This is a genomic window from Adhaeribacter aerolatus (assembly GCF_007991635.1).
Taxonomy (GTDB): Bacteria; Bacteroidota; Bacteroidia; order Cytophagales; family Hymenobacteraceae; genus Adhaeribacter; species Adhaeribacter aerolatus.
Genome location: NZ_BJYS01000043.1, coordinates 1 through 57,671 on the forward strand (window position 1 = coordinate 1; position 57,671 = coordinate 57,671).

Consider the following 57,671-nt stretch of genomic DNA (forward strand, 5'->3'; position numbering starts at 1 on the left):
ATTCTTTTTTATAAAGAATATTCTAAGCCCCCTGGTTTATAGTTATATAAACAGGGGGCTTTCTCGTTTTTAAACGTATTGTCGTTCAAATACTATAATATTATCATTCCTGCCGGGCTAAATAATTTTATTCAGTTAGCAACAGTACTGTCTTACCTTTAATTTACAGAGTAATGCTTAGACTATTCGCTACCGTTGTTGGGTATCTTCAGAGGTGGGTGTCTCTTCCTTCGGTCTGGGGAAGGTATTTATCTCAAATGCCTTTTAGGATTCTCAGGATTCTATGTAAAGAAGTATCATTAAGTTGTGCAACAAAATTATCAATTTTTAAGCTTGAACTTACACCACTCCGGTTGTTTAATCGATGGATAGTTTTAAATAGGCAATATTTAAAAATTGGTTATGTGCTGGTGTGCAAATTTTACATATTTTGCGGTACCGTCCGTTCTACTAGCATTAACCAACCAGAATTCTATGGCCAGACCTGTCCGTTTAGTTTTTATTGCCGGCTTGTTATTAATAATCTTTTATTTCTTAAAAGAATCGGTTTTTAGCGATTCTGCTTATGTAGCCGGTATCAAAAAAGAACGCCAAGATAAAAATCAGTCTTTCCGCAGCTCTAACTCACCACTGGAAGAGGCCGACCGTGCCACCTTTGATAGTTTAAGCTACTACGTGCCCGGTATTATCTATCGTGTAAACGCTGACTATAAAGAGTTCAGTCAACCCGAAACTGTGCAAATGCCCATGAACACCGGCGGTACAGAGCCTTACCTGCGTTTTGCCAAAGCTACCTTTAACCTTGAGGGGCAGCAAAATTCACTTATCTTGTACCTCCGGGTGAACACCACCGATAGTTCTTTATTTGTACCTTTTTCTGATAAAACAAATGGTCTGGAAACCTACGAAGGTGGTCGTTTTATGGATATACCGAAGCCAGAACCCGGTACTAACCAAATTACTTTAGATTTTAATAAGGCCTACAATCCATTTTGTGTATATAATTATAACTATTCCTGCCCGGTACCGCCTCCTTCCAATCGGCTGCCCGTTTCAGTTAGGGCCGGTGAAAAGTCGTATACAAAAAGATAAAGGCTATTACTTTCTAATTACTTTAATTAATAACTTTGCCGCTGATTTATTTAAATTAAAGAATAAACTAGGCAGGTTAAAGCGTTGAATTTATCCTTTCCTGTTCTTTACCGGGGTAGTGTTAATTGCCCCTTTACCGAATTATTAGATTTATGCTGATTTCTTACGACTGGTTAAAAAGATTAATACCATTAGATAAGCCGGCTACCGAAGTAGCTGCCCGCCTCACGGATTCCGGCCTGGAAGTAGAAGGCGTGCATACCTTTGAGCAGGTGAAAGGTGGCTTGCAAGGCATTGTAATTGGAGAAGTTTTAACTTGTGAAAAGCATCCGGACGCCGATAAACTAAAGGTAACCACCGTAGATATTGGCGAGGCGCAACCCAAAAATATTGTATGCGGGGCGGCCAACGTAGCAGCCGGACAGAAGGTAATAGTAGCTACCGAGAACGCTACTTTGTTTCCTTTTGCTGGTGAATCTTTCCAGATAAAAAAATCTAAGATTCGCGGAGCTGTTTCGGAAGGCATGATTTGTGCCGAGGACGAAATTGGTTTAGGAGCTTCCCACGCCGGTATTATGGTGCTGGATACGGATTTACCTAACGGTACCCCAGCCGCTGAATATTTTGGTTTAGCTTCTGATACGGTATTTGAAATTGGTCTGACACCTAACCGGGCCGATGCCGCTTCCCATTTTGGCGTTGCGCGCGAATTACAAGCGCTCTATCATACCCGCTGCCAGTTACCCGATATTTCCAGGTTCAAAATAAATAATACTTCCCGGCCAATTAATATCGAGATTGCTGACCCGGAAGCTTGTCCCCGTTATGCTGGTTTAACCATAACAGGCGTAAGAGTAGGCGATTCACCGGCATGGCTTCGGAATAGGTTAAAGTCTATTGGTTTGTCGCCGATAAATAACGTGGTGGATATTACCAATTATGTGCTGCATGAGTTGGGCCAGCCCCTGCACGCCTTTGATGCAGATAAAATTGCCGGAAATATAATAATTGTAAAGCGAGCCGAGGAAGGTACTTCGTTTGTAACGTTGGATGGGGTAGATCGTAAATTGCAGGCTTCGGATTTAATGATTTGCAATGCCGCCGAACCCATGGTGATAGCCGGCGTATTCGGCGGTAAAAATTCGGGAGTAACGGCCGAAACTACCTCTATTTTCCTGGAGAGCGCCTACTTTGCGCCGGCAAGCATCCGCCGGTCTTCGCAGGTGCATGGTCTTAAAACCGATTCTTCGTTCCGCTTCGAGCGGGGCACCGATCCGAATATGGTGCTTTACGCCTTAAAACGGGCGGCTTTGCTGGTGCAGGAGGTAGCTGGCGGCGAAATTTCCTCCGAAATAAATGATATCTATCCTAAACCTATAGAGCCTTTCCAAATCCGGATTAGTTTGGATCGGGTACACCGGCTAATTGGCCAGTTTATTGGGGTTGAGCGCATTAAAGCCATCCTGACTGACTTAAATATTTTAATCTCCGAAGAAACCGAAACGCACCTGACACTATCGGTGCCGCCGCACAAGGTAGATGTTACCCGCGAGGCTGATATTGTAGAAGAAATATTGCGGATTTACGGCTACAATAATATTGTATTGCACGATAATATTTCGGCGAGTTACCTGGCAAAGTTCCCGCACCCCAACCCGGAAGAATTGAAACAGGTGGTATTTAATTTATTATCGGGCAGCGGCTTTAGCGAAATTATTACCAATTCCCTCACCGATTCTGGTTACTACGAAACGGCTGAAAACCCGGATGGGCAACTGGTGCGCATTGTTAATTACAACAGCGAAGACCTGGATGTGCTGCGTAAAACGCTGGTGTTCTCGGGACTGGAAGTATTACGCCGGAATATTAACCGGAAACAAAAAGATTTGAAGGCTTATGAACTGGGCAAAGTGTACCAGAAAGCCGGCGACAAATACAAAGAACAGCAAATGCTGGCTTTGTTTTTAACCGGCAATACTGCTGCCGAATCCTGGCTTCAGAAATCAGATAAAGCTACCTTTCACTACTTGGCCGGAGTAGTACAGAATGTATTAGTTAAACTGGCTCGTACTGATTACACGTTGCAGCCTTTACAGCACCCTTATTTAACCGCCGGCGTGGCTTACCAGAAAAACGACATCGTGGTGGCAGAGTTAGGCTTGCTTGAGGAGCGGGTTTGTAAAAAACTGGATATTAAAGAGCCGATTTGGTACGCCGAACTGAACTGGGATTACTTGGTGCGGAATTACAAAAATCAACTGGTATTCCAGGAATTAGCCAAGTTCCCGGAAGTACGCCGTGACCTCTCGCTCGTTATCGACCGGAATATCACCTTCGACCAAATTAAGAGCATCGCCCAGCGAACCGAAAGGAAACTTCTGCAGGACATAAATGTGTTTGATGTGTACGAAGGCGACAAAATTGAAGCCGGTAAAAAAGCGTACGCTATTAGCTTTACTTTATTAGATAAGAGTCAGACTTTAACCGATAAAGTTATAGATGGCACCATGAACCGCCTGATGCAGCAATTTGAAAAACAATTAGGGGCCGTTATCCGGAAGTAAGTTATGGGAGCAAAAGAAGAACTGGAACAGCTTAACCGGATTGAGCAAAAGCTAACTAAGCTGATTACCAGGTATAACCAGGCCCAGGAAGCTTTAGAGAAAGCCCAGCGGGAAATACGGCACCTAGAATTAACCGTTCAGCAGAAAGAAGAAGAAATAAAAAATTTTCAAAATCGAGAGAATATAACTAAAATTGTAAATACGATAGCAGCCGATGCTACCAGCGCTACTGAAATAAAGCTGAAAATAAACGAATATATTAGAGAAATAGATAAGTGTATTGCTTATTTAAGAGATTAGTAAAGAGTTATTTGGTAAAAGAAGTTTAAATAAACCTAATTAAAGAGCAATTTAAAATATTCTTATCACTGTTTTACTTAAATATAATTAGGACGAATTACCATAATTTTAAACCGAATTACACAACAGGATGAGTGAGTTATCTATAAAAATACGCATAGCTGACCGTGATTATCCCATGCGTGTAACGGAAGAAGAAGAGGAACGGCTGCGCATTGCCGGTCGGATGTTAAACGAGCGCCTGAAGCTTTTTAGGGAGCAGTTTGGCATTGACGACAAGCAGGATTTATTGGCTATGGTTGCCCTGGAGGTAGCCGCCGATAGTTTACACACCGTTAGAAACGATGAATCGAAAAAAAGTATTCTTTCGGAAAAATTATCGCGCCTGGACCAACTTCTTTCATCTCTTAAAGTAGATTAGTTGCTACCTTTTGGTAGTACTGTTTCTTACGCTATTTCTGGCTTTATAAAGGTCGCTGCCTTGGCTGCTATAATTTAAATCATAAAAAATTATAGTCATGACCACTACTATTTATATTATTGGTACGGCCCTGGTTTCACTGGGGGTAGGTATATTTATTGGAAAATCGTTGTTGCGGCAGGTCTTTAAAAAAGAAGAAGGAGAAGCCCACGAAAAAGCCAAACTGATTATCCGTGAGGCGGAACTAAACGCCGAAAGTCTGAAGAAAGATCGTATTCTGGAAGCGAAGGAAAAATACCTGCGCCTGAAAGCCGAATTTGAAGAAGATGCTAATAAAAAGAAGAACATCATTATTCAGAATGAAAACAAAGTAAAGCAGCGTGAACAGCAGATTGCTACCCAGGCCGAGCAGTTGAAACGCAAAGAGGCCGAATTAAACACCCAGAAAGAGCAACTGAACGCCCAACTCGACGGCATTAAAAAGCGGAAAGAAGAAGTAGAAAAAGCCCGACTTTCGGTTATTGAACAGCTCGAAAAAATAGCTAACCTGAGTGCGGCCGAAGCCCGTGAGCAACTAATCGACTCTCTGAAAAACGAAGCTCAGATTCAGGCCTCGTCTTACATTAAAGATGTGGTAGCCCAAGCCAAGCTAACGGCAACGAAAGATGCCAAAAAAGTAGTGCTAGAAACCATTCAGCGTACGGCCGCCGAACATGCCATCGAAAACTGTGTTTCGGTTTTTAACATCGACAGCGACGACATCAAAGGAAAAATAATCGGGCGCGAAGGCCGGAATATACGGGCGTTGGAGGCAGCTACCGGTGTAGAAATTATTGTGGACGATACCCCGGAGGCTATTATTATTTCGGGATTTGATCCGGTGCGCCGCGAAATTGCCCGTTTATCATTGCACCGCCTGGTATCGGATGGCCGCATTCACCCGGCCCGGATTGAGGAAGTAGTGGCTAAAACCAAAAAGAATATTGAAGACGAAATTGTAGAGATTGGCGAGCGTACGATTATAGATTTAGGTATCCACGGCTTACATCCCGAACTGATTAAAATGGTAGGCCGGATGCGTTTCCGATCCTCATACGGACAGAATTTATTGCAGCACTCCCGCGAAGTAGCCAACTTGTGCGCCACCATGGCCGCCGAACTGGGGTTGAACGTAAAACACGCCAAGCGGGCCGGTCTGCTGCACGATATTGGCAAAGTAACGCCTGAGGAACCAGAGTTGCCACACGCTATTTTGGGTATGGAGTTAGCCAAAAAATACAAAGAGCATCCGGATGTTTGCAACGCCATAGGTGCCCACCACGACGAGATTGAAATGACTGCCATGATTTCGCCGCTGGTACAGGCCTGCGATGCTATATCGGGTTCACGCCCGGGTGCCCGCCGCGAAATAATGGAATCTTATATTAAGCGTTTAAAAGAGCTGGAAGAAACCGCTATTGGTTTTGAAGGCGTAAATCAGTGCTATGCTATACAGGCGGGTCGGGAGTTGCGCGTAATGGTAGATGCCGACAACGTAACCGACGAACGCGCGCAGCAGCTTTCTTACGATATTTCGCAAAAAATTGAAAAAGAAATGCAATACCCTGGCCAAATTAAAATTACTGTTATCCGGGAAATGCGTTCTGTGGCTTACGCCAAGTAATTTATTTAAATATACTAAAAAGCCCCGCTGGTTTAACTGGTGGGGCTTTTTTATTGAGGTTTGGATTAAAAGTTGTTTAACCAAGCTAAATTTATAGAGATTTATACCAAGATAAAAGCCCTGTATTGCCCAAGGCACTGCTAAATTTTTGCCCCGTACTTGTTTGTTTTTAAAAGTAAATTATCCCAATTTACCCGCTCAAATTAAGTCTGGCAGTTTGTCGGCAGGGGAGGTGGGAGGTAAAGTCAGCGGGCTATTCAGGCAACCGAACGCACTCTGTTTTTTGCTGCTTCTCTGGTTTACTATCATGAAAAAACTTATTTCTGCTTTGGGCCTGGCCGGTGGCTTGGTGGTTTTGGCGTCCGGGTGTACTTCGGTTTATATGCCCAATGTGCCTAACGTACCTATGTTTACGCAAAAAGGCGAGCTAAGTGCCGGCGCACATACTACCTTAAAAGGTAATATTACTTTTAATACCGCCTATGCTGTTACCGATCATTTTGCCGTCGTACTGAACGGCTCTATGTTGAGCAGCGAACGCAAAAAGCAAGACTTTCGGCATAATTTACTCGAAGGCGGTGCAGGCTATTTTACTTCTTTCGGACCGGAGCAAAACCGGGTATTTGAGGTGTATACCGGCTTTGGGAAAGGCAGTAGCGACCGACTGGAAAAAAATAAATCGGCTGAAGGTGTAATGGATTACGACCGGCTCGAAGGAAGTTTTAATAAATATTTTCTGCAGGTAAATTACAGTTCTAAAAGAAAGAAGGCCTGGCATTTATTTAACCGCGATTTTCATTTAAACTACGGTACGGCTTTGCGGGCCAGCTATCTGAGCATGACTGAGCATACCCTGAACAATCTGGCAAAGCCCCTGGAAGATAATATTTTTCTGGAACCCATTTTTTATACCCGCGTTACTATAAACCCGGCCGTTCAGTTGCAGTACACCACCGGCAGTAATTTTGGTCTCCGTAACCGCAAAACGCTTACCGCAGCTTATTCGGTATTCAGTTTAGGTTTTGTTATCAACGTGGGAGGACGTGATGTTGCTCACCGGGGTTCGAACACGCGTAAACCTAGCCGATAATACCGCAATAATTCCACATTAATTAGTGGTAAGTCTGTTATACTTTGCTCATTTTTTTAGAATACTTATTATTTAAATTAATTTTTTTGCTTAAGCATCAGGCAGTTAAAAAATAATTAAAAAATTTAACTAAAATTTAAAACCTTTTGGCGTAGTATTGCCGTATAAGCTATTGTTCCGGTAAGGATAAAGAAATTGATATAGTATCAGGAAATAAAACCTGATTAAAGATAATAAATGGTGTTTTTTTATTAGGGGAAAGGGGCTTGACTTATCAAGCCTTTTTTTTGCCCAAAAATTTATTAATTATTAAAAAGAAAGGCGGCTATAATAGCCGCCTTTCTTTTTAATAATTAATAAATACTACCGGGTTAGCTTTTCAGAAAGGCCCGTAGCATCCAGTGGTTTTTCTCGTTTTCGTTTAAATCTTCACTAATCATGCCCAGGGTACCCTCGTCATTGCTTTCACCGGCTAGTTTTAGAATATCCCGCTCCATTTGAATAATGGTTTTAATATTATCAATGGTAGCGCCAACGGTTTCGCGGTCGCCGGTTAAATTCTGGCATTCTTTAATTGTTGATACCCGTACATAATCGGAGAAGGTATGCAAGGGGGTATGGCCTAAGGTGAGAATGCGTTCGGCAATTTCATCTATTTTTACCAGGGCTTGGGTATACAACTCCTCGAATTTAACGTGTAATTGAAAAAAATTTACGCCTTTAATATTCCAGTGAAAAGCACGCAGGTTCTGGTAATAAATATGATAGTTAGCGAGTAATTCATTTAATTTTTCAGCTAGCTCCAGGTTGGTTTCTTTTTCCAGTCCCAGGTCAGTCAGATTTTCCATAGCTATTAAGGTTCTTTTATAAACAGGGTTCAGAAATCAAAATCCTAAACTTTACTTAAATGGTTTATAAGAGTTAAACCGCCAACATTAGGTAAAGGTTATAAAAAAAGGTGCAGCTTTTCAACTGCACCTTTTTATTGTTTTGTTTAATATTTATTTAAGCCGAAATAGGCTCACCCTTTAACGCTTTCAGCATGGTTTCGCCAATATTAGCCGGGGATTCTACCACGTAAATACCACTTTCACGCATAATCTTCATTTTAGCAGCAGCCGTGTCATCGGCGCCACCAATAATTGCCCCGGCGTGACCCATGCGGCGGCCCTTTGGAGCCGTTTGGCCGGCAATAAAGCCAACTACTGGTTTTTTGTTACCGGTAGATTTAATGTATTCCGAAGCTACGGCTTCGTAGTTACCACCAATTTCACCAATCATAACAATCGCGTCGGTTTCCGGGTCGTTCATGAGCAATTCTACAGCATCTTTAGTAGGAGTACCAATGATGGGGTCGCCGCCAATACCAATAGCAGTAGAAATTCCTAAACCAGCTTTTACAATCTGGTCGGCTGCTTCGTAAGTTAACGTACCGGATTTGGAAACAATGCCAATGCGGCCGGGCTCAAATACAAAGCCGGGCATGATACCTACTTTAGCTTCGCCAGGCGTAATAACACCCGGGCAGTTCGGGCCAATCAGGGTAACATCAAAGTTTTTGATATACTCTTTGGCGAAAATCATATCTTTTGTCGGGATACCCTCGGTAATGGCTACAATTACCTTAATACCGGCATCAGCCGCTTCCATAATGGCATCGGCCGCAAAAGCGGGCGGCACAAAAATAATAGATACATTGGCTCCGGTTTTCTGTACGGCTTCGGCTACGGTGTTAAAAACTGGCCGTTCCAGGTGCGAAGAACCGCCCTTACCCGGTGTAACACCTCCCACTACGTTAGTGCCGTATTCTATCATTTGCTGGGCATGAAACGTGCCCTCCGAGCCGGTAAAGCCCTGTACAATTACTTTTGAATCTTTATTTACTAAAACACTCATGTTTTCTTTTTTTAAGATGTCTGACGCTCAATTAAAGTAAGTGTTGCAAAAATAGATTATTTTGCCTCCCTTCCAAAAATAAAGTTTAAGTACCTGAACGATGCTCGGCACTCAATCCAATTTATTTTAGGTGAAAGCAAACGGATTTAAATAAGACATATTAGGTTAAAAGAGCTACTTTTGTATTTATTTAGAATATCTGGCCTGGTACTGGTTATGGCACCATGCTAAAAATGAGTAACAGTTAAGGAAATCAACGCAGCATAATGTATCTAAACCATATTACAGAAGCTATCGGTAATACGCCCCTGGTTAAGCTAAATAAAGTAACAGATGGGCTAGCGGCTACCATTTTGGCCAAAGTAGAATATTTTAATCCGGGAAACTCAGTTAAAGACCGGATGGCCATTAAAATGATTGAAGATGCCGAACAGGCGGGCCTTTTAAAACCTGGCGGCACCATTATAGAAGGTACCTCGGGCAATACCGGCATGGGGCTGGCTTTAGCCGCATCGGCCAAAGGCTATAAATGCATTTTTACGCTTACCGATAAGCAAAGCCCCGAAAAAATAAATATTTTAAAAGCAGTTGGTGCCGACGTAATTGTTTGTCCGACGAATGTGGCGCCGGAAGATCCGCAATCCTATTATTCGGTAGCCAAACGCTTAAACCAGGAAATACCCAATTCTTTTTACCCCAACCAATACGATAACCTCTCGAATACGGCGGCGCATTATGCCACCACCGGTCCGGAAATCTGGCAGCAAACTGAAGGCAAGGTAACGCACTTTGCCAGTGGCGTAGGTACGGGCGGCACCATCTGTGGCATATCTAAATACCTGAAAGAGCAAAACCCGGCTATTAAAGCCATTGGCCTGGATACGTACGGCTCGGTATTTAAGAAATACAAGGAGACTGGTATTTTCGATAAAAATGAAATTTACCCTTATAAAACCGAAGGAATTGGTGAAGATATTCTGCCCAAAAACGTGGATTTTAACCTGATTGACTTATTTATTAAGGTTACTGATAAGGATGGCGCTTTGATGACCCGGCGATTGGCGAAAGAAGAAGGATTGTTTGTAGGATGGTCTTGCGGAACGGCTGTTCATGGCGCTTTAGAATATGCCCGCGAACACTTAACCCAAGACGATGTTTTGGTGGTGCTGCTGCCCGACCATGGTACCCGGTATCTGGGTAAAATTTACAACGACGATTGGATGCGGGCCGAAGGCTATCTTGATTAATTAAATATATTCTTTTTAAAAATGGGCGACCTGGTTATTATATCAGGCCGCCCATTTCTTTAGCAAATTTGCTTTCCTGTTTCATTGAGTGAATTATCAAAGTTGGAGTATAAAGCTTGAACATGATAGAATTTTTTAGAAGATTATTTGAATCTGCCGATTTCATGCCGCATGGGCATTGCTATCTCTGGCAATCGGATATATTGTTTTTAACGGTTCTGGGCGATGGGCTTACCGGCCTGGCTTATTTTACCTTGCCGTTTATGCTTTTTTACATTGTTAGAAAGCGCGAAGATCTGGCCCACCGTAACATGTTCCTGCTATTCGGTACATTTATTATGGCTTGCGGCGCCACGCATTTTGTGGATATCTGGACAATCTGGTTTCCGACTTACCGCCTGGCCTCGGTCGTAACCGTGGTAACCGGCTTGGTTTCGGCAGCTACCGCTATCGCTATGTTCCGGGCATTACCCCAAATCCTAACCTTAGCCAGTAATTCGCGGCTGGAAAATGCAAATCAGCAATTACTGGACGAAATTGGTAAGAAAGAAGCCGCGCAGGGTGCTTTGCGCAAAATAAACGACGAGTTGGAACAACGCGTACAGCAACGAACTGCCCAGCTCATCCGGGCCAACCGCGAGCTGGAAAAAGAAATTGAGCACCGTAAAAAAGTGGAGAAAGCCAATCTGGTAAAAAATGCCGAGCTCATCCGGATTAATGGCGACCTCGATAATTTTGTTTATTGTGCATCCCACGACCTGAAATCGCCGCTGGTAAATGCCGAAGGTTTAATAATGGCCCTGCGCGAAGAACTACCCAATCAGAACCCGCAGGTAAGTGAAATCATAAACCGGCTGGAAAATTCTATTACGCGTATGCATCATACGGTATTGGATTTAACCGAAGTAAGTGCCTTGCAGAAAGGAACAGAAAAATCTGATTTTAAAGTGCTTTCTTTTAATGATGTTCTAGAGGAAGTAAAAATTAATCTGGCCGGAGAAATTGCTGCTTCCGGGGCAGAAATAGCCGCCGATTTTACTGCTGCTGATAAAGTTAAGTTTACCCATAAAAATCTTTACAGCGTAATTTATAACCTGGTAAGCAATGCCATTAAGTACCGGGCAAAAGATAGAGGGCCTCGGGTGCAACTTACTACACAGGAACACGGTAACTACATAATGCTGACCGTGGCCGATAATGGCATTGGCATAGATTTAATAAAGCACGAGAAAAAGATATTCTCCTTGTTTAAGCGCCTGCACGAACATACGGCGGGTAGCGGAGTAGGTTTGTTCATCGTGAAGCGCATTTTGGAAAACAACCAGGGCCGGGTAGAAGTGGAAAGCAAAGTGGGAGAGGGAACAGTTTTTAAAGTTTTTTTTCCAAAACAATAGATTTGGCTTATACGACAACTATGAAAAAATTAAGGAGTATTTTACTAGTAGATGATAATGATACCAGCAACTTTCTGAACGAACGATTGCTAAAGCGGATGGCTGTAACCGACGAAATAAAGGTTTTAAGTAATGGTAAAAGCGCCTTTGAGTTCCTGGAGAAGTTAAACCGGGCCGGCAGAAGTAGTATCGAAACCAAACCCGAACTTATTTTATTGGATATAAATATGCCCGTGGTAGATGGTTTTGAATTTCTGGAGTTATACAACCAATTGGACGAGCAGTTCCGGAGCGATATTCTGGTGGCTATTTTGTCTACCTCTAATCATCCACAGGATACCAGCCGGGCTAGCGATTTTAATGCCTATTATATAATAAAGCCCCTCACCATCGAAAAAGTAGAAGCCTTGCTGTCGATGCATTATGCTGGCGCCGAATAGATATTTATACCTTAAAATATTTGGCAATTGTTTCACCGGCTTATGCGTTTACTGGTACTTTTTAGGTAGTGCTTTTACTTACACCAGCTACTGTAATAATTAAAATATTTTTTTACTTCAAGAAGAATAAGCTAAGCTAGATTAGATATGATTTAAATAAATACTGGCAATTGTTTAGGAGGGCTCTTCTGCAAAGAATGCGATGCAGGTAAATTGTAGGCTTGGTTCATTTTATGTTTAAGCAATTCAGGCAGCAGATTCTTGACAGAACTACAGCACCAATGAAGGCTTAGAAGCGAAGATGTGCTGTAACAGAGGTATTCAGTTGTCTTTATTTTAGAAATACTGGCCTATTCAACTAGTTAATTTTATCAAAAAGTAAAGTTAAACAGTACGCCGGCTTTAATAATTATATTTATAATCAGAGCCATGCCGGCCAGAAACAGGCCAATACCAATCAGCAAATCAATAGCCGGCAGGTTCACATCATCTCTTTTAAAATATTGGCCCAAAGCAGCCCCTATTGCAAAGGCGGTCATCAGCGGCACACTCTTAAGCCAGTCTACATGCCCCAGCCAGAAATGGGTACAAAGCCCGGTAAAACTGGTAACCGTTAAAATAAACAATGATGTGGAAGTGGCGATGCGGGCTGGCATATTAAAAACCTTAATCATGGCCGGCGTTTGTAGAAAACCGCCGCCTATGCCAAACAAACCCGCTACTGTGCCGGTTACCAGGCCAAATAAAGCTACAACACCGCCGTTGATGCGGTAAGCCAGGTGTTTGTGGTGGTTTTTGCGGATAAAAGAAGTGGGTAAATGTGTAACGCGGTACATAACGCCACTTTTGCGGTTTACCACCGGTTTATCTTTAGGTGCGCCTAAAATTAAAAAGCTGATAATAATAACAAAAAAGGCAAATATAAACTGCAACTCTACTACCGGCAGAAAAACTACCAGAAAAGCACCGGCCACAGTACCCGCCATAGCCGGGAACTGAACCAGTGAAGCTACCAGGTAATCAATATTCTTTTCGCGGTAGTTAAAAAAAGTAGCAATCAGCGAGGCCGGAAACATAGCCGACATGGTACTACCAATGGCGAGTTCGATAGGGAAGTGAAAAAATAAAATTAGAATGGGAACCATAAATACGCCCCCCCCGAAACCGACTACCGTACCAAAGGTACTTACCAGTAATCCTACCAGCATAATAATTAAAGTTTCGGTTGGCATAACTTCAGGCAACGACAGTTCGGGCACACCGGCTCCGGTATATAGAAAAGCGGCTATTCTGTAATATATAGCTACTATAGTATACGTACTGAAACTAAGTAAAAGTGTTTTATTTATTTATACCCAATATACCAATTAAATTAAAGCATTTATTAGCCGGACAACTTTAAAGTAATTTCATGAATACATTAAAATGTTTCTGGGCTAATTTACAGCATACGAATCGCCACTATTTATTTAGGTAAAGTAATGGATTTACTATAATTAGCCTGATCTAATGCTTCTTATGCAAACGCATACCCAGTACTATTTCATGACTGCCGGCGCTTTTGCTGCTCAGGGAGCTTACCCCTAAATCGTAGGCATAACCCAAGTCGAACTGGTGGTTCAGCGTTAGGCCAGCAAGTAAAATAAAGCTGTCTTGCTGGCGGTAAGAAAATCCGGCCCAGTAATTATCTTCATAAAGCACCCGTAAGTTATAGTCAACCGAAACAGGTACTGGTTGCACCCATTTTACCAACACCGACGGAATAAATGCCAGGCTTGAGGTAGGCGCAAATTTATAAGCCGAAGTTAAAAAGTAATGGCTGCGCAGTTGATTGTCTCCCGCCTGTTTATCTGTAGCCGCCACATTGGCAAAAAGCTGGTTAGCCGATGCTCCCAAATAAAAATTATCCGCGTAAAGCCATAAGCCGGTCGATAAATTCGGGCTCCATTTATTTGACCCAGTAGCGGCCATATCATTGGGATTTGCAAAAGTTACTTCATCGGGTCTTAAGGTTTGGCTGATAACCCCGGCCGAAGTCCCGGTAGCCAGCCGGATATTGCTGGTTAAAGGCAAATGATAGGCATAGGAAATGGTTGCTTCGGTGCGAGAGAAAGGACCAATCCGGTCGCGCAGCAAGATACCGCCAATACCATGGTGGGGTTTAACCCGGCGGGTGACGCCGTTTAGTGGTGCTTCCGGCGCAAAGGCAACTGGTTTATTCTGGCCATTGGTTTTTCCCTTTCTATGTTCTCCTTTACCATCCAGGCGCGTGTGGCCGCTTAAATAAAAGGTTACCGGGGCGCCATTTACCCCCGACCACTGGTTGCGGTAGCCAATTTTAACATCGGCGTAATCTTCGAGGCCCGTTATGGCCGGGTTGAGCAGGTAATTATTAATCATATATTGGGAGTACTGCGATTTTTGTTGCGCAAAAGAGCAAAGCGGCACTACCAGTAAAGAAATAAGTAGTAATAATCTATTCATATTAACTTCTTTTAATTATAATTTTAATTAATGAACAATGCTGATCGGGCCGGTTAATTTGCGTCCTTTTTCGAGCGTAATTACATAGAAATAAGTGCCTACCGGTAGCGGAGAGCCTTTCCAGGTGCCATCCCAGTTATTGCGGTACCCGGTAGCGTCATAGATTTTATTGCCCCAGCGGTTAAATATTTCTATCCGGGCTGTTGGGAATTTGTTGATGTTGGTAATTTCCCAGGTTTCGTTTACCCCATCACCGTTAGGAGAAATACCCGTTGGAATAACCAAATCCTGCGAAACAGTTACGGTAACCTGGGCCTCGGTACTACAACCTGCTGGGTTGTTGATGGTAACAGTATAAGTGGTGGTTTCGGTGGGGCGAACCGTTAGGTCGGCTTCGGTGGGGTTGCTTAGTCCTGTTGTTGGCTGCCACAGGTAAGTAGTGCCACCCGAAGCTTTTAACACGGTGCTTTCTCCGTAGTTGATGGTAACGTTGGGACTTATAGTTGCAACCGATACGGAATGAATAATCCCCTGAACCGGGATTCTTTCGCTTTCGCAACCATTCCGGACCAATGATACATAATAAGTGCTGGTGGATTGCAGAACAGGAGTCGTAAAGGTACTTCGTGTGGCTCCTGTTAATGGGGCTGTAGCTGTTGCAGCATTATACCAGCGGTACTCCCCGTCAGTGCCACCAGTGGCTGTTAAGGTAATACTACCGGGGCCGCACCGCTCGCCTTTAGTCACAACCGGCGGCGAAAGTGGGGTTTGGGCGTTTACCGAAATCTTATTAGTGGCTACTACAGTTCCGCAGTCGTTGATTAAGGTAACGGTGTATTCGCCGGTGGCGGTGGCTGTTAAAGTGTGGCTATTGGTGCCAACGTTCTGGTCGTCTTTTTTCCACTGATAGTTTATGCCCGTCTGCTGCGGCACCGCTAAGGTTACACTGCCGGTTTCGCAAAAGGTAGTTGGCCCGTTGGCCGTAATAGCAACTGGTTCCGGCGTAGGGTTAATGGTAAACGTTATAGAATTGCTACCATTAATGGTACCACAAGCGTTAGCTAATTCAATGGAGTAGATACCGGCTTCCGTGGCGGTAAATTTATTACTATTATCACCTACATTTTTTCCGTTAAGCTTCCATTGGTAAGTAACGCCTACCTGTTCCGGCACCGATAAATTTACCCGGCCGTTGCCGCAAACGGTAGTAGGGCCATCGGCTGTTATTGTTTCCGGACGAGGTGCCGGCGTAATGGTAAAGGTAACGGTGTTGCTGGCACTAACCCGGCCGCACGTGTTAATTAAGACTAGGCCGTAAGTGCCGGCTTCGGTGGCGGTAAAGCGGTTGCTATTGGGGCCAACGGGTTGTCCATCCTTTAGCCATTGATAAGTAATATCAGCTTGAGTGGGTACCGATAAATCAATACTACCGCTCCCGCACACGCTGGTTGTACCTGCGGCAGTAATAGTCACTATTGGGGGCGTAACACTTTCCGAAACTGTAACGGAATTGTTGCCATTGGTCCGGCCGCATTCGTTCGTCAGTTCTATGGTATAAATGCCACTTTCCGAAACAACTAAACTGGGGGTATTGGAGCCGGTATTTTGCCCGTCTTTCTTCCATTGGTACGTAACCCCGGGTTGCTCCGGCACCGATAAAGTTAGGCTGCCTTTGTCACAAATAGTAGTAGGACCCGAAGTTGAAATGGTAGCTGATTGAGGCAACAGGTTAGCAGGACAAGCCACGTTAACGGTTACCGTGGCCGTAGCACATCTAGAGTAACATTTGGTTGAACCGGCTTCGCAAACTTCGTACGTAAAGGTATCGGTACCAATAAAACCAGGATTTGGCGTGTAAATTATAGTTTGTCCGTCTAGGGTTACTATGCCGTTCTGGGGCATACCCGCAATATTGGACAGCGTAATGGGTTCGCCGCGGGTGTGACCATCGTTGGCAGTTACGGGTATGATTATTGGTTTATCACGCTCAGCTGCCACCAGGTCATTTTGCGCATCAGGCTTACTGTCGGGATCCAATAAGCAAATGGTTTGTTCATTAGACATGCCGCCGGTAGAACCCGAAAAGCCATAATAAACTAAAGTCTGGCCATTAAAAACGTTGTTAATGATATCGTCTTTCTTTGTAAAGCGTAACTGGTCATCAAAATACAGTTTTAATTCCTGCGTTGCCGGATCCCAGGATATCTTATAAACATGGCAGGTATTGTCTTCTATGTTCCGGCTGTTCGGATTGATAGGAATGGCCGTATACTCCGGCTGGCCTACCTTGCCGTTGTAAACAACCGTGGTGTGGTCATCATGGAAATCGCCGTAAGCCGAACCATTGTCGTATGTATCAAATTCAATAGCTACCGATGGCTTAATTACATTGGCGTTAGGATCCTGGACAGAGTAGCCATACCCCAAACCTCCGGCCACCGCTCCGGTTGCTTCATAACCCCGCGGGTCATCGTGAAATAAAAAGGCAATGCCATCCGCACCATACTGGTCTTTCGTGCCCATGTACAAAATAAAACTTAGTTCTACCGGTCGCGATAAATCAATTTTCTCGTTCCACCAGATGGTACCATAGCGGTTTAACTTGTCCTCGGTTATTTTATAACATCTATCCGATATTTTTACGGCATCTCCTTTTGTTACAAATTGGGCTTGCGTTAAAATAGGCCAAAGTAAAAGAGTGATTAGTGATGATAAATATAAATTAATCTTTAGATAAGTTTTTTTATTTAAATGAGTAAAAATTATCATAATTAATCTTTATAAGTTAAGGTGATATTTTAGGGTAGTATTAATGTTTTAAAAATATTGTATTATGCAGGCCAGATTAGTTTATTGTTGGTTTAAAGAGCTTGCATGATTTAAATTTAACAAGCTGTTGTTGTTTTTTGGCTGTTGAAGATATGTTGGTTTATTTCAATGTGTATAGTATGTAATGCCAAAATAAAGTAAAATTTTTATTTGTTAATAATTATATAGTAATATTTTTTATATAATTTTATTTAGGATGCTGTTGAGTGTGAATAGATGCTTAAAATAGATGTTCGGCTAAATAAAACCATAAATAAAAATACTATTCCTATTTGCTTTAGGAAAGTAGAAATCCAGCATAATACTAACTAAGCCCCGGTGGGTAGCCCTAAGGTATTGTGAGGAACAGTAAAGTTTAGGGGTAAGTGTTATTTTGAACAATGTTGAACAGTATCAGCTATAAATGATTAGCCAATAGATAGGAACCAAGATTATTCCTTTTGCAAAAGGAATCAGGCTTTATTTTACGAATAAATACACCTGGTAAAGCGTACCATTTTCTGCTTAGAAAAAAGACTCTAGAAAAATGAAATATTCAAACAGCTTTGCAAAAGCGATTTAACCTTTTTACAAGTAATGCTGAAAGCTATTTCAGAAAGGGGAGGTGAAGCCGGTTTTACTTATACGAACAGCGAAGTAAACGTAAATTTTTCCCCATCAAAGAGTCCTTTGTCACTTAACTTAAGGGCTGGGATTACCAATAAAGCCATAAAAGAAAGCGTCATGAATGGAGATTGTAATGTGCTGCCCAATTCTTTGGCAAAACGGTCTATATCGGAGTAAGCCTTAGCTACTTCATAACCATCCGCATCCGACATAATACCGGCCACGGGCAAGGGTAGAATTTTTTCGGTATGCTGGCCTACGGCCGCAATACCGCCTTTAGCTTCTATAATTAAGTTTACCGCCCGGCAAATACTTTCGTCTTCAACCCCAACAACTATAATATTATGTGAATCGTGCGCGACCGAAGAGGCAATAGCGCCATCTTTTAACCCAAAGTTCCGGATAAAAGCCACGGCGGGTTGGGTATTTTGGTACCGGTTTATCACGGCTACTTTTAATATATCCTGCGCTGCATCCGAAATAATAACCCCATTTTTAAGGTTGGGCTTTACCTGCGTACTGCCGGTAATTAATTGCCCATCGGCGGCTTCAATTACCTGTATTTGAATAATGCCGGCGGGAGCGGGTACGCAGAATTGGGCTGGTGTTTTCGTCTCGGTTTTAAAATTATTAACAATTTCACTGGAGGTGTAAGGAATGGCGGAACGGCCGTTTTCGGCAACTAAAAAACCGCCAATATACGTTTTCAAAACGTTTAATTCTTCCAGGTTATCAACCAAAATAAAATCGGCCGGGTCGCCGGGTTGTAAAAGGCCAACTTCCAGGTCGTAGTGTTGCACCGGGTTCACGCAGGCGGCTTGCAGCACTTTAAATAAATCGATACCTTTGGCTAACGCCCGCTTCACCAAAACGTTAATATGGCCTTCTACCAGGTTGTCCGGGTGTTTATCGTCGGAGCAAAACATTATGCGCCCGGGGTAATCCGGCAGCAAATCAATTAAATCTTCGAAGTTACGGGCGGCGCTGCCTTCGCGAATTAAAATCTTCATGCCGTAGGCTAACTTATCCAGGGCTTCTTCGGCCGTAAAGCATTCGTGGTCGGTGCTAATGCCGGCCGCCATATATTGGCGCGCCTGCTCGCCCCGCAAGCCTGGCGCATGGCCATCTATCTGCTTCCCAAATTTCTGGGCCAAAGTAATTTTCTGGGTTACATCCGGGTCCTGGTTTAAAACGCCGGGCCAGTTCATCATTTCGGCCAGGTATTTTATCTCGTTTCGCTGAAATAATTCTTCAATATCGTCGGGCGTAATTTCGGCGCCGGCGGTTTCAAAAGGCGTGGCCGGCACGCAGGATGGTGCCCCAAAGTAAAACTTAAAAGGTACTTTTTCCCCGTTTCGGAGCATATATTCTACCCCGGTCAGGCCCAGTACATTGCCTATTTCGTGGGGGTCCGATACCGTAGCTACCGTGCCGTGCACCACCGCCAGCCGGGCAAATTCAGAAGGCACCAGCATCGAACTTTCGATGTGCACATGAGCATCAATAAAACCCGGCAAAATATATCTGGTATCCTCAGTTGGCCCTGGCGTTATTTTTTGGATCTTACCGTTTACTACTTCCAGGGTGCCTTCAAATATCCGGTTTTGCAATACGTCTATTATTTTTCCGCTAATGTTAAAATCTTTCGGGTAGGTCGGCATGTTGCGTAAATGCTGGGGTTGGGTAATTACATACGTTTATAAAAACAAAATAAGCTAATATTTAGAACAAAACCCTCCATCATTATGCGCGAAAACGGGGTCACATATTAAAGATATCACAGCAATATTAGGAATTATAAATCTGAACCGGAGTGAAGATTATCTGTTGCACTTAGTGGCAGCTTGTGTAATTTTGCCTTCGTTTAAGAAATAATATTTAGAGTGGCGAATTATAGATGCAAGCGGAAACCTACCAATCTACTGTTATTAAATTTTTTTCGGATCCCTTACCTTTTAAAAAGCTTAAATTGAAATACGCCTGGCAGGAGCGGGTTATATTTTTCGACCCACAGGATATTTACACGCAGGTAAAAATAAATGCTTTCCGTCGTATTCAATCCCACCTGGCTTTTCCGGATATGTTTCCGGACCGGAAAGATGGCTTATGCTCCTGCGGTTGCGGCATAGCTTTAACCGGTCGCCGTCGTCGGTGGGCTACTAACGACTGCACCAAATTTGCCACGGCCGTATGGGCTATAATAGATGGGCAAGTGGGTACCTATGAATATTATTTGGGAAAATACCAGGGCCGGAAGTGTGCTGTTTGCCGTTCGCGCCGCAATTTAAAAGTAGATCACATTATTCCGGTAAAATACGGCGGGGGTGGTTGCTGGCTTTCTAATTTTCAATTGCTCTGCCACGCCTGTCACGTAGAAAAAACCAATGCAGATTTTGGCTGGAAACAGCCACTGCCCGGCCCGGAAAGCTTACCCGTGTAGTTGCACAGAAATAATACAATATGGCTTATTAGTTTACTTTATCTGAACGCTTGAAGCTAAATAAACAATAATAGTCAATCTCTTTTCGTATTTTTGGGGCAGTGATTACGTATGGATAGGAGCGCAGCGAAACGGAGGTAAATTGCTTTTTAGATTTAATCAATTTTTTATGAAGGTTGCCGGCTAGCTATCCTAAAATATTACGCAATCAGTAGCAGGTAAGAATCTGTTTATTAATAAATTGAGTAGATGGTTTTTAAAAAAGTATTATGGCTTTTAATGTTGCTTTTGTTTTTAAGCGGCAGCGCAGCTGAAATGGCGTGTAGCCGCAAAAGCTCCCTGACCAAGAAAACGATGGCTTACAAAAAGAAAATGCGGAAAGGCAAATCAGTGCCTTGCCCGTGTAATGAGTAAAATATAAGTTAAAACAGCAGCTTTTTATATGAAAAAGATTGTAGTAGCCATCGACGGATATTCATCTTGTGGAAAAAGTACTACTGCGAAAATAGTAGCCAAAGAGCTGCATTACGCATACATAGATACTGGGGCCATGTACCGGGCAGTTACCCTGTATTTTCTGGACCACTACATTGATTTAACGAATCCCAAAAAAATAAACCAGGCCTTATCCGAGATTCATATTACGTTTGAACGGAACGCCAAAACCCAGCGCAACGAAGTTTTTCTGAACGGTTTAAACGTAGAAGATGAAATTCGGAAAATGTATATCTCTAATAAAGTAAGCGAGGTAAGTGTTATTCCGGAGGTGCGCCATTGCCTGGTAAAACAGCAGCAGAAAATGGGTAAAAAGAGGGGCGTGGTTATGGATGGCCGCGATATTGGTACCACCGTTTTTCCGGATGCTGAAGTGAAGGTTTTTATGACGGCCGATGTGTATACCCGGGCCAAACGCCGGCAGGAAGAATTGCTGGAAAAAGGCGAAATGGTGCCGATAGATGAAATTATTCAAAATCTACAGAAACGGGATCACATTGACTCCACCCGGAAAGAAAGTCCGTTAATGCAGGCGCCCGATGCCCGGCTACTCGATACTACTTTTATTACCATCGATGAACAGGTAGATTTTGTTTTAGAACAAGTTGCGGCACAAATATTTCAGCGAGAATTTTCTGAATCAGAATAATGTTATAACCATAAAATAACCGCTATGCCCAAAATGGCTTAATCTTTGAACAGACAAGTAAAGTTTACCTTATTGGCTGTTTAAGAACCCGGCCGTTTCGTATTAATAAAATGACCATAACCATAGATAAAAATTCGGGCTATTGCTTCGGCGTTGAATTTGCCATTCAGATGGCAGAAGACGAAATGGAAAATGTTCCTGAATTATATTGCCTCGGCGATATTGTGCACAACAGCATGGAAGTGCAGCGACTTTATAAAAAAGGGCTGCGCATTATCGATCGGGATCAGTTAAAAGAATTACACGATTGCAAGGTGCTCATTCGGGCGCACGGCGAGCCACCCGAAACGTACCAATTGGCCTTAAAAAATAATATTGAGCTGATAGATGCGTCTTGCCCCGTGGTTTTAAAACTGCAAAACCGCGTAAAACACGCCTACGACGACATGACTGCCCAGAATGGGCAAATTGTTATTTACGGACAGCAGGGCCACGCCGAAGTAATTGGTATTGCCGGCCAAACCCACGATCAGGCTATTATTGTTACTACCGAAGCTGACCTGGATAAAATAGATTTTACCCGACCAGTTACCCTCTTTAGCCAGACAACTAAAAGCACCAAAGGTTTTTACAAGATAAAAGCCCAGATAGAAGAACGAATAGCCCAGACCAAAGGTACCTTAACCGATTTTGATGCCAACGACAGCATTTGCCGGCAGGTATCTAACCGGGAGCCCCAACTAACCCGTTTTGCCGCCGAGCACGATGTTATAATATTTGTGAGCGGCAAAAAAAGTTCTAACGGCAAAGCCTTGTATAGCGTTTGCCAGCAGGTAAACCCCCGGAGTTACTTTGTAGAGAACGAGGAAGAACTGGAGCTGGCCTGGTTTCAGGATTGCCGGTCGGTAGGTATTTGTGGCGCAACTTCAACGCCCATGTGGCTGATGCAGCAGGTAGCCGATAGCATTCAGGCCCTGGAACAGCCGGTGTTGCTGCCCGTAGAATAACAGCGGTTCGGGATATAACTTCCGGAATCCGCCCCGCAAAACAGATGAGACGATTCTTTCGATATTTCCTGAATGGGCTCCTGATTACGGCTCCCATTGCCCTTACCATTTACATCATCCTGGCCATGCTCAACTGGCTGGATGATTTATTTGACCTGGATATTGCCGGCTACCACATTCCGGGACTGGGCATATTGGTAATGATTATATTGCTTACCGTTATTGGCTTTATCGGGACTTCGTTTCTGGTTAGGCCTTTTTTTATCCTAACCGAGCGTATTTTTAACCGGGTACCCATTGTCAGTATAATCTATTCCTCCATCAAAGATTTGTTTGATGCCTTTGTGGGCGATAACCAGAAGTTTAACCGGCCGGTGTTGGTAAAAATGCAAACCGAACCACTTTTATACCGCGTCGGTTTTGTAACCCAGGACAGCCTGGTATCTATCAGCATGGACGATAAAATGGCTATCTATTTTCCGGATTCCTACAATTTTTCGGGTAAGCTCTGGGTAGTACCCAAAGAAAACGTTACCTACTTGGAACTGCCCAGCAGCGAAGTAATGAAGTTTGTGGTTTCGGGTGGCGTTTCGAAAATATAGTTGTTAGTTGTTAGTTGTTAGTTATGGCTCATTTTAAAGACAGTACAAAATAGCAAACTGAATTTACTTGAGAGATAAAATATACATAATTGGGCTGACAATTATTATTCTGACATTTATTGTGTCATTGAATCCTTATATATTAATTTTTACAGCGCCAGTTTTCTTATTAGGTGTTGGACTTTTATGGTTCAGTAAGGCAAGACTTTTAGCAAAGACACTTTTTACATTTTTGCCTATAATTCTTTGGTATCCGTCTTTTTACATTTTTATGTATTTGACAGGAACTATTGGAACTGCGACTGCTCAAAAGCTTGACTTCAATTTTCACGAAGACTTTAAAGGAAAAGCTATCGTAGTTCAAGAAATAAACTGCGGACAAGAAGTAGAAATAGTTAAAGGCAGAGAACAATTAAACTTTCCTGAAAATGGGATTTTACTTAACAAAGGAAAAATTGAAAGTGGATATATAAACCATAAATATTACCGAGTGACTAGTTCAGGTGAAAAGATTACAGTTCCTGGAAGAGCAAATTATATGTTTTGGGACGATGCGGATACAGAAATTAGCACTTCTGAAATTGGTGTATGGTTAGAAGGAATGGGAATGGCGACACAATTTCCGCCTGGAGGGCTTGGAGATTACGAATTTTTAGAGTTAATCATTGCTTCAAAAGACAGCTTAGAAAAATATCAAGATTTTCTTTATAATAAGAAAGTAGATAGCGTAAAATACCAAATGATGGAAAGTTGCAAATAAGCAAACCTATCACTAACAACTAAGACTTCGTTAGTATTTGGTACTGATAATGAAGTATATGTTATTAGTTATAGGTTAAATTAAAAGTAGTAAAACTAACTACCACCTTACTATTCCCGTATTTCTACCTCAGCCAGCGGCTATCTTAAAACTTATTACTTACCACTTATAACTCAAAACTAACCCTTGCCAATTATTCAGCGGGAAAATGCGAAGCTTCATTACCAGGTTTTTGGCCGGGGAAAGCATATCGTGTTTGCTTTTCACGGGTACGGGCAGGAGGGAAGCCATTTTCAGATATTGGCTGATGCCCTGAAACCAGATTGCACGGTTTACGCTTTCGACTTATTTTTCCACGGTAAAAGCAAGCTGCCTAAATCTAAATGGCCGCTCCGGAAAGAATTTTTGTGCGCCCTGATCCAACAATTACTGGACGAAGAAAATATTAGTCGGTTCTCGGTAATGGCCTTTAGTATGGGCGGCAAATTTGCGCTTACCTTAATCGAAGGATTTCCGCATTTAATTGAAAAAGTATTGCTGGTAGCGCCAGATGGTATTAAAACCAATTTCTGGTACAGTATGGCTACCTACCCGGGGTGGCTGCAAGGCATGTTTAAACGCACGGTGCTCCGGCCGGTACCCTTTTTTAAATTCGTAAAATTACTCGACCGGTACAATGTGGTAGATAAAGGTTTGCTGCGTTTTGCCAACTGGCACATGGAATCTACCCCCAAACGCCTCCGGATTTATAAGAGCTGGATGGGCTTTAGCCAGCTTACTTTCGATATTCGGGAAATTGTAAGGCTACTCAACCAACATAACACCAAAGTTTACCTCTTTTTAGGTGAGTTCGACAAAGTAATTCCCCAACACAGCTTGCAGGTATTTGTAAAAGCCGTAGAAAATTGCGAATTGGTGCTTCTTAAAACTGGGCATACGTTTCTGCTGCACGATGTAGCCAGTTACTTGCGCCGCCATCCCGAAGTTTTCCGCTAACTCTTGGTGCAGGTTAAATTTTCTTCTGCGGCTTCAGTTCCAGTTGCCGGAACAGGTAATAACGGTTGTTGAGTTTAACCGTTTCTAATAACAACTCCAGCGGCTGGTTTTGTTTATCCGTTAAAATAATGGTTAATGGTTGCAGAAACGCGTTTTTAGCCGATCCTTTTCCCAACCGGGCCTCACTCACCTGGTAATCCGACCAGTTAATGGTTTGGCTTATTCCTTTTTCTATCAGGGTTTGGTAATTGCGGCGCAAGTTATTTTGTAGATCCGGGGCCGTAGTATTTTCCAGATAAGCCTGCATGTCTTCCGAACCTTTGCTTTTTAGCAGAACTATTTCTTTGTCCTCCAGTAAAAAAGCATTTAACGCGCTCATATTATTTTCCTGAATGGCCAATAACACGGTTTTTGCAAGTTCATCGGGCGAAGCGGCACCACGGGCCGACACTTTTTCCGGGGCAGCAAACAAATTGGAATAAGACGTGGCCGGGGCAGCAAACAGCCAGCCTGGCTGTGCCGTAACAACCAGGAACAGATTTAACAGAAGCCAAAGTTTTTTCATGAAAAAGTGATTTAGAGCGTCGCTAAATTTTAATCCGTAAGAAATAATCATTCAGATTTTCATACTGTTATACGTTATTGCCAATAATACCGCTATTAGTGAAACAAATTGGTGAGATTAGTAAGACCACACATTATTTAAATAATGCTTACTTTCGGATTCGTTCATGGGAGAAGAAGAAACAAAAAAAATAATAGGACGACGGGAAATGGTAAATTTTCCGTTGTTGGAGTTGTTCGAAGTAGAAGCTAAAATAGATACTGGAGCGTATACCTCAGCTATTCATTGCTCTGATATCCGGGAAGCAACCCTGGGCGATGGCAGCCGGGTTATCCGGTTTCAGTTGCTCGATCCTTCGCATCCGCAGTACGACAATAAATTATTCCAATTTAAGGAATTTACCCTGCGCGATATTAAGAGTTCGTTTGGCGATGTGCAGGAGAGATACGTTATCCGCACCCAGATTCAATTGTACGAAGAAATATTAGAGGCTGATTTTTCTTTGTCGGACCGGCGCGATTTAAAGTATCCGGTTTTAATTGGGCGGGCGCTGCTGCAGAATAATTTTTTGGTGGATGTTTCTAAAAAGAACGTGGCCCTGAAAAGGAAAAAAAGAGCTAACAGAAAGAAGAAAAAGAATAATTTATGAAAATAGTCATTCTGTCCCGTAATGCTAAGTTGTATTCTACCCGGCGTTTGGTGGAGGCGGCCCAGGCCCGCGGGCACGAGATGGTAGTGCTGGACCACCTTAAGTGCGATTTAATTATTGAAGCCGGTCAGCCGGCTATTATGTACAAAGGAGCCTTGGTAACCGGTATTGATGCGGTCATTCCCCGGATTGGTGCCTCGGTAACCTTTTACGGTACGGCCGTGGTACGACAGTTCGAGATGATGAAGGTAAAAAGTGCGGTGGGCTCGCAGGCCATTGTGCGCTCCCGCGATAAACTGCGCACCATGCAGAATTTGTCCCGGGCGGGTTTGGGTATGCCTAAAACTGCTTTTACCAATTACTCCAAAGACAGCAAGCAGCTCATTAACCAGGTAGGCGGGGCGCCCGTGGTAATTAAATTACTCGAAGGTACCCAAGGGCTTGGTGTGGTGCTGGCCGAAACCAGCAAGGCCGCAGAATCGGTAATTGAAGCATTTCATAACCTGAAAGCGCGCATTATTGTTCAGGAATTTATTTCGGAATCGAAGGGGGCCGATATCCGGGCTTTTATTGTAAACGGCGAAGTAGTAGGAGCCATGAAACGGCAAGGCAGAGACGGAGAATTCCGGTCGAACCTGCATCGGGGCGGCATAGGTACCCTCATAAAACTATCGCGGGCCGAAAAAGCGGCCGCCTTACTTGCGGCTAAAACCCTGGACTTAGCCGTAGCCGGCGTAGATATGCTGCAATCTAAACGCGGACCGCTAATTCTGGAAGTTAATTCTTCTCCGGGCCTGGAAGGGATAGAGAAAGCCACCAACCTGGATATTGCGAGTAAAATAATTCAGTACACCGAAGCTTTAGTACAGAAGAAAAAAGCCAAGCAAAAACAACGGGAATAAATGCCGCAGGTAATTACCATTAACGGGCAAAATATTGGTTTAGGCCAGCAGGTGTTAATTCGCCTGAATATTTCGCGGCTGCCCAGTGGTACCGTTATTGATATTCCGGTGCATGTATTCCGGGCGCCCGAAGACGGACCGGTTTTGTTGTTGATGGCGGGCATGCACGGTGACGAAGTAAATGGTATTGAAACGGTGCGCCGGATGCTGCGCCGGAAAATGCTGCGGCCGGCGCGCGGCACCATTATAGCCATTCCGGTGCTTAATATTTACGGTTTTTTGAATTTTTCGCGCGAGGTGCCCGATGGCAAAGATGTTAACCGCAGCTTCCCGGGCAGTGAAGGCGGGTCGTTAGCCAGCCGGGTAGCCCATAAGTTTGTGAGGGAAATATTACCCTGGGTCGATTATGGTATTGATTTTCATACGGGGGGCGCTAGTAGGGCCAATTACCCGCAAGTGCGGTGCTTATTGTCTAACCCGGTGGCGGCCCAAATGGCTTATGCTTTTGCGGCGCCCTTTGTTATTAATGCTAATCTCCGGCCCAAATCTTTACGCAAAGAGGCCTCTAAATACGGTAAAAATATTATTGTTTTCGAAGGCGGTGAATCGTTGCGTTTTGATGAAGCAGGTATTCAGGAAGGGATAAACGGTACTATTCGGGTGTTAGCTTTTTTGCAAATACAAAAAAGTAATGTGTCGCCGGGTAAACTGCCTAAAGTGTGCCAAAGAACTTCCTGGGTACGCGCCAAAGTAGCGGGTTTGTTCCGGAGCCAGATAGCTTTAGGCGATTATATCCAAAAAAGCCAGGTGATTGGAAGCATTGCGGATCCTTATGGCCAGATGTCGGTAAGTTTAAAGGCTCCCAAAGCAGGCTACGTAATCGGGTTAAACCGGATGCCGGTAGTCAATCAGGGCGATGCCCTGCTACATTTAGGTTTACTGTAGCCGGGCAGATTACCTGATTTTTAATTTCTAAAATTTATCGAACCAATTATTTTCCATTGCCATACGGATGGCGGCCACTTTGTTTGAGACGTGCATTTTGCTGTAAATGTTCTTTACGTGGGTTTGCACGGTATATTCACTTAAAAATAATGAGGTTGAAATATGCTGGTAGGTGAGTCCCTGCGACAACATCTGCAATATTTCCAGTTCCCGCTTACTCAGGCTCGGCGCATCTTTATCCGGGGCTTTGCTCGCTGGCGCAACTTTAAGCGAGTGCCTTACAAATTCCAGGGTTTTCTTGGCTATGGGCGGCGACATGTAGGCTTTCCCTTCCAGAGCACCCTGTATGGCCGAAACCAGGGATGCGGCAGTTTCTTCTTTTAATAAATAGCCGCTGGCACCGGCCCGGATAGCATTAAAAACCCGGTCATCGTCATCGAAAACACTCAACATTAAAATATGCAAATGGGGGTATTTCTCTTTTGCAAGGCCGGTTGCTTCAATGCCGTTCATCTCATCCATCGCTACATCCATTAGTACCACTTCGGGCATTTGCTCCGGTACAAGATCCGGCAGGGCGTCTACAAACTGCTTGCCATTCGAACATACCAATACAATATTTAAATCCGGATATCCAGACAAGCGTTGGATTAAATTTTTCCGCAGCAGCAGGTTATCTTCCACAATGGCCAGGCGAGGCATGAATTATTACTTTTAATGTTATAATAAAATATTTTGAACCGGCTTTGTAATTATGCCGGATAATTACCGGACCGGGATAATAACAGGTTTCCCCAAATTAATTATTCCAATATAAGCTTAAATTATAATTTAATGAAATAAAGAAAAAATATTATTTAAGCTTCAGAAATGGTTAGTTTAAACCGACAAGAAAAGTAATGGGCCATATATCATTTTTCTATAAATCCATTTTAAGCTTAATGCGGGTACCTTTTCCGGGAGAAGATAGAATAGAAAATTGGGCCGGAATTTCTTTGGCTCTTTCCTGCATATTAAGCAAACCATAGCTATCCAGGCGGGTTTTTTGCGTGTCAAAGCCAATGCCGTTGTCGGCTATAATAATATCCAGCGATGTTGGCGCATTTACGTTAAATGTAATCTGCACCATATCGGCCTGGCTATGATTAAAAATATTATTAATAGCCTCCTGCACAATCCGGTAAAGATTTAAAGCCTGCACCGGCGATAACTTTAATTCCTGGTTTCCGGCTACTTTTATTTCGTGTTTAAAATCTGTTTTATAGCGGGTTAACTCCCAAATTAATTTTTGCACCCTGGTAACCAATTCGCCAATGCTAATATTTTCCTGCCGGATAGCCCAGATGGTTTCGCGCAATTGGTTGATGGTTTGTTTTGTAAATTCGCGCAGGTGGCTGGTTCTGGAACTGGTTAAAACCTCGTTGGCAGCCGGCGTATCATCCAGTGAATTAATAATATAAGCTAGTTGGGAACCAACGTTGTCGTGTAAATCGCGGGCAATGCGTTCCCGTTCTTTCTGGAGCCGCTGCTCGGTTTCTATTTTTCGGAAACGCTGCTGGTACTGAAAAGCCGTTACATATCGTACCGCGCCCACAATTAGTATAATTAAGCAAATGCCCAACAAGCTAAGAAACCACCATTTTTGCCAGTACGGTGGGGTAACGGTAAAAGAAATATTAACGGCTTTACTCCAGCCGCTGTTTATTTTCTTAGCCTTTACTTCAAAAATGTGGTCGCCGGTACTCAGCGATGATAAATCTACGAAATTGTTGGTGGTTCTTATCCAGCCGGCTTTTTGTCCTTTTAAACGGTACTCGTATGTAATATTTTTTGGATCCTGAAAGGTTATCGCAACAAACCGGATGAAAAGCCGATTATTGTCGTGGGGGAGGGATATTTTCTGGTTAACGTTTAAAATCTCATTATTTGTGCTTACCTGGCTTATTTGCACCATAGGTGGTTTAGAGATTATTTTTTCTATGTTGGTGTTTAATATGCTCAGGCCTCGTGGCGTAGCAATGTAAATCTTTTCCGCGTCCACGAAAATATCATTAATCTCATTGCTGATAATACCGTCCGAAACGGTAAAAGAATCCAGCTTTCTTTTGCCGTTTTTATAGGTTATCCGGCATATACCGTTGTTGGTAGCCACCCAAATAACATTGTCATTAATAATTACTTTTCTACAAATATTATCCGGTAGGCCATCTTTTTTGGTTACCTGGCGGATGATTTTGCCGTCTTTAAAAAAAATGAGGCCGTAGCCGTACGTAGCTAATACCAAAGTTTGGTCGGGCATTTGTGTAATGTGCGTTATCCGGTGGGTTAATAAAGAATCGGACCGGGCAAACGAAGTGAGCTGGTAATTTTTATAGCTATGCAGGCCCCGCACATTCGCAAACCACAAAGTACCCTGCTCATCCAGAAATTGCGTAAAAGTTCTGATTTTGGGGAAATTGGGCAGCGGTTCAGATTGATAAATTTCTTGTTTTAAGTTCTCTTTATTTATCTTTTGGATGCCCGAAGAATAAACAAAATAAATTTCGCGGTCAATAGATTCACTCACCACCTTGGTAGGATATTCATACCCAACCGAACTTCTAATAATCACTTTTTTATTAGCTTTATCTTTCCGGAAAAGAACAATACCTTTATCGGTGGCGCACCACATGTTTCGATCTTTATCTTCTTGCAGGTTATTTACCCGGTTGTATATATAATTCTGGTAATTGGCATCTAATTGCTCGATACCCTTGGACCTGATCACATTTATCATGCCTTTATCCATTCCCAGCCAGAGATTGTTATCGCTGTCTTTGGTAACCGAGTAAATTTTATTTGAAGATAAGCCCTGCGCGGTGGTTAGCGAAACAACCTTTAAATAATTAGCCGGCAGCATATAAGTGCCCTCCCCAACAGTTGTAAACCAGAGATTGTCTTCGTTATCGTGGAGTGCACCGGTAATGATGGTGCCGGGCAGGTAATGTTTGTAAGTAGTAGGTTTCTGAAAAAAATTAGAAAATAAATAGGTACCGGTGCCCAGGGTGTTTACCCATAAATTATTGCGCTTATCTAAAAACAAATAGCTAAGCTGGTTATCGGGGGGCAGGTAGCGCTTCGGGATAATTAGCCGCTGGCGGGAGCCCTGCATCGAAACAATGCCTTCTGCGGCTAAAAATATTAAGCCGCCCGATGGCGTATAAGCATAACATTTGGTTTTATGAAAGATGTAAGGGTAATCTACCAAAACGCCTTTGTCGTCTATTATCCGGTAAAACCCACTCCGGCCTACCAACATCAGCCCGTTTTTGTCGTCTTCGTAAAAAAAGCATTCCCGCCCGTGTAACTTTTCTCCTAAATCAATGCGGCTAACCTCATTAGCGGGCGATATTTTGAGGTAAATATTATCGAGTGCCGCAAACCATAAATTGTGCTGTTTATCTTCGTAAAAAGAAGTAAAAGCCGAGTTGATACTGGTTTTACGCACCAGATCGTCGTTGCCGGCATTAAATATTCGGCCGTTTAAGTAGTAACTCAGCTTACCCGATAAAGTCAGAAACCAAATCCGGTTTTTAGAATCAGCGTAAATCTTTAATACCTCGTTATCCGAAAGGCCTTCATCTACGGAAAAATGTTTGAACTCCCGGCCGTCGAACCGAAGTACGCCCGACTCGGTGGCAAACCAAATATATCCCTGCGAATCCTGAAGCGAATGATAAATCGTAGAATTAATAATTCCCTGGTCGGTGAGGGAATTTTGGAAGTTTACGTGCTGTGCCGATAAACCCGGCAAAAAAAATGGCAGAAAAAGAATTAATAAAAGAGCGTAAATTTTCTGTCGCACGGGAGCCTGAGAATAGTACTAGCCCTAAATATAAATAAGAAAGCTTACTGTGCAAATTATTCTTTATTTAAGATAAGGTCATAATTGATGTGCAATCAAATTTATAGCTCGGGATTAAAGTTGAAAGTAATAAGTTATAAGTTTTAAGTTTTAAGTAGTAAGACATAGAACAAGTCATCATTGAATATTATATATGATTAATATAATATTCAATATCTTACTTACTACTTACAACTTATTACTTATTACTTACTACTTCTTATAAGTTTGCAGGTAAACTTCTTTGTCGGTTCGTTGGCCTACCAGCCGGAAAAACGAGATCTGTTCCTGTTCATCTTTTTGTAAGGCTTCCGCAAACGGATCTTTTTTACCAGAAGCGGCAAAATCTTTCATGTATTGCTTCCTAATGACCGGAGCGGCCGGCAATATTTCGGCAGCCTTAATGGTAACCAGACCGGTTTTTTCCCAAAGCTTGCGCCACCAATCTACCGAATGAATAAAATACCAGTAATCCTGAAAATCTTCGCGTAGAAATGCAGGTACCTGGTGCAGGGTTTCTATTTCTTCTTTAAAGCAAACATCAGCAATGGCTATGTACCCGTCCGGTTTCAGGAAACGGCAGATATAAGGCAGGTATTTTTCGTCGGTGCCAAAGTAGGTATAAGAATCAATTACAATTACCGCATCAAAGAAACCTTCGGCAAATGGCAGGTTACGGGCGTCGGCCTGAAGTGGGAAAACTTTATTGTCGCAATCGGCTTCAATTATTCGCTCCAGGTTATCGGTAGGAGAGATGGCTTCGTCCACGGCCCAAACCTGTACTTTAAACTCGTTGGCTAAAAAGATAGAACTTACAGCTTTGCCGCAGCCCAAATCCAAAACCCGCATACCGGCTTTGAAGGGCAGAATAGAAGTTAAGCTCTCCAGGTTGTACAATACATTCTCGCCCATCGAGTGTTTGGTAACCCAATTCCGGTCGTACTTGGAGGCCCTGGGAAACAACGATTTTAAGCGTACCGGCGGATAATAGTCCATGCGTTTAGGTTTGCTAACCCCATACGCAGGTAAACCGGGCTGGTTATTGATAAATAAGTGGAAAGTTTTAAGTAATCAGTTTTAGGTATATAAAGCTTTGAAATAAAATGTCTTATACAATTTGTGTATGACAGAAATTTTGTAGCCTTATTTATGTTGAATGCGGTAAAAACTGCGAGGGCTGCTAGAGGTTGAGCAAAGCTGCCTCTTTCCGGATGATATCCGTATTGTGGATTTTAATACCGGCTCCATCCTGCGTGGCCGCGTACAGCATGGCTTTGGCTACGTCCTCGGCCGCAATAGCTTTATATTTTTTTAATGGCCCGGCAAGTAAGAACCCAAATGTGTTCATGAGCACGGCGGCCACTTTTTCGCCTATTCGCTTTTCTTTGCGCGGACCCAGCAGCAAGGAAGGTTGAAAAATGTGAACCCCTAGAAAAGGCATGGGTTTAACCGCGTTTTCCATCTGGCCTTTTACCCGGCTATAAAAAATAGGTGAACTCGCTTTGGCCCCCAACGAAGATACCACTAAAAATTGCGAAGCAAAATTAGCCGCAGTAATAGCTGCCAGATTAACTATGTAGGTATAATCTATTTTATAAAAGTTTTCCTGGGAGCCGGCCTGTTTAATAGTAGTACCCAGGGTGCAATATATATCATCGGCAATTAAACTGTGTTTATAAGTATCCAACTTATTAAAATCTATTATCAACTGCCGTAGTTTGGGGTGTTGCATCGGTAAGGTTTTCCGGCCGACGGCAATTACTTTATCGTACCGGTTACTTTGCAATAACAACTGCAGGCAATAACTGCCAACCAACCCGCTGGCTCCCGCAATGAGGGCCGTTTTTTGAGGCAAGGTCATAATAGATGTCAGGTTTTGAGGTTACAAATATAATGTTCTAATAATCTGCAATTTAAGTAAATATTTAAATTTTAATATATATTAAATAAAACATTTTAATTTATTAATATTTGCCTCTCACCGGTTATTTAGAACCTAAAATTGCTCCTGTTTCCGGAAGCGCAGAGAATATAAAGTTACTAGCACAGTTCCTAATCCTGGAAGGAAAGACCATGGTGAGATTTCAAAACTAACCCTCAACCTGTTATTGCTGCGCGTTTATAGAGATGGAATCCGGATTTATAATTACCCGGCCGTTCCGGTAAAGGCTGCCCAATGCCTTTTTAAAAGTTTTTTTACTCATGCCCAACGTGTCGTAAATAGCTTCGGGTGTGCTGTTGTCGGATAGTGGTAAGCGGCCGCCGGATGCTTTCAGCTTTTGCAGAATCTGTTCGGCTGCATCGGGTACTTCGGCGTAGCCACTACGTTGCAGGCTTACATCAATTTTTTGGTCTTCCCGGATTTTGCGAATATAACCAATGGTTCTTTCGCCCAGTTTTAGTTGCCGGAAAACCTCGTTCTTATACAGAATACCCTGGTAACAGTTGTTAATAATTACCTTGATACCCAAATCCGTAAAGCCGACTATGAGTAAATCTGCCTCATCGCCCTCGCGCAAATCTTCCGGATTTTTATTTAGGTATTTTTCGTACTTAGCGGTGGCTACAATCCGGTCCGAGTTTTCGTCGAGATACACATACACCACATACTTACTGCCCGGCTGCATTTTATCGCGCTGGTTCTGGAACGGTACAAATAAATCTTTTTCCAAACCCCAGTCCAGGAAAGCGCCATAGTTAGAGGTTTGTTTTACTTCCAGCGCAGCAAAATCGCCTACTTTGGCTTTGGGTTGCAGGGTGGTAGCAATAATGCGGTCTTCGGAATCGCGGTAAACAAAAACCCGTATTAAATCACCTATCCGGTAATCTTCCGGTAAGTACTTCTGGGGCAACAATATTTCTCCGTCCTCCGAATCGAGGTAAACACCAAAATCAACTTGTTTAATAATTTCCAGTTCGTTGTAATCGCCAAGGGCTACCATTTCTGTTATTATAATTTTCTGTACAAACCTACGGAAAGAAAAGATAGCCGGATATACCCGGATAATATTTAAACCATTATTTATTAATAAATAACAGATTATTCCCGTTACAGCTATTTTATCGGTATTTCAGGTCAGCCTTTTTAAAGCTATAGGGTTATTTAAATCAGGAGAAACAAAAGGTATAGCCAGGAATATATTAGATTACCGCCTTCTTCGTAACGGCTTCCACCGGAATATTCTCGTGGGTTTTGCCCAAAATAAACCGGATACCTTTGTTAAAGCTGAAATAACTCCAAACCCAATTAAAAAGCACCACAAATTTATTACGGAAGCCAATAATCGAAATCAGGTGAATAAACATCCAGATTACCCAGGCTAGAAAGCCCTGAAATTTATATTCTTTGTCAAACATTTTTAAGTCGGCTACGGCATGGTTGCGGCCAATAGTAGCCATAGCGCCCTGGTCGTGGTACCGGAACGGCTCCAGCGGTTTGCCGGCTAAGGAATTCGCGATATTTTTGCCCAGCAATTTGCCTTGCTGAATAGCGGGCTGGGCCATCATGGGGTGCCCCTGCGGATTTTCGTCGGTTACCATGGCGGCCACATCGCCAATAGCAAAAATATTATCGTAGCCCACCACCCGGTTGTAAACATCTACCTGCAGCCGGTTGCCTTTTAAAACACTTTCGGGCCGTATACCCGCAATGAGTGCGCCCGTAACGCCGGCGGCCCAGATTAAAGTACGGGTAATCAGGGTTTCGCCGGTATCTAAAGTTACGGTGTAGCCGTCGTAAGATTTCACGCGCCGGTCCAGCCAGAGCTTAACTCCAAATTCTTCCAAATATTCCTTTGCTTTCCGCGAAGCTTCTTCCGACATGCCTTTCAGTAGTTGTGGCCCGCTTTGAATCAGGTGAATATCCATTTTAATAAAATCGAGCTCTTTGTAGTCTTTCGGAAATACGTGTTTGCGCAGCTCGCTTAAAGCGCCGGCCAGTTCTACCCCTGTTGGGCCGCCCCCTACAATCACGTAATCCATTAAGCTATTAAGCTGTTCTTCGTTGTCTATCTGCAGGGCTTTTTCAAAATTGCTCAACACCGTATTGCGCAATTCTACGGCATCATCCACATTTTTCATGGCAATGGCCGCTTTCTCCATTTGCTTATCGCCGAAATAATTGGTGGTGGCGCCGGTGGCTATTACTAGTAAATCATAGCGGAGCAACCCGATAGAAGTTTCTATCATTTGGGTGGCTGTTTCAATGGCCTGCACTTCGGCCCACCGGAAATAAAAGTTAGGCTGCTCATCGAATATTTGGCGGAACGGGTGAATGATGGAATCGCCTTCGAGGCCCGCCGTAGCTACCTGGTACAACAAAGGCTGAAATGTATGGAAATTTTGCTTGTCAATCAGCACCACCTGCACATCAGCGTCTTTCAAGCTTTTAGCAAGTTCCAGGCCGCCAAAGCCGCCACCTATTATTACCACCCTTTTTTTGCCATTATCTTCTATTCTTGCGCAATTGGCCATAGTTCCCAGATTTTAAGCAGTAGTTAGCTTTCTATTTAATCCTTATATCCAGATTTTACCGGATTGGTTGTACTGGTGGAGGAGATAGTCATTAAAAATAGTTGCTGTTGGTTAAAATGAAGGGTATATTTAGGTAACTCTACTTTTAAAAGCAAGCTGTTCTATTGAGTAAGTTAATAAACTTTAGCAGTTCGGATTCAAAATGATTTGTCGGGAATATTTTAAAAGGTAATATCCCCACTAATGGGAAAATAGTTGTGCTGTATAGTAACGAACCGGTTAAACAAAGAACGCAAAATTCTAACCCCGCAGGGGTGCCATAACGCAGCGATGGGTGCAGCCCATCGAAATACCCAATATTCCACAAGAGTCTTGAAAGGACGTAATTTTTATCAAATTTAATAATTGATATTTCGCCCTTACAGGGCTTCTGGTGGTTTGTACCACATACCCAGGGCTGCACCCTGGGCTGTATTATTTCGCCCATTAAGGGCTAGGTGTGGTAATAAATAGGGAGTAAAAAAGTATTATAACTTTATAACCCATCAAAAATGACGGATTACTAATATTTTGTCTGAATTACCTAAAATCCGGCACTAATGGTTGCGTAAAGCGAAAATCGTTGAAGTCGTAGTAGGGGCGGGTAGAGTTAAAATTACGCAGCGGGGAAGAGCCTTGCGGGTAATAGCCCAGCAATAACTGAATGGTATTAAAAGCCATGTACTCATTCCGGAACCGGATACCCAATCCATAGCCTTGGTAAGGCCGGTGTTTAAACGGGTTGCCGGTATCGGATTGCGACAGCCAGGCTACATCGGCAAATGAGACCAGCGCTAACCGGAAGCCCAGGAAAGAGATAGGGGTAAATAAGCTGTTTTCGTAATTGAACACAATGCGTTTGGTACCCCGTTCGGGCGTGCGGAAGCCCCGGATACCTTCCTGGCGGTTAATACTGAGTAAGTTTTCGCCGTACAAGCGGTTGATACCAATACTGGTGCGGTTCCAGATAAAGTGCCGCCACTGCCAGGTACCCACCGAAAGCAGTTTCGTAAAATATAAAATCTCGCTTGAAAATTCGCCTTGTTCCCAGCGCTTGCCCCGGATAAAGGTATCGTAAGAGGCATCGAGGTATAAATACCCGAAGTTGGTGCGGTACTTGCCAAAGGCCATTTTGGCTCCCAGGTAGCGGCGGTTATACAGTTGGCCGGCTTCGTAGCCCGCCGATAAAGAAAATAAATTACCCGCCGGAATATCCTCCGTACGCCCGAAACCAAACAAATACTGCGACCGGTAATATTTACGGAAACTATAACCAATGGCTCCTATATACAAGGTGTTATTCTGGTAATCGGGGTTAGGTGCGTTAAAGTAATTCGTAGCGATAATGCGGCCGGCCGTAATAATACGGGCGCGGTTTTCGAAACCCAGGTTGTACGATTTGAGCTTATGCGCCTTTCCCAACCAATAATCCTGGCGCGTGTACTCAATGTTCATGCGCCGCCGGATATCGTCCTCGTTTTTTATATAAATCGGATGGCGGTAATAATTAAAACTGGCGGCCCCGGCATACTTGGTATTGGCCGTATAAAAATCGCGGTAAAAGTTTAAACCCCGCTGCTGGTAATTGGCTTCGTTGCGGTAAAGTATCTGCGCCGAAGCAAACGTATTGTAAATATTCTCGATGGTGTAACTGCCCGAATACATCCAGGTGCGCCGGGTACCGTTATTTATCAAAGAATCGACGCCAAAGGTATACAGGTTGCGGAACTGGTGGCCCAGCCCTAAAAAGTTAATATCGTTCAGCCCAATGCGGCCGTAAGCTTTGCTCGGGTTTAGCGCTACCGAACCGCTTAAACTAAATACATCTTTGGTAATTATTAAAATATCAACGCTGTCCTGGGTAGAGGTCTTCTCATTTACCACCACGCGGGCATCCAGAATATATTCTTTCTGCCGGAGCAAACGTTCCGATTCCGACAAATCCAATGGCTCCAGAATACCGCCGGTTTTAAAAAGCAAGGTATTCCGGATACGACCCCGGTGGGTTTTAATGTGCACCGAATTACCGGCTTTTTCCAGGAAATTACGCGGCCGCCGGGTGGTATCGGTGATAGAATAACCAAAGCTGTTGAGGGTGCGGTAATCAATGCGCCTAACTACCTTGTAGTTGTGTTTTTCGGTAGGGGTATTTAAGAGTACCGGGCTGTTGTAGTTAAGGGTAACCTTGCGATCGAACCGGAAAAGCGATTTGGTTACCCGCCCCCAGAAAGTTTTCTTCCGCGATAATTCTTTCAGATTTTCCAGAATGCGATCCGAGGCATTAGGCCGCGCCACTGAATCCAGGGCTGGAACTGGCTTGGATTTAAGAGAATCAGTAACAACTGTTGGGTTCTGCGCCTGGGCAACAAAGGGCACACTACTTCCTGCTACCAGGAGGAAGAAAGCTAACCAAAACCCTTTGAAAAAAATCATATGTAATCTTAACCTGATATCCCACTAAGAACTTCATTTGCTGCGGATAGATAACAAATATGGCACATTTGCTATTATTTACCTAATACCGTAAGGGGGCAAATTTATCATTTTACTCTAAACGAAATCCCCGGCATAATCTTTTACTTCACGGGCTGTATTCCTGCTTTAGCAATAAAAAATAAAAAGTCTTAAACTAAAAATTTTAGCTAATATTATTGGTTGTTAATCTTTTTATTTAGTAATATTGGCCATATGAATGACAAAGTTCAGGAAAAGCTAAGTATATTAGCCGATGCGGCCAAATATGATGTATCTTGCTCATCGAGTGGCGGCAAACGTAAAAACGAAAATAAAGGCTTGGGCAACGCCGAAGGCATGGGTATTTGCCACAGCTATACCGAAGACGGCCGTTGCGTATCGTTGTTAAAAATTTTACTTACCAACTACTGCATTTTTGATTGTGCGTATTGCGTAACCCGGCGGAGCAACGACATTAAGCGGGCGGCCTTTACTGTAGACGAAGTGGTAAACCTGACTATAAATTTTTACCGCCGCAATTACATCGAAGGTCTTTTTCTGAGTTCCGGTATTTTCAAAGATTCTGATTATACCATGGAGCGGCTGGTACGAATTGCCAAAAAACTGAGGCAGGAGCATAAATTCAACGGCTACATACATCTGAAAACCATACCGGGTGCCAGCGAGGATTTAATAAAAGAGGCCGGCCTTTACGCCGATCGACTGAGTGTAAATATTGAGTTGCCTTCAGAACTGAGCTTGCAGGCTCTGGCTCCAGAAAAAAATTACGGGCAAATTCTTAAGCCCATGGGCGCTATTAGCCGCGAACTGGTGCATAATAAGGAAGAGAAAAAATTATTTAAGCTGGCGCCTAATTTTGCGCCGGCCGGCCAGAGCACCCAGTTAATTGTGGGTGCCTCCGCCGAAAACGATAAGCAGATTCTGCACCTTTCCAACCAATTGTACCAGGATTATAAGCTCAAGCGGGTTTATTACTCGGGCTATATTCCGGTATCTAACGATAACCGGCTGCCGGTACTGGCCACTCCGCCTATTATTCGCGAGAACCGCATTTACCAGGCCGATTGGTTGCTGCGCTTTTACGGCTTTGGGGTAAACGAACTGGTAAACGATTTTTTCCCGAACCTCGATTTGGAAATTGATCCGAAGCTGGCGTGGGCCTTACGCAACCGCCATTTTTTTCCAGTAGAAATCAACGCCGCCGACTACGAGCTTATTTTGCGGGTGCCGGGTATTGGTGTTAAATCGGCCAAAAAAATAGTATCGGCCCGTCGTTTTACCCCCCTCACGTTTGAGCACCTGCAAAAAATTGGTGTGGTGCTGAAGCGGGCTAAATATTTTATTACCTGCAGTGGCCGCAGTCTGGAGCAAAAGGATTACACCGAAGAGGTAATTAGAAGAAAAATAATATTTGGCGAAAATTCTTACCGTAGTGCCCTCGTAAAGCAGCAATTGGACTTATTTCAGCAGGTAGGTTAAAACCGAGTGTATCTTTTTTAATCTTTTTTGAGTATAAATAGTTAATATATAATAGTTTATATACAGTAATTATGAAATCTACGAATAAACTCGCCCCTATGTCTTGTTATTGCAAATTAAGCGTGCTGATTCCGCACCTGAAAAGTTTGTCGGCTAAGAAAACTGCTATACCGGTGAAAGACCTGGAAGCATCCGCCGCTTACAGCAGCCAAGTATTTAAGCGGTATATTTAACAGCCATTAATGCTTATATACCTTTACGATGGCACATTTGAGGGCTTACTTACCGTTATTTTCGAGATTTATGAACGCAAGGCGGCACCCGCTCAAATTGTATGTCGTAAGGCGGAATTGCCAGGGCTTTTTACCCAAACTATTCCGGTAATTACCGATGAGGCCAAAGCTGACCGGGTCTGGATAGGGTTGGGTAAAAAAATATCGGCGGCGGCGCGTAGCCAGTTATACAAAGCATTTTTATCGGAGCAGCCGCAAACTGCCATGCTAATTTACCAGTATGCTCAACTGACGTTTGCCAGCGCCGTCAGCATCGAGGATAATTTTGCTGCCGATTGTGTCCGGGAATTAGCCCAAATTAATAAGCAGGTTTTCCGGGAAAGCCACCGCATGGAAGCATTTATCCGGTTTCAGAAGACCGCTGATGATTTATTCTACGCCACTATTGTGCCGGACTTTAACGTACTGCCGCTCATCTCCGAGCACTTCCGGAAACGGTACGCCGATCAGCGCTGGCTTATTTATGATACTGCCCGCCACTATGGCCTTTATTACGATTTAGAAAAGGTAAGCCAGATAAACCTGGATAAAGAAATTGCGGATCGGAGCGGCAACCTGCCGGCCAATATTTTGGAAGAACAGGAACATCTCTATCAAAAGCTATGGCAAACTTATTTTCACCACGTAAATATTCCCGAACGGAAAAATCGTAAACTGCATTTGCGCCACATGCCGTTGCGCTACTGGAAATACCTCACCGAAAAACAACCGCAATAAAATACGAAGGCGGCTTTGGTAACGAAGCTGCTGGTCTTTAGTCACTTCTCAATTATTCAGGTAGTAAATTCGAGTATTTCTCTTTTCTTAAATATGATTTTTTCTGCTCCAAGCTAAATGTACCTGAATCACCAACACTTAGTATAATAAATAATCTCGCCTCTTTTTTTGCCGGCTTATACTTTGATAAATGGGTGTATTTTGGTTGGTTAAAGGTTTTAGAATAAATTTTCTCCTGAATATTTCTTTAAATAAAGCTAAATGCATCAAAAAATGCTTTAAGGATAAATATTGGCACAGTTTAGGTTTCCATAGTTTTATCAGTCATTCCCCAACTAAACTATCAAAGCAACTATTCCGAAAGATTCTCGTTGCTAGTAGTATATAATATTTTTAAGATATAGCATTTTCGATCTGATTTTAAATTTAGAAGATTGTTTAACTCCATTAACTATGAAACGATATTTTATTGCGCTTAATTTAACGGTAGTACTGCTGCTGACAAATAGTTGTGCTACCAACCCCGTTACCGGCAAACGAGATATTATGCTGGTATCAGAAGGGCAGGAACTGGCCATGGGTAAAGAATCGGACCCGCAGATTGTGGCCTCATTAGGATTGTACAACGACCCCAAACTGCAAAGTTTTATTACCGAAAAAGGCAAAGCCATGGCCGCTGTCTCGCACCGGCCGGACCTGCCCTACGAATTTAAAATTGTAGATTCGCCAGTAATAAATGCTTTTGCTGTGCCCGGCGGCTATGTGTATTTTACCCGCGGTATTATGGCCCATTTTAACAACGAAGCCGAATTTGCCGGGGTTCTGGGACACGAAATCGGTCATATTACCGCCCGGCACTCGGCACAGCAGCAAAGTAAGTCTATGCTGGCGCAGGTAGGCCTGATTGCCGGCATGGTAGTATCGCCGCAATTCGGGCAATTTGCCGAGGCCGCCCAACAAGGTTTAGGCATGTTGTTTCTAAAATTCGGCCGCGACGATGAGCGTGAATCGGACCGTTTAGGCGTGGAGTATTCAACTAAAATTGGCTACGATGCGCAGGAAATGGCCGGCTTCTTCCATACGCTGGAGCGGGAGGGAGAAAAAAGCGGGGCGGCAGAAATTCCAAACTTTATGTCTACGCACCCGTCGCCCGGCGAACGTTACGAAACCGTTTCTAAGCTGGCGGCCCAGGCGAAACAAAAGCTAAATGCCACTAATTTAAAAGTTAACCGCGATTCGTACCTGCGCATGATAGATGGCATTATTTATGGCGAAGATCCGAAACAGGGATTTGTTGAAAATAACGTGTTTTATCATCCGGTAATGAAGTTCCAGTTTCCGGTACCCGCCGGCTGGGCCCTACAAAATTCGCCGCAGCAAGTACAAATGGCCCCCAAAGATGGCCGTGCCCTGATGATACTTACCCTGGCGCAGGGAACTTCGCTGGAAGCAGCCGCGCAACAAGTGGTGCAGGGAAATCAAATAACTGTACTGGAATCTAAACAAGTAAGTGTAAACGGATTACCCGCTTTTGCGATGGTAGCCGAACAGCGGCCTCAGCAACAACAACAGCAGCAGCAACAACAAACCCAGGTTATCCGGGCGCTGATTTACTTAATTCAATACGGGGGTAATATTTATAATTTAATGGGCATTACCACTGCGAACGATTTTAATAGTTTCGCCAACGTATTTTCCGGCCCCATGCAGAATTTCCGGCAATTAACCGACCCGGATAAACTGAACCGCCAGCCCGCTCGCATCCGGATTAAGCCCGTTACGCAATCCGGAACCCTACAACAGGCTTTAACTTCTTACCAATCCAGAAGCGCTGATATGCAGGATTTATCTATTCTGAACGGTATGGAACTGAATGATCGGGTGGAGAAAGGAATGCTTATTAAAACTATCCAGCACTAATATTTAGTTTCTGCTTACTTCGTATAAGTAACACAGGTAAATAAAAAAAGCACCCTCAGTGGGTGCTTTTTTTATTTACCTGTGTTAAAGCCGATGTTAAAGATGGGGCAGAGCCTGAGCATTTACCTGGGTGGCTGATAGAAAATGCACTACTGAGTCTAGAACTTCCAGGTAGTAATTCACCGCCTGTCAAAGTCTGGTAAGCTAATAACCTAGTAAGTTTAATTTATTTGCACTTTAAGAATATTACCTTTCTCTTTTTTCCCTTCGTTCGAAATAAACAAGTCCCCCGCCGGGTTAAAGGTCATGCCTTCGGGCTGCGAAAAACCGGTACCATTTATGTTATAACGGTGCTTAATACTGCCTTGGTCATCCAGTACCAGAAGTTGCGGGTTGGTGCCTTCCAGCACGTAAATATCGCCGGTGGTTGGGTGTACGGCAATCTCGGAGGGCTGCATGCGCGATCCCAGCTTTTTAGCTTTAGAATCAGCAAATACACTATCGTTTAAGTCTATTTTGTACACCGGCGTTTTACTTAATTTTTTTGCGTTCAGGTCAAATGCGTAAATGCCTTTAAAATCAGCATCATCGGATTCATCACCTTTAATTGCCAGCAGCAAACGATTGTTTTTGCGGTCGTAGGTGATGCCTTCTACATTATTTTTAACTGTTAAATGCGTTGCATATTCTTTTATGTGCGGCGAACCGGAAGTAATATCGTTTATCTCAAATATTTTGCCATCGCTCCGCACCACATAGGCAATATCGTTTACCAAAGCTATGCCTTCGTAATCGCCGGAAGCCCCAAAATCTACCTCCGACTCAATCCGGTTTTTAGCAATGTTGTAAATAAAAACCACGCCCGCTTCGTCCTGCACGCAAGCAAAGTGGTTTTCGTCTAAATAAGCAATCCCCGATACTTCGCGCAGCATGTTAGGCATTTCCCATTTTTCCAGAATTTTAACCTCGCCGGTACTGGTAGCCTGGTTATTATCCTCCTTATTCTTTTTTTTAGGTTTATCGGTTCGCGAGGAATCACAAGAAAAAAGGCCAAGAGCCAGAATCAGAGCCAGCCAGAATATATTAAAAGTCTTCATTTTAAATTTTAAGTTAAATTTTGCTACGTGGTACAACTAAGCCCGAATTAATATAGCACTTGGTTTTTACTGGCTGCTTTTCTTTTTGTATACTCCTATGCTTAATCGATACCTGTGTTCTGGGTATATTTAGTAATCATAGGTTTTATTTGGTATGACGAAAACTGGATAATTCAGACTTCTGGTATATACCACCTGGCATGTACCACTTAGGGTAAATCCATTATAATCTTTTTGTACTGGTACTTTAAATTTTGGTTTTTGTTTATTTAGAGGAGGAAAGTTTTAGTTCCGGCTTACAATACTAAAAATATTGCTTCAGCGATTAACGTATATTTCAGGAAGGCAACTTAAACCAGTTTTGTTTTAACCGGCGTTTAAGCGAACTAATCAGAAATAAGAAAGTTCTTTTTGCTGATGAAATCCAGAATAGCTTTTGTCGCTTGAATGTTTTAGGATTCAGGAGGTGAAATCAGTTTGTCCGCAGCAATTTTTTCTTCCTGCCAGCGCATGCGGTAAGCGTTCATGGCGGTTACGCCCAGCTTATTCAGCAGCCGGTAGTTTACAACAGCCCCTACCGGTGCGCCTATTATAGGTATCAGCTGGGCCATCTTAGCCAAATCTATATAATCGCGGTATTCCTGCTGCAAAGAGCGCCAATCAAACTGGTGCATATCGTCGGGTAAGGTTTTTCGTTTTTCGGTCCAGTTTTCCATTTTCAGGTATATCTGGCGGCGGTGCTCCTGACTGCTGAAAGCCAACTGAAAAATATAAAGCAGGTAAACCCGTTCGCGGTAATCGTTGGTGGCGTAGCCGTAGGCAGCGGCCAAATCGAAGAGTAATTTTAATTTCAAGCCCAGTAATAACGGAAAATCGGCCAACCCCAATAAAATGCCGCCGGCTCCCGTTACCCCCCCTTCGGCAGCGCCTAACTTTTTGTAAAAAGCTATCCTTTCTAAAGCTTTTATTTCTTTTAACCTTAAAGTATGCGAAAGAACAGGCTTAAAAGTGATTATTTGGGCTCCGAATAATGTAGCCCTAATCATTTGTTTAATGGCGGCCGTTACAACCTGGTGTACTTTTTCCGGAATCAGGTTATTAACTTTTACCTGCATCTTGCGGGTCACCTGGTTCAGTAAAGAAGGCTGTTCCTGCATTTTCCGCTGCCAAATATATAATTCGTGTAGGGCTACTGCTTCGTAGGTGGGGTCAGTCATTTCAGTTTCTATTTGGGCAATGTTCTTTACCATATACCTTCAAACAGCATATGAAGATACAATATTGTAATTCTGTTAGTTAATAAATTATGTTAAGTAAAGGTTTGCGATGGAAATTCTTCCATTTAATCAGATTAGGCCTCAGGTGGCAATAAACATTTTTATTCCTTGCTCTGGGCTTTCCATACCCGAATAAAATTTCCGCCTAATATTTTATTTATGTCCTGTTGAGTATATCCGCGGGATAGTAGTTCTTCCGTAATTAACGGGAAATCGGCTACACTGTTTAGCTCACGGGGCGTAGCGGTAATGCCGTCAAAATCGGAGCCCAGGCTAACGTAATCAACGCCCACCAGTTTTACAATATAATCGAGATGATCGAGTAATTTAGAGAGGGGCGGTCTGACCAAGGTTGCTTCCTGGGGGTATTTTCTTGCCAATATGGCTAGTATGCTGGCTTTACTTTTTCCAGATTTTTGGAGCGCCGCTACTTCAGCCTGGTGTTTTTTCAAAAAAGAATTCTGACGGGCGTTAAAGCCGGGATCAATAAAAACTGAATTGAAATTTAAACCAATTACCCCGCCGTTTTGGGCAATAGCTTTTATTTGATCGTCTTTCAGGTTCCGGTAATGCGGCGCTAGCCGGTAAACATTACTATGCGAAACGATTACGGGTTTGGTGGTCGTATGAATAGCCTCCCAGAAGGTTTTTTCGCCCACATGGCTTAAATCCACCAGCATGCCTAACCCGTTCATGCGCCGGATTACCTGTTGGCCGAATTCGGTTAAACCTTTTTTAGCGGACGGCAAAGAACCACGATTTTCGTCGCGGGCCGAAGAGGCCAGGGTATTTGAATTGTTCCAGGTTAAGGTCAGATACCGGGCGCCCCGGTTGTATAGTTGGTCCAGGTTGGCCAGTTTGTGTTCCAGCATGTGCCCGCCTTCTATGCCAATTATAGCGGCCAATTTCTTTTGCTTTACCGCTTCATAAAGTTGCTCCGGGCGCTGCACCAGCATTATTTTATCCGGGTTGCGGGCAATTACCGCTTGCAGCGAATCTATCTGGCGGTTGGCATACCGGAAAGCTTTGCCCGGACCATATTTCTGATCGCACCAAACCGAAAAAAACTGCGCATCTACGCCGCCCGCTTTAAACCGCCTTAAATCCGAGTGGGTCCTGGAACTCAGGTCATCGGCAATATCCATTCCGCGCATCATGGCAATCAGCACGTCGTTGTGTAAGTCTACCACAATGGCTTCCTCGTGCCATTTTCTATAATCCTGGCCTTTTACCCGGACTGGTAAAAAAAGCAACAGCAGGCAGATAAAATGAAGATACTTTGGCAAGGCGGTATTCTTTTGTGAGTGGCAGCCGTTTGGCTGAGCGGGAAGAATATTTGATTGGGCCGGATTGAATTTAAAGGAAAGATAAAAAATAAATGAATGTTGCGGGCGGCAGTTTAATGGAGCGGCAAAAAAATAGCCCGGGCTTTGTCGCACCCAGGCTATTTTATCTTCATACCAGTTAAAAGCAGCTTATATCATTTATTACTTTTTCTGCTGGGCGAGGAAGGTAATAAGAGAGGCAAATTCTTCGTAAGACAAGGAATTGGCCAGACCCGCCGGCATCATCGAAGTTTCCAGTTCTTTACGGGAGGCAATTTCGCTGGTTTTAACCGTAAATACCTGGCCGGCAATGTTCCGCATTACTATTTTATCGGCGGTTTCTTCCGATACAAACCCCATAATGCTTTGTCCGCTTTTGGTGTTTACGAGTACAGAAGCAAAGCCCTGCGAAATAGAGGCGTTCGGTTTCAGAATAGATTCGGCAATTTGGTCGCGGTTCATGATAGAACCAATCTGACCCATAAACGGACCTTTCATGGGTTCGCTTTTGCTTAAGCTGTGGCAGGCAATACAGCCTTGCTGGGCAAACAGTGCTTTGCCTTTGATCGGGTCGCCTTTGATTTTGGCCATAGCCAGCATTACATCTTCGATGGAAGTTTTACCAATCTGGCCTTTCTGATTCCGGATCTTTTCCAGATCTATTTTTACTTCTTCGGTGGTAGCCACTTTTTCTTCGCCGCCAAACTCGTCAATGCCCATCCGGTGCCGGGCATTCAGGTCGGCAAAGAACTGTTTGCCGTTTTCATCGGCTTTCTGCCATTCGTCTTTCAGTAATTTCTCAATTTTAGGCGATGCTTCCCAGGTAATGGGTTTGTAGTAAGGGCCGCGGGTATCAGGCCGGGTACTCCACCACCACGAACCATCGTAAGGCGCTTCTTTCTGGTATAGCCGCGATAAGGTAGTCAGGATTTCCTTTTTCAGATTTTCGTCTTTGGCTTGCTGATAGGCTGAAATTAAACCATCTACCGCTTTCGGGTCGTGCAGGTAGCGCAACGTCCATAAGGCCAGTTTGGAGTTTTCGGTACCAATGGCGCGCACACTGGCATCTACAGCATTTAGGTCTACCAAAGCACGTACGGCAACGTGCGCCGGAATAATAGCGGCATTGGGGGTGGCGTGCGGTCCTTCGGTACCACGGGCCGGCGCATTGTGATTAGCCGGAACCTTTATTTCGAGCAAAGCCGGCGCTACTTCCGGACGGCCCAAACGGCCTAATCCAACCGCTGCTGCCACTTGTACCCGCGGCGAAGCATCTTTTAAGGCCTGAATAAACGGTTCGGTAGGTACACTTTTCAGGTTTGTTTTACGGTCGGTAAGGGCTCGTAAGGCAAATTCCCGCACATCGGCTTCGGAACTAAGCTTGGTTAAGTTTTTAACACCATCTGCGCCGGCGGCCTGGGCATAGGTAAATATTCCGGCAACCCGAACATCTAAAGGTTGATTTTTATCTGCGGCGATTTTCCAGGCGGCTTTAGCGGCTTTTTTGCCGGAGCGGCTAATTAATTCTTGTTGCGCATGCAACCGGGCTACTGAGCTTTGCGATTTTAACAAAGAAACCAATTCTTTTTCAGAGGCTTTTTTCAGATTGGGGAATGCTTTGTATTGCCAGTTTTTAGGTACTGCCCGCACCACAAAACCTTTGCCCGGATTACCGGAGTAACCAGCCCCGTCCCAGGCTGCCAGGTAAACCCGTCCCGAACCATCAATATCTAAATCGGTAATTTGCGGCAGTTTAATAAATTCTTCTTCTTTTTGCGTAAAACCAGCGCCGGTAGGAGTAACCCGGTGTATGTAAAGTTGGCTGCGGCCCCAATCGGCCATCATAGGAACTTTGTTGTATTTTTCGGGCCAGGTAGGATCGTCCATAAACAAGGCACCCGTACCCGAACCACCGCCCAGGTCTATTAACGCCGGAATGATTTCATCAGTAAAATTTTTAAACAACACCGGGTAACCGTATTCAGCCGATTGAATCTGGTGGCTGAAGCGAATATTCCAGCCGCCGCCATCATTTGTATTTCCGCGTGTAAAAATATTCATGTAAGGGTCAATTGCCACATCGTAAATATTACGCATGCCGTGGGTGTAAACTTCCATTTCGGTACCATCCGGCCGCACCCGCACAATACCACCGCCCAGCATGGTCATTTTTTTACCGGTACGGTCTACAGCATCGTGAAAACCAAAGTCACCGACGGCAATGTAAATCCAGCCGTCAATACCCATCCGGATGCCATTGGTGGCGTGGTCGGTACCACGGCTTTGCAGGAATTTAGGCGAACTGATATTTTGAATAAGCGGTTTCGACGGGCCATCGGCTATGCCATCGTTGTTTTTATCTTCAAAAACAACCAAATCCATGCCCGAAGCTTTGCCGGTTTCTTTCGAGAAAGTGGTATGCAGAACGAAAAGCTGGTCGCCAAGCGAAATAATACCCCGCGGATTATCTACCTGGGCAAAAGTAGTATGCTGATCTACTTTGCCGTCGTTGTCTTTGTCAATCAGTTTAACAATGCTGCCTTTACCCGGATTTTTACCCAAAGACCCCTGCATATCCACCCCCACATAAACTTCGCCGGTGGGTGCTACGGCCAAACAGGCCGGGCTGGGCGTCAGGTCAGGTCCGGTAAAGTTGGTTATCGTTAATTCGCTCGGGCCATCGGCGGTAAAGACTGGCGCGTTAACTTTTAATATTTTGCTTGCTGCTTTTTGGTTTGTAACCGTTACCATAGGTTCGGGTTTTTTGCCTAAGCCAAACAAAATGAAAAAAACATAGAATAAACTCAAAGAAATTTTTAACATATTTAGTTTATGGATTTAGGAAAAGGTGCTTATTTCTTTTTTTATTGCAAAATAACCAAATAGCCTTAGAAATTCGCGGACTTTAATCTTCTTTTTTATTTTTCTATATTTCGCCGAAGGGTTAAGGCTGTAAAAAGTAGAAAAACTTAAGGCATATTATTTATAAAACTTACTCTGAAACCATATATTAGGCTTTTCTATTTTATTAAACCTATTAAAACTTATATGAAGAAAATTACCAGCTTGCTATATCTCGCCATGTTCATGGGCCTGGGTTTAACAGATGCATTGGCTCAAAAAGGAAAACCGCTTTTTCCGCAGGCTCCCGGCATGGAAGCTTATACTTACCGGCATAGTTTTAAGAAAGATGTGGCAGCTACCCTCGATACCATTAAGGCCTTGGGCATAACCGAACTGGAAAGTGGCGCCAGCCCGAACGGAATGGCACCCGAGCAATTCCGGAAATTACTCGATGTGCGTGGCCTGAAGTGCCCTTCTATTGGCGTTGGCTATGAAGAAATTGTAAAAGACCCGGCCGAGGTAGCCCGAAAAGCCAAAATATTAGGAGCCCAGTACGTAATGGTGGCCTGGATTCCGCATAAAAATGACTTTACGCTGGCAGACGCGCAGAAAGCTGCTGCTGATTTTAACCGGGTGGGCAAAGTATTAAAAGAAAATGACGTTACTTTCTGTTATCACAACCACGGCTACGAATTTCAGCCTTATAAGAACGGTACCCTCTTCGATTACTTAGCCGAAAACACGGACCCGAAGTATGTTTCCTTCGAGATGGATATGTTGTGGGCCTACCATGGTGGTCAGGATCCGGTTAAGTTGCTGAACAAATACGGAAACCGTTGGAAATTAATGCACCTGAAAGATTTACGTAAAGGCGTTAAAGGCGATTTAACCGGCAATACTCCCACCGAGAACGATGTAGTATTGGGTACAGGCCAATTAGACGTGCCGGCAATTCTGAAGGCTGCTAAGAAAGTAGGAATAAAGCATTATTTTATCGAAGACGAAAGCCCCCGCTGGTATTTACAGGTACCTCAAACCATGTCTTACCTCAAAAGCCTGAAAGAATAATAATAACTAATTTGGTTATAGATTTCGCTGTTTAGTCTCTCCTGAGAGAAGCTTCTATATTTATAATTCCTATACTTATTAAAAGATAAGCTCCCGGTATATGGTACTGCCGGGAGTTTTTTCTTTTAGAGCTTGCCACCTTTGTATAAATCGGCGATTGTAGAAATTTTCTGGTTAGTTAATGTGGCTTTTCTACTTGTATTTAATGAACTATAGCGGTACAGAATAGCCTGATAATTCTGCCATAAATTAATAATGTTAAAGGAAATCAGAAATATGCTTTCTAAGAGAGTTGAATACTTGTTAAATGGTTGGTAAGTTGCCCATGTTTTAGTTAATTGCAAATCGAAGAGTTTTAAACTTTGCTTTTATCTAAATTACTTACCACTTAACACCACTCATGCTTCAAACTCAACCTGAGAAACCAACCGGATTAAACGAAGATTCAAATTTTACCGAAGACAAAGGCAAGATTACCAATTATCGTTGGGTCATTTGTGCCCTGCTGTTTTTTGCTACCACCATCAACTACATCGACCGGCAGGTTATTGGTTTGCTAAAGCCTACGCTGGAAGTACAATTTAATTGGTCCGAAGTAGATTACGGTAATATTGTAATGATTTTTGCCGGCTGTTACGCACTGGGCTATGTAATCTTCGGTAATTTTATTGATAAAATCGGCACCAAAATGGGATACAGCATTTCGGTTGTGGTTTGGAGTATTGCCGCTATATTACACGCCGCAGTTAAAAGCACCTTTGGTTTTGGAGTAGTGCGCGGTTTACTCGGCCTGGCCGAAGCCGGTAACTTTCCGGCGGCCGTAAAAGCAGTTGCCGAGTGGTTTCCGAAAAAAGAACGGGCGCTGGCCACCGGTATTTTTAACTCCGGTACCAGTATTGGAGCGGTAGCCGCCCCGCTGCTGGTGCCTTGGTTGTTAAGTGCCTACGGCTGGCAGGAAGCCTTCATTATTACCGGTGCCATTGGCTTTATCTGGCTGGTATTTTGGTGGTTATTGTACGAAATTCCTTCGCGGCACAAAAAGGTTTCTCCACAGGAACTAGCTTACATAAACAGTGATGTTGATCCCGCGGATGCCCAAAATACCGGCAAGATAAAATGGAGCCGCCTGTTAGGCATTAAGCAAACCTGGGTTTTTATTGTTGGCAAAGTACTGACCGATCCTATCTGGTGGTTTTTCCTGTTCTGGCTGCCTTCTTATTTTGCCACCACCTTTAACCTCGACCTGAGCAAACCCAGCATTCACCTGGCCATTGTTTATTCGGCTACCACCCTGGGCAGCATTGGCGGCGGCTATTTATCTTCTTTTTTAATTAAAAGAGGCTGGCCCATCTTAAAAGCCCGGAAAACAACATTACTGATAGTGGCCTTTGCGGTATTGCCGATTATGCTGGCCCAACAGGCACCAAATATTTGGGTGGCAGTAGGCATTATCAGTTTAGCCGCCGCCGCGCACCAGGCCTGGAGCGCGAATATTTTTACCATTGTTTCAGATATTATTCCGCGGCGTGCCGTTAGCTCGGTAGTGGGGATTGGTGGAATGGCCGGCTCTATTGGCTCTACCTTATTTCCATTACTGGTAGGATCTTTGTTAGAGTATTATAAAACGGCTGGTAATATTGGCGCCGGCTACAATATTTTGTTTATCATTTGCGGTTGCGCGTATTTCCTGGCCTGGTTTATCATCCAGTTGCTGACAGCCCGTATGAAACCCGTTGAACTCTAATATCCACCATTTATACCAAACTTTATTTTTATCATGAATTTAAAATTATTATTCTTTGCCGGATTACTGCTTTTTAGTTTTTCCGCTTCGGCCCAGAAGAAAAATGCTGGTAAGTGGCAAAACTTATTTAACGGCAAAGACCTGAGTGGCTGGAAACAGCTAAACGGTAAAGCCCGCTACGAAGTTAAAAACGGCGAAATTGTGGGTACTACCGTAAAAGGCGAGCCCAATTCTTTTTTAGTTACCGAAAAAGAATACGGTGATTTTATTTTAGAGCTGGAGCTGAAACTGGAGCAGCCCATGAATTCGGGTATTCAGTTCCGGAGCCTGAGTAACCCGGCTTACATGAATGGCCGCGTGCACGGTTATCAGATGGAAGTAGACCCCAGCGACCGCGCCTGGAGCGGTGGCATCTACGACGAAGCGCGTCGGGGCTGGTTGTATACCCTGGAAACCAACCCGGCCGCCAAAACCGCTTTTAATAAGACCGACTGGAATAAGTACCGCCTGGAATGCATCGGTAACACCATCCGGACCTGGGTAAACGGCCAGCCGGTAGCCCACTTACTCGATTCAGAAACGGCCAAAGGCTTTATTGCCCTGCAGGTACACTCGATTGGTAAAGAACAAAAAACGGATGGGCAGCAGATTCGGTGGCGCAATATTCGCATCCAGACCACTAATCTGAAGCCAAGTGCCCCTACGAATATTCCGGTGGTAAATAATTTGCCTAATGTATTATCCGAGCAGGAAAAGAAAGAGGGCTATACTTTGCTTTGGGACGGTAAAACCACCCAGGGGTGGCGCGGCGCTCATAAAACAGCTTTCCCGAAACAAGGCTGGGAAATTAAAGACGGCGTGTTGAGTGTGCAAAAATCGGATGGCGGCGAATCGACAAACGGGGGCGATATTGTTACCGAAAAAGAATACGGTGCTTTCGAACTGAAATTTGATTTTAAATTAACACCCGGCGCTAACAGCGGCCTGAAATATTTTGTTACTGAATCAGAACAAAGCAAAGGTTCCGCTATTGGCCTGGAATTCCAGCTGCTCGACGACGAAAAGCATCCCGATGCCAAAATGGGCGTGGTCGGCAATCGCACACTGGGCTCTTTGTACGATTTAATTCCGGCAGTTAAAAATTCGCAATCGCGCCGGCCCATTGGCCAGTGGAATACCGCTATTTTAAAAGTATTTCCGGATGGTAAAGTAGAACATTGGTTAAACGGCCAGAAGGTTACCGAATATACCCGGGGAACTCCAATCTATCAGGCCTTGGTAGCCCGCAGCAAATACAAAGACTATCCTAACTTTGGTATGGCTCCTAAAGGCAGAATTCTGTTACAAGACCACGGCGACCTGGTTTCTTTCCGGAGTCTTAAAATAAAGGAGCTGAATTAAAATTTGATTTTCGCTGTTTTATAGAAGCATGAAAAAAATATATTATCCCATTCTGTTGCTGCTGCTAACGGGTATTTTATTTTACTGTAAGTCTAATAAAAGCCTGAGCGGCCAAGCTGCTGCCACCACTGGTACTACCAACAACAAATTAACCAATGCGCAGGTAGATTTAAACACTTCGCCTATTGTTTCACCGACCGATGCCATAAAAATGATGCAGGTCGAAGACGGGTTTGAGGTGAAACTAGTCGCCTCTGAACCGTTAATCAGTACGCCCGTAGCTTTAACCTTCGACAATAATAACCGGATTTGGGTGGTGGAAATGACCGGCTACATGCCCGATACGGTGGGCACCGGCGAAGAAATTCCGAACGGTAAGATTGTAATTCTGGAAGATAAAAATAAAGACGGGGTAGCTGATGAACGTAAAGTTTTTCTGGATTCATTGGTGTTGCCCCGGGCCATTTGCCTCATCGAAGATGGTATTTTGGTAGCCGAGCCGCCGCGCTTGTGGTATTACAAAATAAAAAATGATAAGCCGGTACAAAAAGTATTAGTTGACGCCGCCTACGCCGAAGGCGGCAATGTAGAGCACCAGCCCAACGGTTTGCTGCGGGCCATGGATAACTGGATTTACAATGCCAAATCGGCCAAGCGCTACCGCAAGCGGGGCGATCAGTGGGATATCGAACGCACGCACTTCCGGGGGCAGTGGGGTATTACCCAGGATAATTATGGTCGTTTGTTTTATAACACCAACTCCGAAAATTTACTAGGCGATTTCTTCTCGCCGGGCTTGGGCGCCAGTAACCAGAATCAGCGGGGGGTGGCCGGCTTCAGCCGTAGAATAGTTGCTGATAACAAGGTGTATCCTATCCGCCCGACGCCGGGCGTAAACCGCGGTTATATGGCCGGTGTTCTGGACGAAAGTTTGCGGCTGACCAATTTTACCGCCGCCTGCGGACCAGTAGTTTACCGCGGCGATTTATTTTCTCCGGCCTACATCGGTAATATTTTTGTAGCCGAACCTTCCGCAAATTTAATTAAGCGCAATGTTGTTTCGGAGGAAGGCTATGTTTTAAACGGGCAGCAGGCTTACCAGAACCGGGAGTTTATTGCTAGTTTGGATGAGCGTTTCCGGCCGGTAAGTTTATATAACTCACCCGAAGGCGCTATGTACGTGGTAGACATGTACCGGGGTATTATTCAGCATAAAACGTACTTAACTACTTACCTGAAAAAAGAAATCGGCCGCCGCGAATTAACCCAACCATTAAACGCCGGCCGTATTTATAAAGTAGTACCCAAGAACAAAAAGGCCACGGCCGTAACCATACCGCAGGACCCGGACCGACTGGTGAAATTATTAGGTCATGCCAATGGGTGGGTGCGCGATAATGCTCAGCAAACCCTTATCGACGGCAAATTTACCCAAGCCATACCGGCACTCCGGAAAATTATCAAAAATGACAAAAATCAGTTGCAGGCCATTCATGCCCTCTGGACTTTAGAGGGTTTAGGAGCGTTGCAAACCGAAGAAGTTACCGCGCTTTTGAATAATCCGGCCTGGCCTTTACGCATGCAGGCATTAAGCGTACTGCCATCAATCCTGAATAAAACTAATTACGCGCAGGTAATGCCGGTGCTGACCCAAATGGTCCAAAACGATACGTTGGCCGCGCCTTACCTTGCTTTTATCGCCAATAGTATTCAGAACTTAGATAAAACTGCCGCTAATAATATGTTGCGCCAGGTGGTGCAGAAATACCCCAATAACCAGTACGTAGCCGATGCAGTAATCAGTAACCTGCAAGGCCAGGAAGAAGTTTTCGGGAAAGAACTGGCATCGCTGGCTGCCGGTCCGGATCTGGCCATTAATAAACAAATGGGGCGTATTATCACGAATATCCGCAATGCCCGCGCCAACCGCAATCCGGAGGTGCTGCGAAAAGAATTCCCAAAAGGTGCGGCTATGTTTAATTCCACTTGCCAGACTTGCCATGGGCCAGACGGGAATGGGGTAAACGGGCTGGGACCACCATTAAATGGCTCGGAATGGGTAACCGGCGATAAAGACCGGTTAATCTCGGTGGTATTATTTGGTTTAACCGGGCCGGTAACCGTAAAAGGCCACTTGTATAAAGCGCCGGAAGTAAACGGCGATATGCCCGGCATTGGCTATAACAAAGAATTACCGAATGAAGAAATTGCCGAATTGTTAAGTTTTATTCGTAAATCATGGCAAAATAATGCCGATAAGATAGAAACGCAGGAAGTAACCAAAGTGCGCGATAAACTGAAAGGACGGCAGAAGGCCTTTACCGAGGCCGAACTTAATAAAATGTAAACGCTATAATTTTATGTTGGAAAGGCTCAGGTTTTCATACTAATCTGGGCCTTTTTTTGATAGTTTATATTATGAATCTGGAATTAAAAGACAAAGTAATTATTGTAACGGGTGGCGCCAAAGGCATTGGCGAAGGTATTGTAAAAGTGCTGGCCGCCGAAGGTGCTATACCGGTTATTATTGGCCGTAAGGAAGAAGATAATTTGGCTACCGTAGCCACAGTAAAAGCCGCCGGCGGCCAGGCCGCACAGGTGGTTGCCGAACTAACCGATCCGGTAGCCAGCCAGGAAGCCGTAGCTGCGGTATTAAAACAATATGGCCGGATAGACGGGCTGGTAAATAATGCCGGGGTAAACGATGGTGTAGGTCTGGAGAAAGGCAGCTACGAAGGTTTTATAGCCTCGCTGCACAAAAATCTGGTACATTATTACCTGATGGCGCATTATGCCTTACCGGCCTTAAAGGAAACCAAAGGTAGCATCGTAAATATTGGCTCTAAAACCGCTGAAACCGGCCAGGGGGGCACTTCGGCATACGCGGCGGCTAACGGCGGACGGAACGCGCTCACCCGCGAATGGGCCGTTGAATTATTGCCTTACCAGATCCGGGTGAATGCTATTATTGTGGCCGAAGCCTGGACCCCGCTGTACGAAAGCTGGATTAAAACCTTTGACGATCCCGAAACGAAACTAAAGGGCATTACCGAAAAAATACCACTGGAAAAGCGTATGACCACCACAGAAGAAATTGCCAACATGGTAGTTTTTTTATTATCGCCTAAATCCAGTCATACTACCGGCCAGCTTATTCATGTAGATGGCGGTTACGTGCATCTCGACCGGGCTCTGAATGGTTAAATGGAAGCAGGAACCGGAACCTTATCCTTGTAAACGCCGCCTAATTAGTTAGCCGGATGAAGCAACCGAATTTGTAATATGTATTTCTTGGCAATATATTTAAAAGCAAACATCACCACTATATAAACTATGTCTGATTATAACCCATCTGACCGCCGGGGCTTTCTGAAAAAGGCTGCTTTGGGCGGCTTACTAACTGTCGGTATTCCCGCCATTATATCGGAAGCTTTTGCGGCCGAAAAACCTAAAAAAATAACCCTGAAGCAAAATGCCGTTATTCTGTTTCAGGGCGATTCCATTACCGATGCCGGCCGCAAAAAAGATAATATGGATTACAACAGTCCATCGGCATTGGGCAGTGGGTACGCTTTTCTGGCTGCTGCTGATATGTTGCTG

Annotated in this window: 45 protein-coding genes and 1 pseudogene (1 of these 46 running past the window's edge); 28 read left to right on the forward strand and 18 right to left on the reverse strand. The window is 43.9% G+C overall.

All coding sequences use genetic code 11. From position 1 onward, the window contains the following. Positions 1-474 precede the first annotated feature (474 nt). The 6 genes from AAE02nite_RS21920 (at position 475) to AAE02nite_RS21945 (ending at position 7,130) form a co-directional block, all read left to right on the forward strand. Positions 475-1,092 (forward strand): DUF1684 domain-containing protein, encoded by a 618-nt coding sequence (locus tag AAE02nite_RS21920; RefSeq protein WP_146903250.1) that lies wholly within the window; start codon positions 475-477, stop codon positions 1,090-1,092. A 152-nt stretch (positions 1,093-1,244) separates the two neighbouring features. Then, entirely contained in the window at positions 1,245-3,656 is a 2,412-nt protein-coding gene (gene pheT, locus AAE02nite_RS21925; RefSeq protein ID WP_146903253.1) for a phenylalanine--tRNA ligase subunit beta, read from the forward strand. 3 nt (positions 3,657-3,659) lie between these two features. Then, positions 3,660-3,956, forward strand: coding sequence for an LMBR1 domain-containing protein (locus AAE02nite_RS21930; RefSeq protein WP_146903256.1), 297 nt, complete (start codon positions 3,660-3,662; stop codon positions 3,954-3,956). Between the two features lie 130 nt (positions 3,957-4,086). After that, positions 4,087-4,377 (forward strand): cell division protein ZapA, encoded by a 291-nt coding sequence (locus tag AAE02nite_RS21935; RefSeq protein WP_146903259.1) that lies wholly within the window; start codon positions 4,087-4,089, stop codon positions 4,375-4,377. A 97-nt stretch (positions 4,378-4,474) separates the two neighbouring features. Then, a complete protein-coding gene (gene rny / locus AAE02nite_RS21940; protein ID WP_146903262.1) occupies positions 4,475-6,040 on the forward strand; it encodes a ribonuclease Y in 1,566 nt (521 codons plus the stop codon). A 307-nt stretch (positions 6,041-6,347) separates the two neighbouring features. Beyond that, positions 6,348-7,130: a hypothetical protein gene (locus AAE02nite_RS21945; RefSeq protein ID WP_146903265.1), complete on the forward strand. Its 783-nt coding sequence runs from the start codon at positions 6,348-6,350 to the stop codon at positions 7,128-7,130. 371 nt (positions 7,131-7,501) lie between these two features. Here AAE02nite_RS21945 and AAE02nite_RS21950 read toward each other — a convergent pair whose 3' ends face one another. Together AAE02nite_RS21950 and sucD are read right to left on the reverse strand one after the other, a co-directional pair. Next, positions 7,502-7,978, reverse strand: a complete 477-nt coding sequence (locus AAE02nite_RS21950; protein ID WP_146903269.1) for a Dps family protein — start codon at positions 7,976-7,978, stop codon at positions 7,502-7,504. Positions 7,979-8,135: 157 nt separating this feature from the next. Next, on the reverse strand, positions 8,136-9,026 hold the full coding sequence (sucD, locus tag AAE02nite_RS21955) for a succinate--CoA ligase subunit alpha (RefSeq protein ID WP_146903272.1): 891 nt from the start codon (positions 9,024-9,026) through the stop codon (positions 8,136-8,138). A 266-nt stretch (positions 9,027-9,292) separates the two neighbouring features. Between sucD and AAE02nite_RS21960 the strand changes: the two are divergent. From AAE02nite_RS21960 to AAE02nite_RS21970, 3 genes and pseudogenes are all read left to right on the forward strand, one after another. Continuing rightward, positions 9,293-10,270: pseudogene (locus AAE02nite_RS21960) on the forward strand (PLP-dependent cysteine synthase family protein); the annotation flags it as partial. 125 nt (positions 10,271-10,395) lie between these two features. After that, on the forward strand, positions 10,396-11,667 hold the full coding sequence (locus AAE02nite_RS21965) for a sensor histidine kinase (protein WP_146903280.1): 1,272 nt from the start codon (positions 10,396-10,398) through the stop codon (positions 11,665-11,667). A 20-nt stretch (positions 11,668-11,687) separates the two neighbouring features. Continuing rightward, positions 11,688-12,107, forward strand: coding sequence for a response regulator (locus AAE02nite_RS21970; protein ID WP_146903283.1), 420 nt, complete (start codon positions 11,688-11,690; stop codon positions 12,105-12,107). Between the two features lie 371 nt (positions 12,108-12,478). Here AAE02nite_RS21970 and AAE02nite_RS21975 read toward each other — a convergent pair whose 3' ends face one another. From AAE02nite_RS21975 to ade, 4 genes are all read right to left on the reverse strand, one after another. Then, positions 12,479-13,339, reverse strand: a complete 861-nt coding sequence (locus AAE02nite_RS21975) for a sulfite exporter TauE/SafE family protein (RefSeq protein WP_146903286.1) — start codon at positions 13,337-13,339, stop codon at positions 12,479-12,481. Positions 13,340-13,613: 274 nt separating this feature from the next. Further along, entirely contained in the window at positions 13,614-14,591 is a 978-nt protein-coding gene (locus AAE02nite_RS21980; protein ID WP_146903290.1) for a PorP/SprF family type IX secretion system membrane protein, read from the reverse strand. A gap of 27 nt (positions 14,592-14,618) precedes the next feature. Further along, positions 14,619-17,360 (reverse strand): lectin-like domain-containing protein, encoded by a 2,742-nt coding sequence (locus AAE02nite_RS21985; RefSeq protein WP_146903293.1) that lies wholly within the window; start codon positions 17,358-17,360, stop codon positions 14,619-14,621. Between the two features lie 680 nt (positions 17,361-18,040). Continuing rightward, on the reverse strand, positions 18,041-19,687 hold the full coding sequence (gene ade / locus AAE02nite_RS21990) for an adenine deaminase (RefSeq protein ID WP_146903297.1): 1,647 nt from the start codon (positions 19,685-19,687) through the stop codon (positions 18,041-18,043). A gap of 308 nt (positions 19,688-19,995) precedes the next feature. Between ade and AAE02nite_RS21995 the strand changes: the two genes are divergently transcribed. From AAE02nite_RS21995 to AAE02nite_RS22020, 6 genes are all read left to right on the forward strand, one after another. Then, a complete protein-coding gene (locus AAE02nite_RS21995) occupies positions 19,996-20,466 on the forward strand; it encodes an HNH endonuclease (RefSeq protein ID WP_218033540.1) in 471 nt (156 codons plus the stop codon). A gap of 442 nt (positions 20,467-20,908) precedes the next feature. Further along, positions 20,909-21,610 carry a (d)CMP kinase gene (gene cmk, locus AAE02nite_RS22000; RefSeq protein ID WP_146903300.1) on the forward strand — a complete coding sequence of 234 codons (702 nt, stop codon included), beginning with the start codon at positions 20,909-20,911 and terminating at the stop codon, positions 21,608-21,610. Positions 21,611-21,720: 110 nt separating this feature from the next. After that, positions 21,721-22,617, forward strand: a complete 897-nt coding sequence (locus tag AAE02nite_RS22005) for a 4-hydroxy-3-methylbut-2-enyl diphosphate reductase (RefSeq protein ID WP_146903302.1) — start codon at positions 21,721-21,723, stop codon at positions 22,615-22,617. A gap of 44 nt (positions 22,618-22,661) precedes the next feature. After that, the gene (locus tag AAE02nite_RS22010; RefSeq protein ID WP_146903305.1) at positions 22,662-23,219 is read left to right on the forward strand and encodes a DUF502 domain-containing protein; all 558 of its coding nucleotides are present in this window, start codon (positions 22,662-22,664) and stop codon (positions 23,217-23,219) included. 67 nt (positions 23,220-23,286) lie between these two features. Next, positions 23,287-23,979: a DUF6843 domain-containing protein gene (locus AAE02nite_RS22015; protein WP_146903308.1), complete on the forward strand. Its 693-nt coding sequence runs from the start codon at positions 23,287-23,289 to the stop codon at positions 23,977-23,979. A 186-nt stretch (positions 23,980-24,165) separates the two neighbouring features. Beyond that, positions 24,166-24,975, forward strand: coding sequence for an alpha/beta fold hydrolase (locus tag AAE02nite_RS22020; RefSeq protein ID WP_146903311.1), 810 nt, complete (start codon positions 24,166-24,168; stop codon positions 24,973-24,975). Between the two features lie 13 nt (positions 24,976-24,988). On the opposite strand, the gene AAE02nite_RS22025 is transcribed toward AAE02nite_RS22020, so the two are convergent. Further along, entirely contained in the window at positions 24,989-25,540 is a 552-nt protein-coding gene (locus tag AAE02nite_RS22025; RefSeq protein ID WP_146903314.1) for a hypothetical protein, read from the reverse strand. Positions 25,541-25,706: 166 nt separating this feature from the next. Between AAE02nite_RS22025 and AAE02nite_RS22030 the strand changes: the two genes are divergently transcribed. The 3 genes from AAE02nite_RS22030 to AAE02nite_RS22040 are packed head-to-tail and all read left to right on the forward strand — an operon-like array spanning position 25,707 to position 28,036. After that, positions 25,707-26,189 carry an ATP-dependent zinc protease family protein gene (locus AAE02nite_RS22030; RefSeq protein ID WP_146903317.1) on the forward strand — a complete coding sequence of 161 codons (483 nt, stop codon included), beginning with the start codon at positions 25,707-25,709 and terminating at the stop codon, positions 26,187-26,189. Next, positions 26,186-27,091, forward strand: a complete 906-nt coding sequence (gene rimK, locus AAE02nite_RS22035) for a 30S ribosomal protein S6--L-glutamate ligase (protein WP_146903320.1) — start codon at positions 26,186-26,188, stop codon at positions 27,089-27,091. The genes AAE02nite_RS22030 and rimK overlap by 4 nt, the downstream gene beginning before the upstream one ends. Then, on the forward strand, positions 27,092-28,036 hold the full coding sequence (locus AAE02nite_RS22040; RefSeq protein WP_146903323.1) for a succinylglutamate desuccinylase/aspartoacylase family protein: 945 nt from the start codon (positions 27,092-27,094) through the stop codon (positions 28,034-28,036). A gap of 27 nt (positions 28,037-28,063) precedes the next feature. On the opposite strand, the gene AAE02nite_RS22045 is transcribed toward AAE02nite_RS22040, so the two are convergent. From AAE02nite_RS22045 to AAE02nite_RS22075, 7 genes are all read right to left on the reverse strand, one after another. Continuing rightward, positions 28,064-28,738: a LuxR C-terminal-related transcriptional regulator gene (locus AAE02nite_RS22045; RefSeq protein WP_146903326.1), complete on the reverse strand. Its 675-nt coding sequence runs from the start codon at positions 28,736-28,738 to the stop codon at positions 28,064-28,066. Positions 28,739-28,955: 217 nt separating this feature from the next. Further along, positions 28,956-31,880: a ligand-binding sensor domain-containing protein gene (locus tag AAE02nite_RS22050; RefSeq protein WP_146903329.1), complete on the reverse strand. Its 2,925-nt coding sequence runs from the start codon at positions 31,878-31,880 to the stop codon at positions 28,956-28,958. A gap of 252 nt (positions 31,881-32,132) precedes the next feature. Next, positions 32,133-32,915, reverse strand: coding sequence for an SAM-dependent methyltransferase (locus tag AAE02nite_RS22055; RefSeq protein WP_146903332.1), 783 nt, complete (start codon positions 32,913-32,915; stop codon positions 32,133-32,135). Between the two features lie 184 nt (positions 32,916-33,099). After that, a complete protein-coding gene (locus AAE02nite_RS22060; protein ID WP_146903335.1) occupies positions 33,100-33,780 on the reverse strand; it encodes an NAD-dependent epimerase/dehydratase family protein in 681 nt (226 codons plus the stop codon). 244 nt (positions 33,781-34,024) lie between these two features. Then, on the reverse strand, positions 34,025-34,861 hold the full coding sequence (locus AAE02nite_RS22065; RefSeq protein WP_146903338.1) for a CvfB family protein: 837 nt from the start codon (positions 34,859-34,861) through the stop codon (positions 34,025-34,027). A gap of 199 nt (positions 34,862-35,060) precedes the next feature. Beyond that, complete coding sequence (locus AAE02nite_RS22070) at positions 35,061-36,392, reverse strand: NAD(P)/FAD-dependent oxidoreductase (protein WP_146903342.1); 1,332 nt, start codon at positions 36,390-36,392, stop codon at positions 35,061-35,063. A gap of 579 nt (positions 36,393-36,971) precedes the next feature. Further along, positions 36,972-38,864, reverse strand: a complete 1,893-nt coding sequence (locus AAE02nite_RS22075) for a BamA/TamA family outer membrane protein (RefSeq protein ID WP_146903345.1) — start codon at positions 38,862-38,864, stop codon at positions 36,972-36,974. 255 nt (positions 38,865-39,119) lie between these two features. Between AAE02nite_RS22075 and AAE02nite_RS22080 the strand changes: the two genes are divergently transcribed. From AAE02nite_RS22080 to AAE02nite_RS22090, 4 genes are all read left to right on the forward strand, one after another. Further along, positions 39,120-40,385, forward strand: coding sequence for a putative DNA modification/repair radical SAM protein (locus AAE02nite_RS22080; protein ID WP_146903348.1), 1,266 nt, complete (start codon positions 39,120-39,122; stop codon positions 40,383-40,385). A gap of 71 nt (positions 40,386-40,456) precedes the next feature. Beyond that, positions 40,457-40,618, forward strand: coding sequence for a hypothetical protein (locus AAE02nite_RS26425; RefSeq protein ID WP_170252665.1), 162 nt, complete (start codon positions 40,457-40,459; stop codon positions 40,616-40,618). Between the two features lie 9 nt (positions 40,619-40,627). Further along, complete coding sequence (locus AAE02nite_RS22085) at positions 40,628-41,395, forward strand: TIGR03915 family putative DNA repair protein (RefSeq protein WP_146903351.1); 768 nt, start codon at positions 40,628-40,630, stop codon at positions 41,393-41,395. 453 nt (positions 41,396-41,848) lie between these two features. Further along, on the forward strand, positions 41,849-43,315 hold the full coding sequence (locus AAE02nite_RS22090; RefSeq protein WP_146903355.1) for a M48 family metalloprotease: 1,467 nt from the start codon (positions 41,849-41,851) through the stop codon (positions 43,313-43,315). Positions 43,316-43,536: 221 nt separating this feature from the next. On the opposite strand, the gene AAE02nite_RS22095 is transcribed toward AAE02nite_RS22090, so the two are convergent. From AAE02nite_RS22095 to AAE02nite_RS22110, 4 genes are all read right to left on the reverse strand, one after another. Next, the gene (locus AAE02nite_RS22095; protein WP_146903359.1) at positions 43,537-44,412 is read right to left on the reverse strand and encodes an SdiA-regulated domain-containing protein; all 876 of its coding nucleotides are present in this window, start codon (positions 44,410-44,412) and stop codon (positions 43,537-43,539) included. A gap of 452 nt (positions 44,413-44,864) precedes the next feature. Next, positions 44,865-45,662, reverse strand: a complete 798-nt coding sequence (locus AAE02nite_RS22100) for an EcsC family protein (protein ID WP_371863493.1) — start codon at positions 45,660-45,662, stop codon at positions 44,865-44,867. 128 nt (positions 45,663-45,790) lie between these two features. Continuing rightward, positions 45,791-46,975, reverse strand: a complete 1,185-nt coding sequence (locus tag AAE02nite_RS22105; protein WP_146903362.1) for a dipeptidase — start codon at positions 46,973-46,975, stop codon at positions 45,791-45,793. A 201-nt stretch (positions 46,976-47,176) separates the two neighbouring features. Next, a complete protein-coding gene (locus tag AAE02nite_RS22110; protein ID WP_146903365.1) occupies positions 47,177-49,837 on the reverse strand; it encodes a DUF7133 domain-containing protein in 2,661 nt (886 codons plus the stop codon). A gap of 225 nt (positions 49,838-50,062) precedes the next feature. Between AAE02nite_RS22110 and AAE02nite_RS22115 the strand changes: the two genes are divergently transcribed. The 6 genes from AAE02nite_RS22115 to AAE02nite_RS22140 all read left to right on the forward strand — a co-directional run. After that, positions 50,063-50,926: a sugar phosphate isomerase/epimerase family protein gene (locus AAE02nite_RS22115; protein ID WP_146903368.1), complete on the forward strand. Its 864-nt coding sequence runs from the start codon at positions 50,063-50,065 to the stop codon at positions 50,924-50,926. A gap of 400 nt (positions 50,927-51,326) precedes the next feature. Next, positions 51,327-52,670: an MFS transporter gene (locus AAE02nite_RS22120; protein ID WP_146903371.1), complete on the forward strand. Its 1,344-nt coding sequence runs from the start codon at positions 51,327-51,329 to the stop codon at positions 52,668-52,670. 33 nt (positions 52,671-52,703) lie between these two features. Beyond that, positions 52,704-54,071, forward strand: a complete 1,368-nt coding sequence (locus AAE02nite_RS22125; RefSeq protein ID WP_146903374.1) for a 3-keto-disaccharide hydrolase — start codon at positions 52,704-52,706, stop codon at positions 54,069-54,071. Positions 54,072-54,099: 28 nt separating this feature from the next. Continuing rightward, positions 54,100-56,418, forward strand: a complete 2,319-nt coding sequence (locus AAE02nite_RS22130; protein ID WP_146903377.1) for a DUF7133 domain-containing protein — start codon at positions 54,100-54,102, stop codon at positions 56,416-56,418. Positions 56,419-56,489: 71 nt separating this feature from the next. After that, on the forward strand, positions 56,490-57,275 hold the full coding sequence (locus tag AAE02nite_RS22135) for an L-fucose dehydrogenase (RefSeq protein WP_146903380.1): 786 nt from the start codon (positions 56,490-56,492) through the stop codon (positions 57,273-57,275). A gap of 129 nt (positions 57,276-57,404) precedes the next feature. Continuing rightward, positions 57,405-57,671 carry the 5' end (the start) of an SGNH/GDSL hydrolase family protein gene (locus AAE02nite_RS22140; protein ID WP_146903384.1) on the forward strand. Its footprint extends 501 nt past the window's final position, so only the first 267 of its 768 coding nucleotides appear in the window; the start codon lies at positions 57,405-57,407; the stop codon falls past the right edge of the window.

Bases quoted from the DNA above. Each gene is read 5' to 3' on its own strand.
- AAE02nite_RS22120 (WP_146903371.1), top strand. From the start codon at position 51,327: ATGCTTCAAACTCAACCTGAGAAACCAACCGGATTAAACGAAGATTCA.
- AAE02nite_RS22090 (WP_146903355.1), top strand. From the start codon at position 41,849: ATGAAACGATATTTTATTGCGCTTAATTTAACGGTAGTACTGCTGCTG.
- AAE02nite_RS22095 (WP_146903359.1), bottom strand. From the start codon at position 44,412: ATGAAGACTTTTAATATATTCTGGCTGGCTCTGATTCTGGCTCTTGGC.
- AAE02nite_RS22130 (WP_146903377.1), top strand. From the start codon at position 54,100: ATGAAAAAAATATATTATCCCATTCTGTTGCTGCTGCTAACGGGTATT.
- AAE02nite_RS22045 (WP_146903326.1), bottom strand. From the start codon at position 28,738: ATGCCTCGCCTGGCCATTGTGGAAGATAACCTGCTGCTGCGGAAAAAT.
- AAE02nite_RS22065 (WP_146903338.1), bottom strand. From the start codon at position 34,861: ATGGTAGCCCTTGGCGATTACAACGAACTGGAAATTATTAAACAAGTT.
- AAE02nite_RS22100 (WP_371863493.1), bottom strand. From the start codon at position 45,662: ATGGTAAAGAACATTGCCCAAATAGAAACTGAAATGACTGACCCCACC.
- AAE02nite_RS22040 (WP_146903323.1), top strand. From the start codon at position 27,092: ATGCCGCAGGTAATTACCATTAACGGGCAAAATATTGGTTTAGGCCAG.
- AAE02nite_RS22030 (WP_146903317.1), top strand. From the start codon at position 25,707: ATGGGAGAAGAAGAAACAAAAAAAATAATAGGACGACGGGAAATGGTA.
- AAE02nite_RS21980 (WP_146903290.1), bottom strand. From the start codon at position 14,591: ATGAATAGATTATTACTACTTATTTCTTTACTGGTAGTGCCGCTTTGC.
- AAE02nite_RS21920 (WP_146903250.1), top strand. From the start codon at position 475: ATGGCCAGACCTGTCCGTTTAGTTTTTATTGCCGGCTTGTTATTAATA.
- sucD (WP_146903272.1), bottom strand. From the start codon at position 9,026: ATGAGTGTTTTAGTAAATAAAGATTCAAAAGTAATTGTACAGGGCTTT.
- AAE02nite_RS22115 (WP_146903368.1), top strand. From the start codon at position 50,063: ATGAAGAAAATTACCAGCTTGCTATATCTCGCCATGTTCATGGGCCTG.
- AAE02nite_RS21950 (WP_146903269.1), bottom strand. From the start codon at position 7,978: ATGGAAAATCTGACTGACCTGGGACTGGAAAAAGAAACCAACCTGGAG.
- ade (WP_146903297.1), bottom strand. From the start codon at position 19,687: ATGCCGACCTACCCGAAAGATTTTAACATTAGCGGAAAAATAATAGAC.
- rny (WP_146903262.1), top strand. From the start codon at position 4,475: ATGACCACTACTATTTATATTATTGGTACGGCCCTGGTTTCACTGGGG.
- cmk (WP_146903300.1), top strand. From the start codon at position 20,909: ATGAAAAAGATTGTAGTAGCCATCGACGGATATTCATCTTGTGGAAAA.
- AAE02nite_RS22085 (WP_146903351.1), top strand. From the start codon at position 40,628: ATGCTTATATACCTTTACGATGGCACATTTGAGGGCTTACTTACCGTT.
- AAE02nite_RS21970 (WP_146903283.1), top strand. From the start codon at position 11,688: ATGAAAAAATTAAGGAGTATTTTACTAGTAGATGATAATGATACCAGC.
- AAE02nite_RS21935 (WP_146903259.1), top strand. From the start codon at position 4,087: ATGAGTGAGTTATCTATAAAAATACGCATAGCTGACCGTGATTATCCC.
- AAE02nite_RS22060 (WP_146903335.1), bottom strand. From the start codon at position 33,780: ATGACCTTGCCTCAAAAAACGGCCCTCATTGCGGGAGCCAGCGGGTTG.
- AAE02nite_RS22080 (WP_146903348.1), top strand. From the start codon at position 39,120: ATGAATGACAAAGTTCAGGAAAAGCTAAGTATATTAGCCGATGCGGCC.
- AAE02nite_RS26425 (WP_170252665.1), top strand. From the start codon at position 40,457: ATGAAATCTACGAATAAACTCGCCCCTATGTCTTGTTATTGCAAATTA.
- AAE02nite_RS22010 (WP_146903305.1), top strand. From the start codon at position 22,662: ATGAGACGATTCTTTCGATATTTCCTGAATGGGCTCCTGATTACGGCT.
- AAE02nite_RS22055 (WP_146903332.1), bottom strand. From the start codon at position 32,915: ATGGACTATTATCCGCCGGTACGCTTAAAATCGTTGTTTCCCAGGGCC.
- AAE02nite_RS21945 (WP_146903265.1), top strand. From the start codon at position 6,348: ATGAAAAAACTTATTTCTGCTTTGGGCCTGGCCGGTGGCTTGGTGGTT.
- AAE02nite_RS22125 (WP_146903374.1), top strand. From the start codon at position 52,704: ATGAATTTAAAATTATTATTCTTTGCCGGATTACTGCTTTTTAGTTTT.
- AAE02nite_RS22025 (WP_146903314.1), bottom strand. From the start codon at position 25,540: ATGAAAAAACTTTGGCTTCTGTTAAATCTGTTCCTGGTTGTTACGGCA.
- AAE02nite_RS22070 (WP_146903342.1), bottom strand. From the start codon at position 36,392: ATGGCCAATTGCGCAAGAATAGAAGATAATGGCAAAAAAAGGGTGGTA.
- AAE02nite_RS21975 (WP_146903286.1), bottom strand. From the start codon at position 13,339: ATGCCAACCGAAACTTTAATTATTATGCTGGTAGGATTACTGGTAAGT.
- AAE02nite_RS22135 (WP_146903380.1), top strand. From the start codon at position 56,490: ATGAATCTGGAATTAAAAGACAAAGTAATTATTGTAACGGGTGGCGCC.
- AAE02nite_RS21965 (WP_146903280.1), top strand. From the start codon at position 10,396: ATGATAGAATTTTTTAGAAGATTATTTGAATCTGCCGATTTCATGCCG.
- AAE02nite_RS21985 (WP_146903293.1), bottom strand. From the start codon at position 17,360: ATGATAATTTTTACTCATTTAAATAAAAAAACTTATCTAAAGATTAAT.
- pheT (WP_146903253.1), top strand. From the start codon at position 1,245: ATGCTGATTTCTTACGACTGGTTAAAAAGATTAATACCATTAGATAAG.
- AAE02nite_RS21930 (WP_146903256.1), top strand. From the start codon at position 3,660: ATGGGAGCAAAAGAAGAACTGGAACAGCTTAACCGGATTGAGCAAAAG.
- rimK (WP_146903320.1), top strand. From the start codon at position 26,186: ATGAAAATAGTCATTCTGTCCCGTAATGCTAAGTTGTATTCTACCCGG.
- AAE02nite_RS22110 (WP_146903365.1), bottom strand. From the start codon at position 49,837: ATGTTAAAAATTTCTTTGAGTTTATTCTATGTTTTTTTCATTTTGTTT.
- AAE02nite_RS22075 (WP_146903345.1), bottom strand. From the start codon at position 38,864: ATGATTTTTTTCAAAGGGTTTTGGTTAGCTTTCTTCCTCCTGGTAGCA.
- AAE02nite_RS22005 (WP_146903302.1), top strand. From the start codon at position 21,721: ATGACCATAACCATAGATAAAAATTCGGGCTATTGCTTCGGCGTTGAA.